Raw genomic sequence first — 57,671 nt, forward strand, 5'->3', positions numbered from 1 at the left:
GCGGCGACGACCGCGAGGCAGCCCAGCACGCCGAGGGCCACCACGGCGGCGAACCCGATCCCCGGCAGGCGCAGGTCGTAGTCCATCTGCGCGCGCAGGAACAACTGCGCGGCGGCCAGTCCCATCCCGACCGCCACCACGGCGACGGTCAGCAGCGGCACCGTGCTCTCCACTGCTACCACCCGGCGCAGCAGCCGTACCGGGGCGCCACTGAGCCGGAGGAGGCTGAACGGCCGCTTCCGTTCGCTGAGACCGGCCGCCACCGCCACTGCCAGGCTGCATCCGGCGAGCACCAGACCGGCCACCACGACGATGTCGGCCAGCCGCTGCCAGCCCCGCATGGTGTCGGCGAAGTCGGCCTCGAAGTCGCCCGGCACGTTCGGCGCCACGAAGAAGGCGGGGAAGGCGGCTTCCAGGATCGTCCGGGCCCGCTCGACAGCGGCCGGGTCCGCCGCCTCGACCGCCACCGAACCGGCGGGCAGCCCGGAAAGCGCGGCCGGGTCCACCGGGGACGACGGCCAGACCCGGTCGGCCGAGGCGGACTCCCGCCAGGGGATCAGTTCCGGTGCCACCTCGGCGACGCTCGCCCCGGGGGCGCACCGCCCGTACGCGGGTGGAATGTCCGCGCAGGCGATCACGCCGGAGTCGCGGCCGTCACCGCGTACCGGGTTCTCCCGGACGAGTACCGGGTTGCGGACGCCGGGCACCGCCGCCAGGTCGGCCAGCAGCCTGCCCGGCACCGGCGGGTCGTTCGTGAGCACCATCGACAGCCGGCCGGCCTCGAGGGAACCCCGGGGCGCCGGACCGCGCTCGTGCGCGATCGTCCCCATCACGCCGACCGCCACCGTCGTGACGAACAGCGCCAGCATCACTCCGCTCACCGCGCGGAACCCGGCGGCCGGGTTGTCGGCGAGCCGGCGCGCGGCGATCAGCGCGGCGGGCCGGCTGGCGCGAGCGGCCATCGCCCGGGCGCCGACCATGGTGAGCCACGGCCCGCCCGCGATCAGCCCGACCATGACCAGCAGCAGCGCGGGCAGGAACAGCGCGGTCTGACCGTCCGAGGTGGGCGGCCGGTACACCAGGGCGAAGCCCAGCCCGGCCAGGCCGAGCGCGAGCGGGATCAGCCGGTACAACCGGGGCGGTCGCGGCGTGACCCGGCGGCTGACGCCGAGCGGGGAGATCCGGACCCGGCGCAGGGCGAGCCAGGCCGCGGCCGCCGCGCCCGCCGGCACGCCCAGCGCCACCACGAGGGCCTCCGGCACCCCGACGGCCATGTCCTCCGGGAAGAACGGCATGCCGGTGAACGGGATGCCGGCGAGCTGCCCACGGAACGCGAAGAACGACGCGAAGCCGGCCGCCGCGCCGGCCGCCGCCGCGAGTGCGGCCTCGACGGCCGCGATGGCCGAGATCTGCCGGGGCGTGGCACCGACCAGCCGCATGGCCGCGAACCGCTGCTCCCGGCGAGCGGCACCGAGCCGGGTCGCGGTGCCGATGAAGACGAGTACGGGGAACAGCAGGCCGCCCGCCACCACGCCGAGGATGAGGTCGATCGCCGCCCTCGGCAGCGGGGCCCGGTTGTCGTCGAGCCGGGTGACCTTCCGGACCTGGTCCAGGCCGCCCACCTGCTCCGGGGTGCCGCCCACCAGGACGAGCAGAGTGTCCGGCGAGGTGAGCGCCGCCGGCCCGACGACGCCGAGGTCCCGGCCCGGGTAGCGGTCGGCGAGCTGGTCGGCGGGGATGGTGGCCAGCAGGTCGCGCAGCGCCGGGGAGGCGTAGAACTCGCCGGGCCCCGGCGCGCGGGGGACGCCGATCGGCGTGGGCGCGTCCGGACCGGTCGCGGCGACGTCGATACGGAGGATCTGATCGCCCCGGAAGTAGTCGGTGCGGGTGGACCACAGCAGCGGGTCGGCGGACCCGCCCGCCGTCTCCTGCGGGTACATCGACGCGTAGCGGGTGAGCTGGGCGTCGGTGGCGTGCACACCGGCGAGCGTGGTGAGCAGCAGCCCGGTGCCCACAGCGACGGCGGCGGCTACGGCGACCAGCCGGACCAGCGCCTCCCGGCCACCGGCGACGGCGAGCCGGAGCGCGAGCCCGATCACGAGACGACCCCGGCCGGTGCGTTGACCCGGCCGTCGCGCACCATGACCTCCCGGTCGGCGTACGCGGCGATGCGCGCCTCGTGCGTCACCAGGACGACTGTGGTGCCGCGCTCGCGGGCGGCGTCGACGAGCAGCGTCATCACCTCCTCGCCGGTGAGCGAGTCGAGCGCGCCGGTGGGCTCGTCGGCGAACAGCACCCGCGGCTCGGCGACCAGGCCGCGGGCCAGCGCGACCCGCTGGGCCTGCCCGCCGGACAGTTCACCGGACCGGCGGTGCTCCAGGCCGGCCAGGCCGAGCCGTTCGAACCAGCCCTGGGCGGCGCGCAGCGCCGGGGTGCGGCGGACGCCGCGCAGCAGCAGCGGCAACGCCACGTTCTCGGCCGCGGTGAGTTCCGGTACGAGCTGCCCGAACTGGAAGACGAAGCCGAACCTGTCGCGGCGCAGCGCGCTGCGGTCGGCCTCGCCGAGCGTGTCGATCCGGGTGCCGTCGAACCGGACCTCGCCGGAGTCGGGGCGCAGGATGCCGGCCAGGCAGTGCAGCAACGTCGACTTGCCGGAGCCACTCGGCCCCATCACGGCGACGACCTCACCGGCCGCCACGGCGAGGCTCGCGCCGCGCAGGGCCGGTGTCTCGCCGAACGCGTACGTGACGTCGCGCGCCTCGATCATCGGGCTCATGGGCGTACCGCCTTTCTCAGGGCGTCCAGCCGGGCGCCCGTCGTCTCGATCCACCGCAGGTCCGCCTCGAGGTGGTAGAGGCCGTGGTCGGCCAGCATCACGTCGACGAGTTCGCCGCCGCGTTTGATCTCGGTGAGTTCGCGCATCCGGCGCAGGTGGGCGGCGCGCTGGGTGTCCAGGTACTCCTCGGCCGGGCGGTCGAGCATCAGCGCGAGCACGACCTTGGTGAACAACAGGGTCTGCAGGTGCGGTTCCGGCTCGACCGGCTCGGTCAGCCAGTGCTCGACCTCGGTGGCGCCCCGGTCGGTGATGACGTAGCGCTTGCGGTCCGGCCCGGCGCCGGGAGCGACGTCGCCGACCACCACCTTGCCGTCGCGGGCCAGCCGGCTCAGCGTCGAGTAGACCTGCCCGTACGGCAGCGGCTTGCCGCGCCCGAAGAAGGTGTCGTAGTCGCGCTTGAGGTCGTAGCCGTGGCTCGGTTCGCGTTCGAGCAGCCCGAGCAGGGTCAGGGGAACCGTCATGACCAGAGACTACACCGAGTGTATACCCCGCGTATATAGCTGACCCGGCAGTGGAACGGGCTACCGCACGACGCACACTTGACGTCATGGAGAACGAGCTCGCGATTTCCGTGCGAGGGCTGCGCAAGGCGTACGGCGACAACGTCGCGGTCGCGTCGGTGGACCTGGACGTCCGCCGGGGCGAGGTGTTCGCCCTGCTCGGCCCCAACGGCGCCGGCAAGACCACCACGGTCGAGATCCTGGAGGGCTACCGGCAGCGCGACGCCGGCGAGGTACGCGTCCTCGGCGCCGACCCCGCCCACCCCGACGCCGGCTGGCGCTCCCGGGTCGGCATCGTGCTCCAGGGCACCGGCGAGTTCGACGAGCTCAGCGTCATCGAGGTGGTCCGCCACTTCTCCGGCTTCTACCCGGGCGCCGACGACCCGGACAAGGTGGTCGAGCGGGTCGGGCTGGGCGCCAAGGCCAAGGCGCGCACGCACACGCTCTCCGGCGGGCAGAAGCGCCGCCTGGACGTGGCGCTGGGCATCATCGGCCGCCCCGAGCTGCTCTTCCTCGACGAGCCGACCACCGGCTTCGACCCGGAGGCCCGGCGCGAGTTCTGGGAGCTGATCCGGGACCTGTCCGCCGCCGGCACCACGATCGTGCTCACCACCCACTACCTGGACGAGGCCGAGGCGCTCGCCGACCGGGTCGGCGTGATCGCCGCCGGACGGGTGATCGAGGTCGCGCCGCCGAACGCGCTGGGTAACCGGCAGGAGTCGCTGGCGACCGTCTCCTGGCGTACCCCGGACGGGACGCCGGCCTCGGCGGAGACCGCGACGCCGACGGCGCTGGTGGCCGACCTGGCCGCGCGCTTCGGCGGCGAGGTGCCGGGCCTCACCGTGACCCGGCCGACCCTGGAAGACGTCTACCTGCGGATGATCGGACACTCATGACCACCACGACGAAGCCGGCGGCCCCGGTCGCCGCCACCTCCGCCCGGCGGTCCGGGGCGGGCGCGCTGGCGCTGCGTCAGGGGCGGCTGGAGATCACCCAGTTCCTGCGCAGCCGGGAGTCCGTCGTGTTCACGATGGGCTTCCCGATCATCATGATCCTGATCTTCGCGGCGATCTTCAGCGACGAGATCGCCCCCGGGGTCAGCTACACCCAGTACTTCATCACCGGCATGATCGCGACCGGTCTGATGACGGTGAGCTTCCAGAACCTCGGCATCTGGATCCCGATCGAGCGGGACCGGGGCGTGCTCAAGCGCTACCGCGGTACGCCGATGCCGAAGTGGGTCTGGTTCGCCGGCAAGGTGATCATGGTGGTGGTGATCGGCATCGCCGAGACCGCGCTGCTGCTCGCCGTCTCGGTGGCGATGTTCGACCTCCAACTGCCGCAGACCACCGGCAAGTGGCTGACGTTCGCCTGGGTCGCCGTCCTCGGCGTCACCGCCTGCACGCTGTGCGGCATCGCCATCTCGTCGCTGGCCCGCACCGCCCGCAGCGGCTCGGCAGTGGTCACCCCGGTCGCGCTGGTGCTCCAGTTCATCTCCGGCGTGTTCTTCGTCTTCACCAGCCTGCCCACCTGGATGCAGCAGGTCGCGGCGATCTTCCCGCTCAAGTGGATGTGCCAGGGGCTGCGGTCGGTCTTCCTGCCGGACAGCTTCGGCGCGCGCGAGCCGGGCGGCTCGTTCGAACTGGGCACCGTCGCGCTGGTGCTGGGCGCCTGGTGCGTCATCGGCCTGGTGCTCTGCCTGACCACGTTCCGCTGGACCACAAAGCGCGACGGCTGAGGTGTAAGGAAGGGCCCCCTATTAACGCCTGCGGTAGAGGAAGGGCCCCTTCTTAACACCCACGTGGCGGTGGCACACTCGCCGGCATGGCATCGACGCTGACCCGGCGTACCCTGCTCGGCGCCGCCGCCGGCGTGGCCGGCGCCGCGGTGGTCGGCGGCCTGGCCGCCCGGCAGCTGTCCGGCCCCCGCCCGGGACCGGCGCCGTCCCTGCCGGACGCCCCGGCCGGCGACGAACGGCTGATCCGCATCGCGTCCGGCGCGCGCGGTCGCGAGGTCGACTTCTGGACGGCCGTGCCCGACGGGTACGGCGACGGCCGCGGCCTCCCCGTCTGCCTGGTGCTGCACGGCGCGTCGGCCACCCCGCGCGACTACGGCCGGTTCGGGCTGGCCCGCTTCCTGACCGACGCGGTACGCCGGGGCGCCCCGCCGTTCGCGCTCGCGGGCGCCACCGGCGGACGGCTGTCCTGGCGCGCCGCCGGTGACGACGACCCGCAGCGGATGGTGCGCGAGGAGGTGCCCACCTGGTGCGCCCGGCGCGGGTTCGACAGCAGCCGGCTGGCCGTGTGGGGCTGGTCGATGGGGGGCTTCGGCGCGTTGCTGCTCGCCGAGACGTACCCGAAGTGGCTGCGGATGGCCGCGGCCTTCTCCCCCGCGGTGAGCCCCGGCGACGCGGTCTTCACCGGCGTGGAGAGGCTGCGCGGCACCCCGGTGGGGCTGTGGTGCGGGCGGCAGGACAACTTCCTCAGGGACGTGCGCGCGCTGGCCCGGGCGCTGCCCGAGGAGCCGGTACGCGCCGCCTGGGCCGACGGGCGGCACAACTTCGGCTACTGGGGCACCGTCATACCGGACGCGTTCGCGCTGATCGGCGCCGCGCTCAGCCCGCCCCGAACGTGAACCGGCACCGGACGTGAACCGGCACCGCACCTGAACCGGCACCGGACGTGAATCGGGCCCGCACGTGAACCGCCCCCGGCCGCGCGGGCCGGGGGCGGGACGGGCCGGTCAGTACGAGTAGAAGCCCTGGCCGGTCTTGCGGCCCAGGTCGCCGGCGGTGGCCATGCGCTGGAGCAGCTCCGGCGGGAAGAACTTCTCGTCGGCGGTGTCGGTGTAGATGTTGCGGGTGGCGTTGAGCAGCACGTCCACGCCGGTCAGGTCGACAGTGGCGAGCGGGCCCATGGCGTGGCCGAAGCCCAGCTTGCAGGCGGTGTCCAGGTCCTCGGCGGAGATCACGCCGGACTCGACGAGCTTGACCGCCTCCATCGCCAGCGCGCAGATCAGCCGGGTGGTGACGAAACCGGCGATGTCCCGGTTGACGACCACCACGGTCTTGCCGATCCCCTCGGCGAACGACTTGACCGTGTCCATCGTCGCGTCGCTGGTCTTGTAGCCGCGTACCAGCTCGCAGAGCTTCATCATCGGCACCGGCGAGAAGAAGTGCGTGCCGACGACCGACTCCGGGCGCTCGGTGGCGGTGGCGATCTGGGTCACCGGGATGGCCGACGTGTTGGTGGCGAGCACCGCGTCCGCCTTGCAGATCTTGTCGAGCGCGCGGAACACCTCGTGCTTGATCTCGATCTTCTCGAAGACCGCCTCGACCACGATGTCCGCGTCGGCGGCGGCCTCCAGGTCGGTGGTCGGGGTGATCCGGCCCAGCGTCGCCTCGACGTCGGACGCCTCGATCTTGCCCTTCTCGGCGAACTTCGTCAGCGACTTCCGGATGCCGTCCACACCGCGCTTCGTGGCTGCGTCGTCGATGTCGCGCAGCGTCACCTGCCAGCCCGCCTGCGCCGCCACCTGGGCGATACCCGAGCCCATCAGCCCGGCACCGACGACCGCGAGTCGACCCGCCATCTGCTTCTCCCTCGCCGTGTTCTGCAACGTCTGCCAGAACCCTACTTAACGAGGGATAAGCCCCGGCTGTCAGATGGCCAGGTCCGGCTCCTCCGGCGCGGTGCCGCGCTCCACCTCGACACCGAGCGCCCGCAGGTCGGCCACGAAGTCCGGGTAGCCCCTGTCGACGTGGTGCACGTGCGAGACCTCGGTGAGGCCGTCGGCGCAGAGCCCGGCGATGATCAGCCCGGCACCGGCCCGGATGTCGGTGGCGCGGACCGGGGCGCCGGACAGCCGCTCCCGGCCGCACACCAGGGCGTGGTGACCGTCGGTACGGATCTCCGCGCCCAGCCGCATCATCTCGTTGGCGAACATGAACCGGCCGTCGAAGATGTTCTCGGTGATCAGCGAGCCGCCCTCGCTGACCGCCGCCAGTCCGATCGCCATCGGCAGCAGGTCGGTGGCGAAGCCCGGGTAGGGCAGCGTGACCACGTCGACCGCCCGGGGGCGGTCGTCCATGCGTACCCGGAAGGCGTCGCCCCGGGTCTCGACCAGGCCGCCGGCCGCGACCAGCTTGTCCAGCGCGACCTCCAGGTACGCCGGGTCCAGGCCGGTCACCGTCACGTCGCCGCGGGTCATCGCCGCGGCGAACGCCCAGGTGCCCGCCACGATCCGGTCCCCCACCGTGGCGTGCCGGACCGGCCGCAGCTCGGGTACGCCGACGATGTGCAGCGTCGACGTGCCGGCCCCTTCGATCCGGGCGCCCATCCGGTTCAGCATCGTGCAGATGTCGACGATCTCCGGCTCCCGGGCCGCGTTGTCGATCGTCGTGGCGCCCCGGGCCAGCACCGCCGCCATGACCAGGTTCTCGGTCGCGCCCACGCTCGGGAAGTCCAGCACGATGTCGGCGCCGTGCAGCCCTCCCGGGGCCTCGGCGATGACGAAGCCGTGCTCACCGGAGATCTCCGCGCCCATCCGGGCCAGCCCGGCGATGTGCATGTCCAGGCCGCGCGAGCCGATGGCGTCGCCGCCCGGGTGCGCCACTCGCACGTACCCCCGGCGGGCCAGCAGCGGGCCCAGCACGCAGATCGACGCGCGCAGCCGCCGGACCAGGTCGTAGTCGGCCTCCGCGCCCGGCTGCTCCGGCACGTCGATGAGCACCGAGCGGGACCGCGCCACACCGCCGTGGGCCACCATCGGGTCGACCGGGTCGTCCGGCCCGAAACGTACGCCGCAGCCGAGCCGCCGCAGCACCTCACCCATGATCGCGATGTCGGTGATCCGGGGCACGTTGGTGATGATGCTGCGGCCGGGCGCGAGCAGCGCGGCGGCCATCAGTTTCAGCGCGGAGTTCTTCGCACCCACCACGTGCACGGCGCCGGCGAGGCGGGCGTCACCGCGTACCCGGATGACGTCGACGTCGCTGACCGCCGGATCTCCCGCGTCCCCCGGCCCCACCGGGCTCGGCCGGGCCGGGATGGTCAGGTCCGGTATCCGTAGGCTGTGCGTCATGGCCGTCCACCTCACGCGCATCTACACCAAGGCCGGCGACGCCGGCATGACCAGGCTGAGCAACAACGAGCAGGTGCCGAAGACCGATCCGCGTATCGCCGCGTACGCGGACGTGGACGAGTGCAACGCCTCGATCGGCGTCGCGCTCGCCCTGGGGCAGCTCTCGGACGAGCTGCGGGCCGTGCTGGAGTCCGTGCAGAACGACATGTTCGACGTCGGCGCGGACCTGGCGACGCCTGTCGAACCGGATCCGAAGTACCCGCCGCTGCGGGTGACCGAGGAGTACGTCGAGCGCCTCGAGGGCTGGTGCGACGAGTACAACGCGCGCCTGAGCAAGCTCGACTCCTTCATCCTCCCCGGCGGCACCGCGGGTGCGGCACTGCTGCACGTGGCACGGACGACCGCTCGGCGCGCCGAGCGTGCGGCATGGGCGCTGGTCGCACACGACCCCGATCGGACCAGCCCCCTCCCGGCAAAGTATCTCAACCGGCTCTCCGATTTGCTCTTTATCCTGTCAAGAACGGCAAATCCGGACGGCGACGTGCTATGGGTTCCGGGCGGGAAGCGCTGACCATCGGCGGCCTCCATCACGTGGAGGTGTGGGTACCCGACCTGGCGGCGGCCAGTCGTTCCTGGGGCTGGCTTCTCGGCGAGCTGGGCTGGACGCTCTACCAGGACTGGCCCGCCGGCCGTTCCTGGCGGCTCGGCGCGACCTACATCGTGCTGGAGGAGTCACCCGCGCTCACCGGCCGCACCCACGACAGGCGCGCGCCCGGCCTGAACCACCTGGCCTTCCACGCCGGCCCGCCGGCCGCCGTCGAGCGGCTGGTCACTGCCGCCGGAGAGTACGGCTGGACGCTGCTGTTCCCGGACCGGCACCCGCACGCGGGCGGCCCGGACAGCTACGCCGCCTACCTCACCGACGGGCAGGGGTACGAGGTCGAGCTGGTCGCGCAGACGTGAAAAGGCCGGCACCCCGTTGGTTCGGGGTGCCGGCCTTCGTATCTCTTACTTGTTCCAGTGCTCGGCCACCAGGTCGGCGGCCTGCTGCTCCCACTGGGCGTAGTGGTCCGGGTAAGCACTGACCTGGACGGTCTGGGCGGCCTTGGTCAGGGGCATGTCCTGCCAGCCGTCGACCTGCTTCAGACCCTTCAGGAAGGCGGTGGTGGAGTACTCGGGGTCGGTGATCTGCTCCACCGTGCCCCAACCACTGGAGGGGCGCTGCTGGAACAGGCCCTGCGAGTCGTGGTCGTTACGGTCACCGAGGTGGCCGAGGTTCTCCAGCTTCGACTCCTGCAACGCGGTGGCGATGGAGACGACGGCGGCGCGTTCGTCCATGCCGGCCTTCTTCGTCGCCGCGATGATCGCCTTCACATTCGCGGTCTGCTCGTCGTTCAGGTCGATCCGCGACTGCTCACCCTGCACACCGTGCGGGATCAGCTTGTCACCCTGCACGCTCACACTCACCGGCTTGGCCGCGTGGATGGTGGTGTCGGCCGCGTGGGCGGCGACCGGACCGGCGAACACACCACCGGTGAAAGCCAGACCAGCAATACCCAGAACGCTCTTCCGCAGAATCGTGTTCATCACAAGTGCTCCATTCGGGGGTCGACACACCCCGCCGGGGGACGGGAGGCGTGGGCACCGTCAGGCGCTCAAGAAAAGTCTTGGGGGATCCCGGCAGCTCGCGGGGCACAGGGGGTGCCTCTGCGCGGCGCCAGGAAGCATGTCCAACGACCCGCGACCCGGCGTCATTCCCGGGCCGGCTCACGTCGCCGGAACCATCGTCAACGACCAGCCGGCCTCGTCTGTTCCCGCAGGCCGTGCGGCCCATCAGGGGCAGGGCCGGTGCTCGGTCGTTCACCCGTCTACAACGCCCGGCACCCGCACACGATTCCGCCGTCAGAGTGCCGCCCACCACCCCCGAACCGGACACCCCCACCCACACGCCCGGACCGGCACCACACCCACACGCCGAACCGGCAATGCTGCCCGGCACTCCCGACCTCCCGACCTCCCGCACCCCAGAGCACCTCGGAGCCCTCCCACCAGTGCCGTCTCCCATCAATTGAGACGCATGTCCGCATTCCAGGAACAGCCGTAGATCTTGGCAGGAAAGGGCCCCTATGGGGGCTGTTCAGTCCCATGACATCTGTCAGCGTTGAAGTCCCGATACATGTGTCACGTGGTAGGGATCTTGGGTCGGGTGGTATGTGCTGCCGGGCATGGTCTCGCAGAGCAACGGCCACCTGCACATGACCGCGCAGTGGCTCAAGAACTACATCCCCCTCACCCCCACCCCCACGATCCACAACCCCTGACACATCTATCGGGACTTCCCGTTGACACATGTCCCGGGACATGACAGCCCCTATGGGGGCCGTTTCGTACCAAGATCTACGGCTGGCGAGGTCGCCGAGGCGGCGGAGGGCGCGTGGGGCGGGCTCGCGTGCACGGATGGCACCACCACCCGCCCCCCCCCGGGCCGTCGATCATGAGGTTAGCGGCGACAAACCGGACACCAGATGCCGCCAAGTTCATGATCAACCCGACCCGGGTGGGGCTGGCCGGTCAGAGCTGGCCCGGGCGGGACTGACGCAGGGCGGGGCTGGCCCGAGAGGGGGGCCGACCCGAGCGAGGTCGGCCCGAGCGAGGTCGGCCCGAGCGAGGTCGGCCCGAGCGAGGTCGGCCCGAGCGAGGTCGGCCCGAGCGGGGCTGGCTCGGTGCGGCAGCACGACGCCGCCGGGCGCTCGCACGACTGGCCGCGCGATCTTGCAGTTCGAGCCCGACCGGCGTTCGGTTCGCGAGGTTTGCCGGGGCCTCAAGTGCAAGATCGCGAGCGACGCCGGGGAGGGCTGCGGCGATCTTGGAGTTGTGGTGTCTCGCGAGACGGCGCGAGCCGGGCATTTCCTGGCGCCACAACTTCAAGATCGGCGTCAGCGGAGGCGCCCCAGCACGGCCCCCGCGAACCGTGGAGGGGCGGAGGGGAGGGTGGGGTCAGGCGGCGGGCCAGTCCTGGGAGGCCAGACGCGGCGAGACCGCCCCGGGTGGGGCGGCCTCGAGCCAGGACAGGAATCCGGTCACAGTGGATCGCGCCATGGCGATCTCGATCGGCGCGTGGTGGCTGGTACAGCGCAGGATCACCCACTCGGCGGGCATGGACATGCGCTCCTGCCCCTCGGGCAGCCGGCGGCGCTCGACCGCCAGCCCCTTGCGGGAGAGCACCCGCTTGGGGCGCAGCGCGAAGCTGAACATGCGGTACCAGCGGAGTTCGTCGCCCACGAAGCGACCGAACCCGGGTGACCAGCCACGACCGTCGAGGATCGTGTTGACCCGGACGCTCAGCCGGATGATGCCACCGCTACGCGTGAACAGGGCCCGCCGGATGAAGAGGATCAGAAGCGCGACGACGACGATCGCGACGCCGATTCCGATCCCTTCGACGATCTCCATCGGCGGGTCGGCTCAGCGGGCCGGGGTGGCGGGGGTTGCGCTCTCGGCGAGGACCGTGACGCCCTCACCGGTCACCGACAGGAAGCCGCCGGCCACGTCGTACGCGACCTGCTGGCCACCGGCCTGCTTGATGCGTACCTGGCTGGGTTCGGCGAGCTGGCCGAGCAGCGGTGCGTGCCCCGGCAGCACACCGAGCTCACCCTCGGTCGTCCGGGCGACGACCATCTCGGCCTCGCCGGTCCAGACCTTCTCCTCGACGGCTACGAGCTCGACGTGAAGCTGCTGTGCCACGCTGTCTCCTTGCTGCGGCGGCGGATTGCCGAAAGTCTAGTCGCGACCCCGCAGCCCACCCAACGCGGGTGGTGAGAGCCGGACCACCACGGCCCCGCACCCGCTTAGGCTACTTGGTCTTCTGCTTGAAGTCGGGGTGCTCCAGCAGGAACGCGTCGAGCTGTTCGGTACGCAGGGCGGTGAAGAAGTCCTCCGCCGGCTCGAGCAGTTGCTCGCCCCGGTAGTTGCTGCCGCTGCCGATCGGGCCGCCCGGCAGCTTGATCGTCTCGATCGCCTCGGGGCGGATGTCCTTCAGCGCCAGGCCGAAGTCGACCACGCTGTTGCCGCGGCCGTTGAACACCAGCGACTTGCCGGCCGCGCGCAGCACCCGGTCCAGCTTGACCGGGTTGGCCACCACGTCGGCGCTGAACGCCTGGCTCACCATCGCCTTGACGAACTGCTGCTGGTGCCGCTGCCGGCCGTAGTCGGCGTCCGGCACGCCGTTCTTCGGGTAGCGCTGCCGGACGTAGTCCAGCGCCTGCCAGCCCTTGAGGTGGGCGTTGCCCTTCTCGTACACCGCCTGCGGACCGAGGTAGCCCCCGCCGCCGGGCTTGAGCTGGCGCGGCGTGCCGTCCGGCTGGAGGTGCTCGGAGCGCACCTCCCGCTCGATGTACATGTCGACGCCACCCATGGCGTCGACGATCTTCTTGAAGCCGCTGAAGTTGATGATCGCCCCGGCGTCGAAGCGCTTGATGCCGGTGACCTCCTGCACGGTCTTGGCGAGCAGCTCGAAGCCCTGCGCGGTGCTGGGGTTCTGCCCGGGCACGTTGCTGCCGTGCGACATGGCCGCGTTGAGCCGGTCGTTGGCGCCCGAGTAGTCGGCCTTGGGGAACTCCGGGATGTCCACCCGCAGGTCACGCGGCAGCGAGAAGAGGTAGCCGCGGTCCATGGTGGCGGGCACGTGCAGGACCATGATCGAGTCGGCGAGCGGACGGGCGGTCGCGGTCCGGGGGTCCACGCCGACGAGCAGGATGTTGAGCGGGCCCTTGATGTCGCTCTTCTTCTCGTTGGCGCCGGCGGCCTGGTCACCGAAGAGGTCGGCCTTGCCGACCGATCCCTCGTAGCGGGCGACGAGGGCGCGGGAGCCGATCAGCACGGAGCCGCTGAGCACCACCATGACGATGCCCAGGATCGTGCAGACGCGGGCCCACCGGGGCACGCCGCGCCACATGGACCGCTTGCCGCGATCCGCGCCGCCCTTACCACCCACGAGCATCTCCAATCGTCGCGCCCACGGGTAGGAGACGGGCGCGGGGGTCCGTTTGGTTGCAGAGATCAACGGCCAGGATGTGAAGTCGTGTCAGGAACGGTACCGCGCGATTCGGCGAACTGCTTGCCGGAGAACCGGGCATCTGGTAGTGCAGGGGCCCGAAAAGGCCGAGGGCCGCCCCGGCTTTCGCCGGGACGGCCCTCGTGAGTGTGAGCGGGCTCTCAGCCCTCCTCGCCCATCAGCTCCTTGGCCTTGGCCCGCAGGTCGTCCAGGCCGCCGCACATGAAGAACGCCTGCTCCGGGAAGTGGTCGAACTCCCCCTCGCTGATCCGGCGGAAGGCGTCGATGGTCTCGGCGATCGGGACCGTCGAGCCGGGCACGCCGGTGAACTGCTCCGCCGCGTACGTGTTCTGCGAGAGGAACCGCTCGATCCGGCGGGCGCGGCCGACGGTGAGCTTGTCCTCCTCGGAGAGCTCCTCGATACCGAGGATGGCGATGATGTCCTGCAGGTCCTTGTAGCGCTGCAGGATCCGCTTCACCTCGGTGGCGACGGCGAAGTGCTCCTCGCCGACGAACTCCGGGGCGAGGATCCGGGACGAGGACGCCAGCGGGTCAACGGCCGGGTAGATGCCCTTGTCGGAGATCGACCGCTCCAGGTTGGTGGTCGCGTCGAGGTGGGCGAACGTGGTGGCCGGCGCCGGGTCGGTGTAGTCGTCGGCGGGCACGTAGATCGCCTGCATCGAGGTGATGGCCTGGCCCCGGACGGAGGTGATCCGCTCCTGGAGCTCGCCCATCTCGTCGGCCAGGGTCGGCTGGTAACCCACGGCGCTCGGCATACGGCCGAGCAGCGTGGACACCTCGGAACCGGCCTGGGTGAAGCGGAAGATGTTGTCGATGAAGAGCAGCACCTCCTGCTTCTTCACGTCACGGAAGTACTCCGCCATGGTCAGGGCCGACAGCGCGACCCGCAGGCGGGTGCCCGGCGGCTCGTCCATCTGGCCGTAGACCAGCGCGGTCTTGTCGATGACGCCCGACTCGGTCATCTCGGCGATGAGGTCGTTGCCCTCGCGGGTGCGCTCACCCACGCCGGCGAAGACCGAGGTACCACCGAAGTTCCGGGCCACACGGGTGATCATCTCCTGGATGAGCACCGTCTTGCCCACGCCCGCGCCGCCGAACAGGCCGATCTTGCCGCCCTTGACGTACGGGGCGAGCAGGTCGATGACCTTGATGCCGGTCTCCAGCATCTCGGTCTTCGGCTCCAGGTCGGCGAAGGCCGGGGCCTTGCGGTGGATGCCCCACCGGTCGTCGGCCTGGATGGTCTCGCCCTCGGTGAGGTTGAGGCACTCGCCGATCGCGTTGAACACGTGGCCCTTGACCGCGTCGCCCACCGGCACGCTGATCGGCGCGCCGGTGTCGCGCACCTCGGTGCCGCGGACCAGGCCGTCGGTCGGCTGCATCGAGATGGCGCGGACCAGGTTGTCACCCAGGTGCTGGGCGACCTCCAGGGTCAGCGTCTTCTCGCCGCCGGAGAGCGTCACGTCGACGTGCAGGGCGTTGAACAGGTCCGGCATGCCGTCGCGCGGGAACTCGGCGTCGACGACCGGGCCGATGACCCGGACCACGCGACCCGTGGCCGTCTTGGTCTCAACTGCGGATACAGTCATCACACTTCACTTCCCGACGCGGCCAGCGCGTTCGCGCCGCCGACGATCTCACTGATCTCCTGGGTGATGCCGGCCTGACGGGCCGAGTTCATCTCACGCGTGTACTTCTCGATCATCTCTTCGGCGTTGTCGGTGGCGCTCTTCATCGCCCGCCGACGGGCGGCCGACTCACTGGCCGCCGACTCCAGCAACGCCGCGTAGATCCGCGTGTTGATGTACTTCGGCAGCAGGGCGTCGAGCAGCGACTCCGGCTCCGGCTCGAACTCGTACGCCGGCAGCAGGCCCTCGGACCGGGGCCGGTCCTCGACCTGCATCGGACCGACGATCCGGGTCACCGGGTTCTGCGTCATCAGGGACTTGAACTCGGTGTAGACGATGTGCAGTTCGTCCACGCCGAGGATCCCGTCGGCACCGGCGTCGTTGTCGGTGTCGTCCGCGCCGGCGGTGAACGCCTTGATCAGCGTCTCACCGACCTCGCGGGCGTCCTCGAACGACGGCTGCTCGGAGAAGCCCGTCCAGCTGGCGGCGATCTGCCGGTTGCGGAACCGGTAGAACGCCACGCCCTTGCGGCCGATGACGTAGAGCACGGGCTCCTTGCCGTCGGCACGCAGGCGGGCGATCAGCGACTCGGCGGTCCGGATCGCGTTCGAGCTGTAACCACCGGCCAGGCCCCGGTCCGAGGTGACCAGCAGGACGCCCGCCCGCCGCACCTGCTCGCGCGCGGTGAGCAGCGGGTGGTCGATCCGCGCGTTCGAGGCCAGCGCCGTCAGCACGCCGGTGATCGCCTCGGCGTACGGCAGCGACGCCGCCACCTTGGCCTGGGCCTTGGCGATGCGGCTCGTCGCGACGAGCTCCATCGCCTTGGTGATCTTCTTCATCCCCTTGGCGGAACGGATCCGCTGCCGGAGAACGCGTACCTGGGCGGCCATCGGATCAGCTCTCGGCCGGGCGGTCGGTGGTGCCGTCGCGGAAGCGGGTCACCGTCTCGCGGGTCTCCTCGCCCTCCAGCGGCTTCGCCGGCGCGTCGTTGACCCGGACCTCGTCCTCCTTGCCCAGGAAGACCTGCTTGAACTCGGCGATCGCGGAGTCGAGCGAGGAGATGATCTCGTCGTCCCACTTGTTGTCCGCGATCCCGGCCAGGACGCCCTCGTGCTTGTGCCGGAGGTACTGGAGGAACTCGGACTCGAAGCGGCGGACCTCGCCGACCGGGACGTCGTCCAGCTTGCCCTCGGTGCCGGCCCAGACGGAGACGACCTGCTCCTGCACCGGGTACGGCGAGTAGTTCGGCTGCTTGAGCAGCTCGACCAGGCGGGAACCGCGGTCCAGCTGGGCCCGGGAGGCCCGGTCCAGGTCGGAGGCGAAGGCGGCGAACGCCTCCAGCTCGCGGAACTGGGCCAGGTTCAGCCGCAGCGAGCCGGCGACCTTCTTCATCGGCTTCACCTGCGCGGCGCCACCGACCCGGGAGACCGAGGTGCCGACGTTGATGGCCGGCCGGACGCCCTGGTTGAACAGGTCGGTCTCGAGGAAGATCTGGCCGTCGGTGATGGAGATGACGTTGGTCGGGATGAACGCCGAGATGTCGTTCGCCTTCGTCTCGATGATCGGCAGACCGGTCATCGAGCCGCCGCCCAGCTCGTCGGAGAGCTTGGCGCAGCGCTCCAGCAGACGCGAGTGCAGGTAGAAGACGTCACCCGGGTAGGCCTCGCGGCCCGGCGGGCGGCGCAGCAGCAGCGACACGGCGCGGTACGCCTCGGCCTGCTTGCTCAGGTCGTCGAAGACGATCAGGACGTGCTTGCCGCCGTACATCCAGTGCTGCCCGATGGACGAGCCGGTGTAGGGGGCGAGGTACTTGAAGCCGGCCGGGTCGGAGGCCGGGGAGGCGACGATGGTGGTGTACTCCATCGCGCCCGCCTCCTCCAGCGTCCCCTTGATGGAGGCGATGGTGGAGGCCTTCTGGCCGATCGCGACGTAGATGCAGCGGACCTGCTTCTTCGGGTCGCCGGAGCGCCAGTTCTCACGCTGGTTGAGGATGGTGTCCAGCGCGACGGTGGTCTTGCCGGTCTTGCGGTCACCGATGATCAGCTGGCGCTGGCCGCGGCCGATCGGGGTCATCGCGTCGACGGCCTTGATGCCCGTCTGGAGGGGCTCGTCGACCGACTTGCGGGCCATCACGTTCGGGGCCTGGAGCTCCAGCTCGCGGTAGCCCTCGTTGGCGATGTCGCCGAGGCCGTCGATCGGCTCGCCCAGCGCGTTGACCACGCGGCCGAGGAAGGCGTCGCCGACCGGCACGGAGAGCACCCGGCCGGTGCGCTTGACGCGCTGACCCTCTTCGATCCCGCCGAAGTCACCGAGGACGACGACACCGATCTCCCGGACGTCGAGGTTCAGCGCCACGCCGAGCGTGCCGTCCTCGAACTCCAGGAGCTCGTTGGTCATGGTCGAGGGGAGACCCTCGACGTGGGCGATGCCGTCACCGGCGTCGGCGACGGTGCCGACCTCCTCGCGGGAGACGTCGGCCGTGTAGGAGGAGACGTAGCGCTCCAGGGCGCCGCGGATCTCCTCCGTCGAGATGGTCAGCTCGGCCATCCTCTGCTTCCTTAAGTATCAGGGGCCCGGGATACCTAGTACCGACCGGTCCGATGGCGTCGAATCAGGGCTGCTAAGACGCTGGTCAGCGCTTCGCGAGCGCGTTGCGGGTCTCGTTGAGGCGGCGCAGGACGGTCCCGTCGTACAGGTCGGATCCGACCCGTACGCGCACTCCGCCGAGCACGTCGGGGTCGACCGTCTGCTTGACGGACACCTCCCGACCGTACATCTGGGAGAGGCGGGCACCGAGGCGTCGCTCCTCCTCGTCGTTCAGCGGAGCCGCCACTGTCACGTAAGCGACCTGACGGTCCCGCCGGTCGGCGGCCAGTTCGACCAGCCGGGTGAGCGCACCGGTGAAGGAGCGTCCCCCGAAGCCGGCGAGCGCGGCCTCGACGAGGCGGACGGTGACCGGCCGGGCCTTGCCGGCGAGCAGCTGCTGGGCCAGTTCGGCCCGCCGCTGCACCGAGGCCATCGGGTCGGAGAGCGCGTTGGACAGCTCGCCGGAGCCGGAGACGACCTGCCCGAAGCGGAACAGCTCGTCCTCGACCTCGCCCAGCTCGCCGGTCGAGTCGGCGCTCGCCAGGAGCGCCTCCACGCCGAGCCGCTCGACGCCGTCGAGCAGCTCCGACGGGGCCGACCAGCGACCGGAGACCAGCACGGTGAGCAGGTCGAGCGCGTCCGCGCCGACCTTGCCGCTCAGGATCCCGGTGAGCAGAGCGGTGCGGTCCTCACCCGAGCGCGCCGGGTCGGACAGCGCCCGGCGCAGCCGCGGCTCCCGCCGCAGCAGGGCGGCGACGGAGAGGATGTCGTCGGCGGTGGAGGCCACCGCCGACGGCTCCGCGCCGCGGGCGTACGCGTCGAGGCGCTCGGCCCCGGCGGAGTACGACTCCCGGCTGGCGGCCTGCATCAGCGGGCCCCCGTGCTCTCGAGACCGCTCAGGAACCGGTCGACGGTGCCCTTGCGACGCGCCTCGTCGGCGAGCGACTCACCGACGATCTTGCTGGCCAGGTCCACCGCGATGGTGCCGACCTCGGTGCGCAGCTCACGCACGATGGTGGCCCGCTCCGCGGCGAGCTGCTCCTTGCCGGCGGCGATGATCCGGTCGGACTCCTCGCGCGCCTTGGCGAGGATGTCCTGGCGGATGCCCTCGGCGTCGGCACGGGCGTCGTCACGGATCTTGGCGGCGTCGGTACGCGCTTCCGCGAGCTGGGCCCGGTACTGCTCGAGCAGCTGGTTCGCCTCGGCCTGCGCGGCCTCGGCGCGCTTGATGCCGCCCTCGATCGCGTCCACCCGGGCCTGGAACGTCTGCTCCATGCGCGGGAAGACGAACTTCATCAGCACGAAGCAGAGGACACCGAAGGCGACCAGGCCGACCACGATCTCCTGCCAGAGCGGGATGATCGGGTTGTGGGTCGTCTCACCACCCTCAGCGGCGAGGAAGTACATGGGAAAACCTCCCGGTCAAAGGGGCTGGTTCAGCCGGCCCAGATGAAGCCGAAGGCGATGCCCAGCAGCGCCAGCGCCTCGATGACGGCGAAGCCGATCCAGACGTACGGAAGGGTCATCCGGGACGACTCCGGCTGGCGGGCGGTCGACTGGATGTAGGCCGAGAAGACCAGGCCCACGCCGATGCCCGGGCCGATGGCCGCGAGACCGTAGCCGATGGCGGCGGTGCTGCCCTCTACCGCGGCGTAGATGTCCATTGGTTGGTTCCTCCTGGTTATCACGCGTGACGGTCACGCGGGACGACAACGGTTGGTGCGAAAGATCGGATCAGTGCTCGTCGGCGAGGGCGCCCTGCACGTAGCTGGCGGTCAGCACCGTGAAGACGTACGCCTGCAGACAGATCACCAGGAACTCGAGGAAGGTCAGCGCGATCGTCATCGTCCAGGACAGCACCGAGACCGGCGCCAGCCAGGCGTTCGCGCTGAGCATGGCGAACCCGCCGAGCGTGAAGACCAGCAGGAGCATGTGGCCGGCGAACATGTTCGCGAAGAGACGGACGGCCAGTGAGAACGGCCGGACCAGGAACGTCGAGAAGAACTCGATCGGGATCAGCAGCGGCAGGATGTACCAGGGCGCCGGCGGGACCAGAGAGTTCTTGAAGTACTTCACGAAGCCGTGGTGCCGGATGCCGACCCAGTTGAACAGCACGTAGCTGATCACGGCGAGGATGGCCGGGAACGCGATGTGCGAGTTCGGCGAGATCTGGAAGAACGGCACGATCGCGAAGAAGTTCGTCAGCAGAACGAAGCAGAAGAGCGTGGTGAAGTACGGCGCGAACCGCACTCCCGCGTGACCGATCATGTCCACGGCGATGTTGTTGCGCACGAAGCCGTAGATCGACTCGGCCAGCCACTGCTTCTTGGTGGGGACCAGCTGCGGCTTCCGGTACGTGGCCAGGAAGAAGATGATCAGCACGCCGACGGCGATCCACACCATCGCCGTGATCTTGGTGAACCAGTACGAGTTCTCCGCACCCCAGGGCAGGATGCTGGGCAGGTAGAAGTCCCCCACGCTCGGTGGGAATTCCGCCTGGCCCTGAGCCAGGACGTTCGCCTGTCCGAACACCGCGTCCCTTCCTAAGTAGGCGTGCCAAGTCGGCGGACGACCAGGATGATCCCCCCGGCCATGCCGAGCACGACCCCGATACCGGTGGCGATGCCGCCGGTGTCGAGCCAACGGTCGACCAGCCAGCCGATGAAACCCCAGACGAGCATGCCCCCGATGAGGTATGAGAGCGCGGTCCAACCCTGACCGGCACCGGACGGAACGTCGCCCGAGCCGCCAGTGTTGGGGGGTTTCTGGTCACCGGCCATGACGGGGCGAACGATATCAGTCGAGCAGAAGAGGTTGTGCCTCACCCCCCGCACAACCTGGTTGTGTGGGACACGGGCGGGCGAAGTCGTCTGGAGGAACGGTACTCCTCCCCCGCCACTGAGAGAATGACCGATCGCGGACAGAACCACGCGTCGCCCGAAGGGTGGGACGGCTCAGCGCAGCATCCGTCGGGCATGGACGGTCGTGAGCCACCAGACGTGCACGCCGGTCCAGACCACCACGCCCGCGGCGATGCCGAAACAGAACGGGATCAGTCCCGGCCAGCCGGTCGAGGCCACCAGCACCATCACCCCGCCGAGCGCGGTGATCTTGGCGACGTAGAGGCCCAGCCCGAACGGCAGCACGAGCTGCGGATCCTTCGAGTCCGCCCAGGCCAGGACCACTGTGGTGAGCGTGTAGCTGGCAGCCGTGACGGCCACCCCGGCCGCCGCGCCGAGCGCGCCGTCCGCGCCACGCCACACCCCGCCGGCCACCGCCGCGGCAGCGGCGAGCACCGCGACCGCCGCCAGCAGCACCGGCAGGTGGCGCAGTCGCCAGCCGCGGTCCGCGGCCGCCTCCGCCGCGTGCGTCCCGGGCTCAGCCACGGGGGTACGCCGGGAACTCGGTGACCAGCTCGGTCACGTCGGCGGCGATCCGGGCCAGCTCGTCGCCGCCACCGGGGGACTCCGGATCGGTCCGCACCGCCCGCCCGATCAGCGTGGCGATCCGGCGCATCTCCCCCTCGCGCATGCCCTGGGTGGTGACGCTCGGCGAGCCCACCCGGATGCCGGAGGCGACCGAGGGCGGCTGCGGGTCGTACGGGATCGCGTTCTTGTTGAGCGTGATGCCGGCGGCGTCGCAGCGGGCCTCGGCCTGGGCGCCGGTCACGCCGGTCTCGCGCAGGTCGAGCAGGGCCAGGTGGGTGTCGGTGCCGCCGGAGACCGGCGGCAGCCCCTCCGCGGCCAGCCCGTCGGCGAGCGCGCGGGCGTTGGTGACCACCTGGGCGGCGTACGTGCGGAACTCCGGCTGCGCGGCCTCGCGCAGCGCGACCGCCTTGGCGGCGACGGCGTGCATCAGCGGGCCGCCCTGGGTGAACGGGAAGACCGCCTTGTCGATCCGGGCCGCCAGCGGCTCCCGGGAGAGGATCATGCCGCCGCGCGGGCCGCGCAGCACCTTGTGGGTGGTCGCGGTGACCACGTCGGCGTACGGCACCGGGGACGGGATCGCGCCGCCGGCCACCAGGCCGATGAAGTGCGCGGCGTCCACCATCAGGTACGCGTCGACCTCGTCGGCGATCTCCCGGAAGCGGGCGAAGTCGATCAGGCGCGGGTACGCCGTCGCGCCGCAGATGATCATCTTCGGCCGGTGCGCGCGGGCCAGGTCGCGTACCTCGTCGTAGTCGATCGTCCCGGTGTCCCGCCGGACGGTGTAGCCGACCGGGTGGAACCACTTGCCGGAGAAGTTCACCCGGCTGCCGTGGGTCAGGTGGCCGCCGTGCGGCAGGTCCATCGCCAGCACCGTGTCGCCCGGCTGCACCAGGGCGGCGTACGCGGCCAGGTTGGCGCTCGCCCCGGAGTGCGGCTGCACGTTCGCGTGCTCGGCGCCGAACAGCTCCTTCGCCCGGGACACCGCGAGTTCCTCGGCCCGGTCCACCTCGGCGCAGCCGCCGTAGTAGCGCCGCCCCGGGTACCCCTCGGCGTACTTGTTGGTGAGCGTGGAGCCCAGCGCGGCGAGCACCGCGGGCGAGGTCAGGTTCTCGCTGGCGATCAACTGCAGGCCGCCGCGCAGCCGGTCCAGCTCACCCAGCACCACCTCGGCGATCTCCGGGTCGACGGTGCTGAGCTGCTGGAAGTCCGGTCCCCAGAAGGTGTCCCTCGCGTTCTCCACAGCGAAGGAGTCTACGGAGCCGCACACTGGAGACCGTGAGATGCCTCGTCACCGGCGCTACCGGCTACATCGGCGGACGCCTCGCGCCCCGGCTGCTGACCGAGGGGCACACCGTACGCTGCCTGGCCCGGACCGCCGGGCGGCTGCGGGACGTGCCGTGGGCGGCCGAGGCGGAGATCGTCGAGGGTGACCTGCGCCGGCCGGAGACGCTGCCGGCCGCGTTCGAGGGCGTGGAGGTGGCGTACTACCTCGTCCACTCGCTGGGACAGCGCGGGTTCGAGGCGGCCGACCGGGAGGCGGCGACGAACTTCGCCGAGGCGGCGCGCGCCGCGGGCGTACGCCGGATCGTTTATCTCGGCGGGCCGGAGCCGGCGGAGCGCGAGGGCCTCCCCTCGGCCCACCTGCGGTCCCGGGCGGAGGTCGCGCGGATCCTGCTGGACAGCGGCGTGCCCACGGCGGTGCTGCGCGCCGCCGTGATCATCGGGTCCGGCTCGGCCTCGTTCGAGATGCTGCGCTACCTGACCGAGCGGCTCCCGGCGATGGTCACCCCGCGCTGGGTGCGCAACCGCATCCAGCCGATCGCGGTCCGGGACGTGCTGCGCTACCTGGCCGGCTGCGCCCACCTGCCGGCCGACGTGAACCGGGCCTTCGACATCGGCGGTCCGGACGTGCTGACCTTCGCGCAGATGATGCAGCGCTACGCCCGGGTGGCCGGGCTGCGGCGCCGGCTCATCCTGCCGGTACGCCCGCTCACCCCGTCGCTCTCCTCGCACTGGGTCGGCCTGATCACGCCGGTGCCGAACGCGATCGCCCGGCCGCTCGTGGAGAGCCTGGTGCACGAGGCGGTGGCGCACGAGCACGACATCGCCCGGTACGTGCCGGACCCGCCGGACGGGCTGATCGGCTTCGACCAGGCGGTCGCGCTGGCGCTGACGAAGGTGCGGGACGCGGAGGTGGAGACGCGCTGGTCGAACGCGAGCGGGCCGGACGCGCCCGCCGAGCCGCTGCCGTCGGACCCGCACTGGTCCGGCGGCACCGCGTACACCGATCTGCGGGAGCGGACGGTGGACGCGCCGCCGTCGGCGCTGTGGCGGGTCATCGAGGGCGTCGGCGGCGAGCACGGCTGGTACTCGTTCCCGCTGGCCTGGTCGGTGCGCGGCTGGATGGACCGGCTGGTCGGCGGCGTCGGGCTGCGCCGGGGCCGGCGCGACCCGCACCGGCTCCAGGTGGGCGAGGCGCTGGACTTCTGGCGGGTCGAGGAGATCGTGCCGGGTGAGCTGCTGCGGCTGCGCGCCGAGATGCGGCTGCCCGGGCGGGCCTGGCTGGAGATGCGCGCCGAGCCGGACGGGGACGGCCGCAGCAGGTACGTCCAGCGTGCCGTGTTCCTCCCGCGCGGCCTGCCCGGCCACCTCTACTGGGCCTCGGTGGCCCCGTTCCACGCCGTCGTCTTCGGCGGCATGGCCCGCAACATCGCCCGGGGCGCCGAACACCCACGCTGACCCGGCTGCCCCGCTCCCCGCTCCCCGCTCCCCGCTCCCCGCTCCCCGCTCCCGCGATCTTGCACTTACGGCCCCGCCCGCGTCCGTTACGAACCTTCTGCCGGGGCGAAAAGTGCAAGATCGGCGGGGCGGGGCGGGGCGGGGCGTGGTGGGCGGTGGGCGGTGGGCGGTGGGCGGTGGGGTCAGTTGCCGGTGCGCGGGCTGGTGTGCTGGAAGGCCACCGCCTGGCCGGGCGGGACGAAGTCCCGTACCGGCTCGTCGCGCAGCGACCACGCGAGGATGCGGCCCACGGCGGCGATCTGCCGCTTCTGCACGCCGCCGCCGACCGCGTCCCGGGGGTCGTCCGGGTTCGCCGCGATCGTCGCCACGGAGAGCTGCGGGGTGAACGCGACGACCGTCTCGGTGGCGTTCCGCTCCGAGCTGCCGGTCTTGCCCGCCACCGGCCGGCGCAGGCCAGGGGCCAGTTCCTCGGCCGTGCCGCCGTCGCAGCGCCGGTACATCGACTGGTCGCCGACCGGGCAGCGGCTGGCGTCGGCCGCCGCGCGGGCGACCTCGGTGTCGAGCACCTGCCGGCAGTCGGTGTTCCCGGCGGGCACCGCCCGGCCGCCCGGGTCGGTGATCGAGGTGACCGGCGTGGGCCGGCACCAGGTGCCCTCGGCGGCCACCGCGGCGTACGCGCCGGCCAGGTCCAGCGGCGTGGTGGCGGAGACGCCGAGCGTGAACGGTCCCCAGCTCTTGGCGCCCTCGCGGGCCATCCGGGCGTCGGCCGGGGCGCGGAACACGATGCCCAGCCGCTGGGCCATCTCGACCACCCGGTCCGCGCCGACCCGCTCGGTCAGCCAGGCGAAGTACGTGTTCACCGACCGGCCGAACGCGTCCCACATGTCCCGGTCGCCGTCCATCCAGTACGTGTTGGCGTTCTCCGGGCACCACCGGCCGCCGCAGCTCGCCGGGCCGGCGCCGACCGGGTACTGCGTCACGTAGACGCGCGGCGCGTCGAACTCGGTGTCCAGCGGCAGACCCGACTCCAGCGCGGCCAGCAGCGCGAACAGCTTGAACGTGGAGCCTGCCTGGTAGCCGGTGATGCCGCCACCGCCGGCCACGAGCTGGTTGACCGTGTTCGGGTAGTTCTGCTGCCCGTCCGGGTTGGCGGCCGTGCCGTAGGTGCGGTTCACCGCCATGGCCAGCACCCGGCCGGTGCCCGGCTGCACCACGGCGGTCGGCGCCGCCCGCGCGATCGTCTCCGGGTAGATCGCCCGCACCTGCTCGCTCGCCTTGGCCTGCACGTCCGGATCGAGTGAGGACACGATCTTCCAGCCGCCCCGGCGCAGCGTCCGCTGCCGCTCGTCCACGTTCTCGCCGAACGCCGGCTGGGCGTTCCACCACTGGGTGAACCAGTCGCAGAAGAAGCCCCAGTCGTTGTGGTCGGCGGGCACCGCCGCGCAGTCGTTCGGCGTGGTGTTCGGCTTGAGGGCCAGCTCGGTGGCCTTCGCCGCCTCGGCGTCGGCCGCGCTCACCCGGCCCGTCTCCACCATCCGGTCCAGCACGTACGCCCGCCGTTGCCGGGCCGCTTCCGCGTCGCCGTTGATCGGGTCGTCGGCCGGGGACCGGACCAGCCCGGCGAGCAGCGCGGCCTGGGCCAGCGTGAGCCGCTCCGGGGTGGTGGAGAAGTAGCGCTTGCTGGCCGCGGCGATGCCGTACGCCCCGGCGCCGAAGTACGCGATGTTCAGGTAGCGCCCGAGGATCTCGTCCTTGCTGACCTGCCGTTCCAGCGTCAGCGCGTACCGCATCTCGCGGATCTTGCGCCCGACGGTGATCTCGGTGGCGGCGGCGCGCTGCTCCTCGGTCAGCCGGGTGTCACCGGCGAGCGCGTTGCGCACGTACTGCATGGTCAGCGTGGAGGCGCCCTGGCGGGTGCCCTCGCGACGGTTGGCCGTGAACGCCCGCGCCACGCCGCGCACGTCGACGCCGTGGTGCTCGTAGAAGCGCACGTCCTCGGCGGCCACGATGGCGTCGCGCATCACCGGTGCCACCTCGCCGACCGGCACGTCCACCCGGTCCTCGACGTAGAACGAGGTGATGAGCGTCCGCCCGTCGTTCGCATACAGGTTGGACCGCTGTGCCGGCTGCGGTGTCTTGAGCGCCTCCGGCAACGCGGTGTACGGCATCAGGTTCTTCACGCCCAGCCCGAAGACCAGCGCGGCCGGCAGCGCGGCTGCGGCCAGGGCCAGTCCGGCGAGCACGCCGGCGAGCACAACGGTGAACAACTTGTCGAGATAGGCCCGGTTCATCAGCTCTCCCCGCAGGAGCCGGCCGTACGGACCCGTTCAGAATGACCGGAATGGCCGCTTTCGCCGCCATCTTCCGCGAAATGCGCAGGAAGTTCGCGAGGAAGGATGAACCGCGATCAGGGGAGCAGGACGGCAGCCAGCGGCTGCACGGTCTCCTCGATCTCGTCGGCGACCCGGCTGAAGCACTGGTCGCCCCGGCCCCACGGGTCGTCGAGATCGTCGGTGGGCAGCGCGGAGGCGTTCTGCCGGGCCGCGTCGACGGCCGCGACGAGGGCGGTGCCGCGGGCGTACACGGCGTCCGGCGTCGGCTCGGCCGGCGGCAGGGCGGACCGGTCCAGCGCGCCGAGCAGGCGGCCGAACTCACCGAGCACGAACGTGCGCGCGGCGGCGTCCGGCCGCAGCGCCACCACGTACTCCTGCTGGTCGGCGGTGGCGGTGAGCACCAGGTCGGCGGCGTCGATCAGGTCGGAGCGCAGCCGCCGGGCGGCGAACCCCTCGGTGTCACCGCCACGCGAGATCACCTGCCGGGCGGCGGGCGGGTTCATCTCCTCCCCCGCGTGCCAGCCGCCGGTGCCGGCGCTGTGGCTGTGCACGAGCGCGTCCGACCCGGCCGGGTCGACGTCGAGGCGGGCCAGCCGCTCCCGGACCGCGAGCAGCAGCAGCCGCTCGGCCATCGGTGACCGGCAGATGTTGCCCATGCAGACGTGCAGGACGGTGAAGGGCGGCACTCAGACCCCCCGCTCGTCGAGGATGTCCGGCACGACCTCGCGCAGCTTCGCCAGCGTCACCGCGCCCTCGCGCAGCACCCGCGGCACGTCGCCGGTCAGGTCGACGATGGTGCTCGGCACCGGGTCCACCGCCGGCCCGGCCTCCAGGTACGCCCGGACGCCGTAGCCGAGCTGGTCACGCGCCTCCTCGGCGGTGAGCGCGGCGGGCTGGCCGATCTTGTTGGCCGACGCGACGGCCATCGGCCCGGTCTCCCGCAGCACCTCCAGCGCGACCGGGTGCAGCGGCATCCGCACCGCCACCGTGCCGCTGGAGTCGCCCAGATCCCAGGCCAGGCTCGGCGAGTGCTCCACGACGATGGTCAACGCGCCGGGCCAGAACGCCTCGACCAGGTCGCGGGCCGCGCCGGGCAGCGAGAAGACCAGGCCGTCGAGCGTGTGCCGGGAACCGATGAGCACCGGGGGCGCCTGCCGGGCGCCACCCTTCGTGTCCGCCAGGGCCTTCACCGCGTACGGGGTGAAGGCGTCGGCCCCGATGCCGTAGACCGTGTCGGTCGGCAGGACGACGAGTTCCCCGTTCTTGACCGCCTCGATGGCAGCGGCGATGCCGCGGTCCCGGTCGGCGGGCGACCGACAGTCGTAGAGCATCACGAGGAGTCAGTCTGCCACGCCCGGGCGGGCTCGGCGTGGGTGCCGTCCGCCCGCCGGGACGCGCTCGCCCAGCGCGGCCGCCCGGCGAGGTCCCGGTGCTCCTCGACCCGGTCGTAGCGGCCGTCGCCACGCAGCAGCGCGGGCACCGCCGCGGCGTGCGTGTCGTCGTGCTCGATACCGATCGCGCCGCCCGGGCGCAGCAACGCGGCGGCCCGGCCGACCACCGGCCGGATCACGTCCAGCCCGTCCGCGCCGCCGAACACCGCCTCGTCCGGGTCGTGCCCGGCCACCTCCGGCGGCACCGTCACCGACCTCGGCACGTACGGCGGGTTGCACAGCAGCACGTCGACCCGCCCGGCCAGGCCGGCCAGCAGGTCCGGATCGGTCACGTCGGCCGCCACCACCTCGACCGGCCGGTCCCCGGCGGCGGCCCGGTCCGCCGCGTTGCGCCGCAGCCACGCCAGCGCGGCCGGGGACCGCTCCACCGCCACCACCCGCGCCGCCGGCACCTCCTGCGCGACAGCGAGGGCGATCGCGCCGGAACCGCTGCACAGGTCGACCACGAGCGGCGCGGCGTGCTCCCGGGCCCGCTCGATCCCCCAGCCGGCCAGCAGTTCGGTCTCCGGCCGGGGCACGAAGACGCCCGGCCCGACCGCCAGTTCCAGGTGGCGGAAACCGGCCGAGCCGAGCAGGTGCTGCAACGGCTCGCGGGTCACCCGCCGCCCGACCAGCTCGTCGAGGCGGTCGCGCTGCGCCGGGGTGAAACCGTCGGCGAGCGCCAGCCGGCCCCGCGGCACGTCGAGGACGTACGCGGCGAGTTGCTCGGCCTCGGCGCGGGGCGCCTCGACGCCCGCCGCGGCGAGCGCACGCGCCACCCGGTTGATCACCAGCGAGGGCCGTTCGCGTTCTGTCCCTTCGGACGGGTGTTGCGGGAGTGCGGTCACGCAATAATCATGAGGCGTCGCGGCTCACCTCACGAGCGGGTGCGTCCGGGCGCACACCGCAGGGAGGTCGCGAGTGGGCTGGCTCGACCAGGTCGAGGACCAGGTTGACGCTCTCCGACGCGCTCGGTCACTCCAGGAGGCCAGCCGGTCCGCGGAGGCGTGCGCCCTGCTCGACCGCGTCATCCGCACCACGGACGACCCGTACGCCCGCGCCGACGCGCTCGTGCAACGCCTGTCCGCGCTGATCAACCTCGGCCGGACCGCCGAGTTCACCCGGGCCGTCGAGGACGCCTCCGCCGCCGTACGGGATCTGGCCGAGCCCTACCTGCACGGGCACCTCAACGCGCTGGCCGCACTCGCCGCCCACCACCAGGGCGCGCTGGACAGATGCGTGATGCACCTGGTCCGGGCCGCCCGCGCGCTCGGCGCCGACGACACCCCCGACCGGGACACCGCCTGGGGCTGGCACGACCTGGCGATGGCGTACTCGTACCTGAGCTTCCACGGTCACGCCCTCGGCGCGATCGAGCGGGCCCGGGAGGTCGGGCTCAGCGTCGGCATCCCCGAGGAGACGTTCGCCGCGCCCGGCATCCGGCTGCGCAACGCGGTCGCGCTCGACCACAACGGCGACAGCGACGGCTGCCTGCGCGTGCTGCGCGACGTCGCCGGTGACCTGGCCCGGTTCCTGCGCGGCGGGCGGGCCGGCAACCTGCGCCCGAGCAGCCTCGCCGCGTACGGCTACGCCGCCGCCCGCCGGGCCGCGCTCGGCGACCGGGTGGAGTCCGCCGGGGACGCCGACCCGAACCGGCTGCTCGGTCACGGCGGGGACAGCGCCCGCGCCCGCGACCTGCGCCAGCTCGGCCAGGTCTGCCTCGCGGTGGCGGCCGGCCGCCCGATCGAGGCGGTCACCCGGCTGGACGCGCTGCGGGTCTCCGACGAGACGCTCGGCTCGGCCGAGCCGCCCCGGCTGCGCAGCATCGCGCTGGCCCGGGCCGGGGACCACGCGGGCGCGCACCGGGCCGACCGGCACGCGTTCCGGCTCGCGGCGCGGCGCAGCGACCGGCTGCGGGACGTCTACATCGACGGCATCGCCGCGCGGATCGACCACGAGGAGATGCGCCGCGAGGCGGCCCGGTACGAGGGCGAGGCGCTCACCGACCCGCTCACCGGCCTGCCCAACCGGCGCCGGCTGGAGCGCTACCTGGGCGCCGTGGTGTCCCGGGGCGAGCGGGTGGTGATCGGCGTCTGCGACCTCGACGGGTTCAAGGCGGTGAACACCCGCCACGGCCACCACTCCGGCGACCTGGTGCTGCAACGGGTCGCCGGGGTGATCAACCGGGTGATGCGGCGGGGCGACTTCGTGGCCCGCTACGGCGGCGACGAGTTCGTCGTGGTGCTGCCCGACACCGGCATGCCGGAGGCGGTCGAGGTGGCCCGCCGGATCGAGGCGGCGGTCCGCACCGAGGACTGGGAGTCCCTGGTCCCGGGCACGCCGGTCGGGGTGACCATCGGCTTCGCCGAGGTGGACGGCAGCACCACGGTGAGCGTCCGGGAGGCGCTCGGCACCGCGTTCGAGCTGGCCGACCGGGAGATGCTGCGCGCCAAGGCGCGGCTGCGGGCGAGCTGAGCGGTAAGGAAGGGCCCCCTGTTAACGCCTCCGGTAGAGGAAGGGCCCCCGCTTAACACCCCAGCGGTCAGCGGCGGGACAGCTCCGTCTCGCCGGCCAGCCGGGCCGCGCGGTCCGCCTCGGTCAGCGCGTCGAGCACCCCGTCCAGCTCGCCGGCCAGCGCCAGGTCCAGGTTGTACGCGGTGTAGCCGATGCGGTGGTCGGTGATCCGGTTCTGCGGGAAGTTGTAGGTGCGGATCCGCTCGGACCGGTCCACGGTGCGGACCTGCGCCTTGCGGGCGTCCGAGGCCGCCGCGTCCGCCTGCTCCTGGGCGGCGGCGAGCAGCCGGGCGCGCAGGATCCGCATGGCCTGCTCCCGGTTCTGCAGCTGCGACTTCTCGTTCTGGCAGGAGACCACGATGCCGGTCGGCACGTGGGTGATCCGGACCGCCGAGTCGGTGGTGTTCACCGACTGCCCACCGGGGCCGGACGAGCGGAACACGTCGATGCGCAGCTCGTTCGGGTCGATCGTGACGTCGACGTCCTCCGCCTCGGGCAGCACCAGCACACCGGCGGCGCTGGTGTGGATGCGGCCCTGCGACTCGGTGACCGGGACGCGCTGCACCCGGTGCACGCCACCCTCCCACTTGAGCCGGGACCAGACGCCGTTGCCGCCCTCCGGCACGCCCTTGCTCTTGATCGCCAGCGAGACGTCCTTGACGCCGCCCAGGTCGGAGTCCTGCGCGTCGATCACCTCGGTGACCCAGCCGTGCCGCTCGGCGTACCTGGTGTACATCCGCAGCAGGTCACCGGCGAACAGCGCGGACTCCTCGCCGCCCTCGCCTGCCTTGATCTCGACGATCACGTCCTTGGCGTCGTGCGGGTCGCGCGGGATGAGCAGTTCCGCGAGCCGTTCCTCCAGCGCCGGCAGGGAGGCTGCGATGGCGTCCGCCTCACCGGCGAACGTCGCGTCCTCGGCGGCCAGCTCGCGGGCCGCGGCCAGGTCGGCGCGGGCCTGCTCCAGCTCGCCGGCCGCCTTGTGCAGCGGGACCAGTTCGGCGTACCGGCGGCCGACCCGCCGGGCGGTGCCCTGGTCGGCGTGGATGGCCGGGTCGGCCAGCCGCCGCTCCAGCTCGGCGTACTCGTCGAGGAGTGCGGCCAGACGCTCACTGCTCATGCTGCGGATGCTCCTTGGAGATGGAACCGGCACAAACGGACGAACGCCCGTGCCCGGCAGGAGCCGGACACGGGCGTCGTCGACGGAGCTACTTGGCCTTCTTGGCCTGAACCTTGGCGTACTTCTGCTGGAACTTCGCGACCCGGCCGGCGGTGTCCAGCACGCGCTGCTTGCCGGTGTAGAACGGGTGGCAGGCGCTGCAGGTCTCGACGCTGATGGCGCCGCCCTTGGCGGTGCTGCGGGTCGTGAAAGAGTTGCCGCAGGAGCAGCGGACCTCGGTGGTCACGTACTCCGGGTGGATGTTGGGCTTCATGTCGCCTCGGTCCTTTCGTCGGTGGTCGCCGGGTCGCCGTCGGTGCTCCCCGTCGTCACGACGGGCTCGGGCGTGAACCGGAACCGGTGGCCGATTGACCAGTCTGCCACGGGCGTCTTCCACCCGGCACAGGAGGTCCGCCACCTCCAACGCCGGCCCACCCGCCAGCATTCCCACCCCCACCCCACCCACTCCCCCACCCTCCACGCCCCGGGCCGGCCCCACCCCGTCGATCATGAACTTGACCGTCTTTCCTGTCGCTTTTGTCCGGGCCAACTTCATGATCGACGGGGCTGGGGCGGGGTGGAGGCCGGGGGTTACGGGGTCGTCGTCACCTGGGTTTCGGCCTTCACTCCGTTCACCGTCACCGTGAGCTGCACCTGGGCGCCGGGGCGCAGGGCGGTCAGCGTGCCGGTGGCCGGGTCGAAGCGGGCGGCGTGCCACGGGCGTACGCCCGCCGTGCCGCCGATGTGCAGGTTCGGCGAACCGGACCAGTCCGCGCTGACCGGCGCGGCCACCGGCACCTGCCGGCCGCTGGGCTGGGTGAGCGTGGCCGTGACGTCGGCCGGCGTACGCCGGGACACCTGCGCGGGTGCGGTCAGCGCGAGCCGGTCGACGTGCGCGTGCATCTCCGCGCCGACCCACTCCGGGCCCTCGGCCAGCGGGTCACGACGGGCCCGCTCGGCCTCCCCCGGTGTCACCGGGTCCACCCCGAACTCGGTCCACCCGGTGAACCCGCCGAGCGCCGCCGGGGTGGACGGATCCTTGCCCGAGTTGCCGTTGATCACGTACGGCACGCCGTCCACCCGGTCGGCGTGGAACGTGCCGACGTGACCGTTGACCATGACCGCGCCCTTGCCGGTGCGGTGCTGGAAGTCGGCCAGCCACTGCTCGACCAGTGCCGCCTCCTTACGGTCGCCGAGCTGGCTGGCCTCGGCCGGGCTCGGGTCGCGCGGCGGGTGGTGGAAGAACACCGCCACCGAGCCCACCGAGCGGTCGGCGGCGGCCTGGTCGAGCGTCCGGCGCAGCAGCTCCACCTGGTCGAACCCGCCGCCGCGCAACGAGCCGGTGGCGGTGCTCAGCGTGAGGAAACGGGTGCCCCGGTGGTCGAAGACGCGCGAGGTGTCCCCGAAGACGCTGCGGAAGTTGTCGATCGGCGCGCCCATGATCTCGTGGTTGCCGGGCACGTAGTGGTACGGCACCTCACCGCCCAGTTCCTCGTCCAGGATGCGCTTGGCCAGCGTGAAGTCGGCCGGGTAGGCGGTGTCCACGAAGTCGCCGTTGATGATGAGGAAGTCCGGGCGGGCGGCGCGGACCTCGCGCAGCGTACGGCGGGCCTGGGCGACCAGGTCGCTGTCCGGGTTCGCGGCGACGAACTGGGCGTCGGAGAGCACCGCGAAGCGCCAGGGCGCCCCGTCCACAGTGCCGTCGCGCAGCACCACCCGGTCGGTGCGGTTCGGCTCGGGCGGCGCCTGCACGTCCGGCGGCACCCGGGCCACCAGGTCGTCGATCACGACCTCGCTGCGGTACTGCTCGGCCGGGTCGGTCTCGGCCACGTAGAACCGGCGCACCCGCACCGGGTACTGCACGCCCGGCGGTACGGCGAACTCGACGTACTTCCAGCCGGTCCAGTCCAGGTACGGGCCGCGCAGCACGAACTGGGTGTCCTGCGCGTCGTGCAGGTGCAGGCTGGGCCACTCGCCGGTGCCGTTCGCCTTGATCCACATGCCGAACGCCTGCGGCTGGCCCGGTACGTCGATCCAGGCGGGCGGGTCGGCGTACGCGGCCCGGGTGCCGGTGGACTGGCTGAAGTCGTACGACATCCGCAGCCCGCCCCCGGTGTGCCCCTCGGCCGGCGCGACCGACCCGGAGGCGCGGGCCTGGCTGAACTTCCAGGACGCCGCGTCGTCGAACCCGGCCACCGGCACGTCGGTCAGCCCGACGGTGACCGGCAGGACCGTGGTGCGGTTGCCGACCCGCGCGGTGACCAGTGCCGAGCCGGTCGCGGCGAGCGCCGTGACGGACAGGTTGCCGTCGGCGGTGGGGGTGACGGAGAGCAGGTCGCTGTCGTACTCCAGCGTCATGTCGGCCGGCTCGATCGGCGCGGTGTTGCCCTCGGCGTCGTAGCCGACGACGCCGAACACGCCGCTGTCGCCGGCCCGGTCCAGGCCGACCCGGTCGACGGTGCCGTCGATGCGCGCGAGCGGGCCGAGCACCGTCAGCTCGATGGTGCCCCGGGCTCGCCCGCGGGCGGCGGTGACGGTGCTGCGGCCGGGGACGGCGGCCCGGAACACGCCGTCGCCGTCGACCCGTCCGTGGGTGGCGTGCCAGCGCGGCTCGCCGGCGGCCGGGCCGTACGTCTCGTCGTATCCGGCGGCGGTGAGCCGGCGGGTGAGGCCGGGGAAGACCCGGTCCGGCCGGCCGCCGCGCACCGGTGCGACACCGGGTGCGGCGGTCGGGTCGCTGGCGGTCTCCAGCCAGTAGCCGGTGAGCCGGCCGCTGCCCTTCGGCGCGTAGACGGCGAGCCCGTTGGGCACCGGCCGCTCGCTGCCGTCGGACGGGCTGTTCTCCACCTGGACCGTGGCCGCGCCCGGCTCCCGGGCGAGCAGCGTGGAGGAGCCGCCGCCGTCGAGGTTGAGCGCGTTCGCGGCGCCCAGCTCGGCCATCATGCGGCCCATCTCGGTCTGGGTGACGCCGCGGCTGTCCACCTGCCGGCCGTCCACCGTCAGCATGATCATCTTGCGGCCGTCGGCGGAGAACCCGACGGCGGTACGCGGGGCCAGCGACGCGTCGGCGATGCTCTGCACCACGCCGTCGCGCACGAGCACGTTGCCGCCGCCCACGGCGGCGCGCAGGTCACCGCCGTCGGAGGCCCGCGGCCGCCAGGTCAGGTCCACCGCGTCGCCGGGACGCAGCGCGGCGAGCGCGTCGGCGCCGGCCTCGCGGCCGAGCAGCACGGTGCTGCCGGCCGGGATCGGCCCCTCGCCCGCCGTGGTGGCGACGCTCGCCACCCGGCCGCCGGTCACCGTCACCTCGACCGTCCGGGTCGCGCCCTCCACGGCCCGCTTGCGGGTGTACGACCCCCAGAGCGGCGTGAACACTCCGACGCCGTCGCGCTGCACCATGTTGTTGAACTGGGTGAGCGGCACCGGCCCGGCGGGCAGCGTCGCGGTGCCCTCGAAGCCGACCTGGACGACCCGGCCGATGCCCTGGGCGCTGATCCCGACGGCGTTGGGGTGCCCGGCGACGGGCGACTGCACCAGTTCGCCGGAGCGGACGCCGACGCCCTGGGCGGCACCGGAGTTGTTGATGTCGAAGAAGTCCCCGTTCACCGCCGCGACGGCACGGGAGCGGTCCACCGCGGCGCGCAGCGGCTCGTCCTTGGTGACCTCACCGGAGTTCACGTAGTCGACGGTGAGCCCGCCGGCCAGGTCAGCGGTGAGGGCGTCGGCGCGCAGCCAGCCGGCCGCGTCGTACCTGTCGAAGGAGGTCAGGTCGAGGCCGGGCGCGACCGGCCGGGTGGTCTTGGCGGTCTCCAGGCCGCCGGCCGGTTCCACACCGGCGAGCGCGACGGCGGAGTCGGGACGGGACGAGGCGCTTGGCGCGTCCTCGGCGGCGGTGGCGCCCGGCGGCGCGACGGCCGGCGGCGCGGCGGTGGCGGCGGACGGTGCCGGCGCGGTGAGGGTCAGCAACGGCGTCAGCAGCAGGACGCCGGCGAGGCGGGCGGGTCGACTGCGGGTTCGCATGGACGACAGTCAACCCGACGGTGAACAGAAGTTTCAATACCTAGCGGCTTAACCGTAGAAAAACTTCACGACCTGCGACCCGGTACGCGACGAGGGGCACGGCCGATGCGGCCGTGCCCCTCGTTCGCCGGATCCGTCAGCTCACTCGCCCGGAGTGGACTTCGCGATCTGCATCAGGAACTCGATGTTGGTGCGGGACTGCTTGAGCCGGTCCAGCAGGAGGTCGAGCGCCGCCTGCGAGTCCAGCGAGTGCAGCACCTTGCGGAGCTTGTGGATGATCGCCAGCTCCTCCGGCGCGAGCAGGACCTCCTCCTTGCGGGTGCCGGAGGGGTTGATGTCGATCGCCGGGAAGACCCGCTTGTCGGCGATCTTCCGGTCCAGCTTCAGCTCGGCGTTACCCGTGCCCTTGAACTCCTCGAAGATGACCGTGTCCGCCATGGACCCGGTCTCCACCAGCGCGGTGGCGAGAATGGTCAGCGAACCGCCGTTCTCGATGTTGCGCGCCGCGCCGAGGAAGCGCTTGGGCGGGTAGAGCGCGGTGGAGTCGATACCACCCGACATGATCCGGCCGCTGGCCGGCGCCGCCAGGTTGTACGACCGCCCGAGCCGGGTCACCGAGTCGAGCAGCACGACCACGTCGTGGCCCAGCTCGACCAGGCGCTTCGCCCGCTCGATCGCCAGCTCCGCCACCGTGGTGTGGTCCTGCGGCGGGCGGTCGAACGTGGCCGCGATGACCTCGCCCTTCACCGACCGCTGCATGTCGGTGACCTCTTCCGGCCGCTCGTCGACCAGTACCACCATCAGGTGGCACTCCGGGTTGTTGCGGGTGATCGCGTTCGCGATCGCCTGCAGCACCATCGTCTTACCGGCCTTCGGCGGCGACACGATGAGCGCCCGCTGGCCCTTGCCGATCGGCATGACCAGGTCGATCACCCGGGTGGTGAGGATGTGCGGCTCGGTCTCCAGCCGCAGGCGCTCCTGCGGGTAGAGCGGCGTGAGCTTGTAGAACTCCGGCCGGCGCTTCGCCTCGTCCGGCTCCATCCCGTTGATGGTGTCCAGCCGGACCAGCGGGTTGTACTTGTCGCGCCGCTGCTCGCCGTCCCGCGCGGCCCGCACGGCGCCGGTGATCGCGTCACCGCGGCGCAGGCCGTACTTCTTGATCTGGGACATCGAGACGTACACGTCGTTCGGGCCGGCCAGGTAACCGGTGGTCCGGACGAAGGCGTAGTTGTCGAGCACGTCGATGATGCCGGCGACCGGGACGAGCACGTCGTCCTCGCCGACCTGCGGCTCGCGGCCGCCACCGCTGTCGCCCTCGCCCCGCTCGCCGCGGCCGCGACGACGGTCCCGGAACCGGCTGCGCCGGCCCCGCCGGCCGCCGCCCTCGCCGTCGTCGTCGCCGTCGTTGTCCCGCTCGGCGCGCTGACCACGGTCGTTGCGGTCACCCCGGTCGTTGCGGTCGTTCCGGTCGCCGCGCTCGTTCCGGTCGTTGCGCTCGTTGCGCTCGCCCCGCTCGTTGCGGTCGCCGCGCTCGGCCCGCTCGCCGCGCTCGGCGCGGTCACCACGGTCGTTGCGGTCACCCCGGTCGTTGCGCTCGCCACGCTCGGCCCGCTCGGCCCGCTCGCCGCCACGCTCGGCCCGCTCGCCGCCACGCTCGGCCCGGTCACTGCCGCGCTCACGGCCCCGGCCCTCGTTGCGCTCACCGCGCTCGGCCCGGTCACCGCCACGCTCGGCGCGCTCGCCGGTCTCGGCGGGCGCCTCCTCGGCGCGCGTCGTCTCAGCCGGCCGCGCCTCGGACGCCGGCACCTCGGCCGGACGGGCCTCGGTGGTCGCGGCGGCGGCCCGGCTGCGGCGTCCGCGGGTACGACCCTCGGTCACCTCGGCGGCCGGCGCCTGCTCGGCGGGGCGTGCCTCGGCCCGCTCCTCACGGACCTCCGCGTGCACCTCCTCACGGGCGGGAGCAGCAGCAGCCGCCACCTCGGCTCGCGGTCGAGGGGTTCCGGCCGCGCCGCCCTGCTGCCGCTCGGTGATGGCACTGATCAGCTCGCCCTTGCGCATGCGAGCGGTACCAGAGATGCCGAGCGACGCGGCCAGGCTCTGCAGCTCCGGCAGCAGCATCGCCGACAGACCGGTGCCGCTCCGCCGGCGGCGCGTGGGGGCGGCGGTGGTGGCATCGCCAGCGACGTTGGAAACATCCGACGTCACGTCGGTGGTGTCGCTCAATGGATTCCTTCCCTCGATAGGCCGGGCTGCCCGGAGTCGTGGAACCAGGTGGCCGGGCGGCCTCGGTGCACCCGCCTCGCATGGACGCGTCGCGGGAGTCTGTGACACAGCAGCCGGTGGTTTCCCGACTCACCACCATCGGTGAGCAGGTCTCGCCGTCTGCGGCGACCTGTGGAAACTGCGGTGCGGCGTGGGCCTTGAGCAGGGGTGACGGGCTACCGCCGAGAGCTTCGGGGGTGCGCCGAACCGCAGGAAGATCGCATGCTTCGCGGCTGTGCTAGGTCTAGAGCGTAATCGCCTCGTCCGACCTGCGGCAACAGGGCCCCGCTCGGCGTGTCAAAGTCTACCCCGGATGACCCGGGCACCGCTGACATCTATCGGCAACTCCCACCGGCGCCAATCTGTTCCCAGCCGGAATCCCGCCGGAACCTCGGTGAGCGCCAGCACCGTCGGGCCCGCCCCACTGACCACAGCCGCCACACCGGCCGCACGCAGCTCAGCGACGAGCGCCGCCGTGGCCGGCATCCCCGGTGCCCGCTGCTCCTGGTGCAACCGGTCGACCGTGGCCGGCAGCAGCAGCGCGGGATCAGCGGTCAGCGCGTGCACCAGCAGGGCCGCCCGGCCCGCGTTCGACGCCGCGTCGGCATGCGGCACGGTGGCCGGCAGCGCCGCCCGGGCCACCGAGGTCAGACCCCGCTCGGCGGGCACGAAGACGGTCGGGCGCACGGCCGGCGCCACCGGCAGCGAGACCGCCCGCGCGCCGCCCGGCTCCGTCCAGGCGATGGTGAAGCCGCCGAGCAGGCAGGGCGCGACGTTGTCCGGATGCCCCTCCAACTCGGCCGCCAGGCGCAGCGCGGCGTCGTCGTCCATCCGCCGCTCCCCGCCTGCAACCAGCGCGCGGGCCGCCAGCACCCCGGCCACGATCGCCGCGGACGACGAGCCGAGACCGCGAGCCTGCGGGATGCGGTTGACGCACTCCAGTGCCAGGCCGGCCGGCTGCGCGCCGAGCGCGTCGAAGGTGGCCCGCATGGCGGTGACGATCAGATGCCGCTCGTCCGACGGGAGCTCGCCGGCGCCCTCGCCGGTGACCGACACCCGCACGCCGCCGTCTGTCACCTCGGCCGTGACGTCGTCGTGGCGGCCCAGGGCCAGCCCGAGCGCGTCGAAGCCGGGGCCCAGGTTGGCGCTGGTCGCGGGCACCCGGACCCGCACCGGGCCGGTGGTGAATGTGGTCGGCACCGGCTCATGCTAGGACGTCACCCCGACAGCCCGGCCGGACCGCCCGGAGCGTGGGACCGGCGTGTCAGGCGGTGCGCTCGGGGGTCGGCGTGTCCACCGGGTCGGTGAGCGAGAGCCGCCGGGTGGCGAACCGCCAGCCGATCGCGTACACGACGGTGACCAGGCCGCAGCCGGCCAGCACGGTGCGCTCGTCCACCCGGTCCACCACGAGCGCCACCACGAGCTGGCTGACCGCGATGGCGAGTGTCGCCAGCATCATGTCGGTGGCGAAGACCCGGCCCCGGAGGCGGTCCGGCACCTCGCCCTGCAACGCGTAGTTGGACAGCACCCAGTTGCTGCCGCCGCCCAGGTGGGCCAGGAACACCAGGACCAGCACCAGCGGGAACCAGGTCACCACCGACGCACCCAGGTAGGCCAGGCCGTACAACGACATGGACAGCGCCAGGCCGGTGAGCAGCCAGGCCCGGTTGCTCAGCACCCGGCGCATCATGATCGGGCCGACCAGCGCCCCGGCGCCGCGGGCGGCGAAGAGCAGACCGGCGCCGACCGCGCCGACCCCGTACACCCCGGCGAGCAGCGGGAAGACTGTGAGCACGCCGTTGCCCAGGCCGACCGCCGACTTGACAGTCACCAGCGCCAGCACCCGCGGGCGGTGGGCGATGTAGCGCAGCGCCTCCCGGATCGCCGCCCACGTGCGCGGCACCGTCGCCGCCGGGTCGCGCGGCGCCTGCAACGGCCGGCGGATCAGCGCGGCCAGGCCCGCGGCGGCGACCAGGCCCACGGCGGCGACCCAGAAGCTGGCGTACGGGCCGGCGGCGGCGCTCAGGATCCCGCCGAGCGAGGCGCCGACCACTGTCATCGTGCCCCACGCCGAACCGGCCACCGCGTTGCCCGCGGCCAGGTCCTCCGGGTCGACCACGTTCGGCAGCGCGGCCTGGGCGGCCGGCGAGTAGAACGCCTTCGCCACCGCCACCAGCGCGATCGCCGCCAGCGCCAGCCACGCCGTACCGGCACTACGCACGCCGAGCAGCAGCAGCACCCCGGCCAGCGCGCCCACGTTCGCCACCATCATCACCTTGCGGCGGTCGAACCGGTCGGCGATCGTTCCGGCGTACGGGAGCAGCAACGCGGTCGTGCCGGTGTCCACCGCCAGCACCAGCGCGCCCCAGACGCCGCTGCCGGTCAGGTCGGGCAGCAGCACCAGCAGCGGCACCATGACGAACCAGTCCGCCCCGAAGACGACCAGCTCGGCGAGGAACAGATGGCGGAAGTCGCGGTTGCGGACCAGGACCGACAGGGTGGGTGACACGCGGGCACCCTACCGGGCCGCCCGTGTGGCGGCAGCGCGGCGCAGCAGGTCGGAGACCGTGACGAAGGTGTATCCCCGGGCCCGCAGACCGTTGATCATGTCGGGCAGGCCGCGGAGCGCGACGAGCCGGGTGTCGTTGCCGACGTCGTGGCCGAGCACGATCGTTCCGGGGCGCACGTCGGCGACGATGCGGCGGGCGTGGCCGGCCGGGTCGTGCGGGAACTCGCTCTCGACCATCTGGAGCGTCCAGAGCACCAGTCGGTAGCCCAGCCGGGCCGACGCGTACAGCACCGAGCCGCCGAGGTGCCCCCAGGGCGGGCGCAGCAGCCGGGGTGCCGACCCGGTGGCCGCCGTGATCGCGTCGTGGCTGCGCCATAGGTCGTCGTAGACCGTCGCGGCGTCCATCCGGGCCAGGTCGCGGTGCGCCCAGCTGTGGTTGCCGACCTCGTGGGCGTCCATCCGGCCGCGGACCAGCGCGGCGTGCTCGCGGGCCCGTTCACCGACCAGGAAGAAGGTGGCCGGCACCCGGTGCTCGGCGAGCGTGTCGAGCACCATCGGGGTCCACTGTGGGCGGGGGCCGTCGTCGAAGGTGAGCGCCACCAGGGGCTCTTCGGTGCGGACGCCCCAGACGACCTGCAGCCCGCCGGTGCCGACCTCCTGGTGCCGGTTGCCGAGCGTGGCGCTCGCCGGCCCACCCGCGATCGGGAGCCTCCGGTCGGCCACCCAGGTGCTCTCGGCGGTCGCGAAAGAGCCGACCACGGCCCCGCCGAGCAGCAGCGCGGAGCGGCGCAGCACGGCACGCCGATCCCACCGGCCCGCTCCCCCCGCCATCGCACCCCCGAACCGAAAGTAGGCAGTAGCTCACCGAGCGTACCGCCCGACCCGGTTCCGGTGTGTCCCGCGCGCCGAGGTGCCGGGAGGGGCCCGCATGGGCCCCCTCCCGGTCCGTCACTCGGTCGGCGGCAGCGGCGACTGGCGGCTCTTGGGCAGGCGGAGCACCTCGAACTGGTCGGTGCCGTCGACCAGCGCGCCCGACGGGCGGGCCGGCGGCGGCGCCACCACGCCCCGCTCCTCGGCGCGCTCCCCGCCGCCGGCCGCCACCGGCACCGGGTCCGGCTCCGGTGCCGGCTCGACCGGCTCGGGAGCACCACCACGCCGCCGGTTCCGGAACGAGCCCTTGGTGTGCTCGACCATCGTGTAGAGCGTCGGCACCAGCACCAGCGTCAGCAGCGTCGAGCTGAGCAGGCCACCGATCACCACGACCGCCAGCGGCTTGGAGATGAAGCCGCCCTCGCCGGTCAGGCCGAGCGCCATCGGCAGCAACGCGAAGATGGTGGCGACGGCGGTCATCAGGATCGGCCGCAGCCGGCGCCGGCCGCCCTCCACCACCGCCTCGGTCACGTTCATGCCCTGGGCCCGGTACTGGTTGATCAGGTCCATCAGCACGATCGCGTTCGTGACCACGATGCCGACGAGCATGAGCACGCCGATCAGCGCCGGCACACCCAGCGGCGTACCGGTGACCAGCAGCAGCCCGATCGCGCCGGTCGCGGCGAACGGCACCGAGATCAGCAGGATCAGCGCCTGGGTCAGACTGCGGAACGTGGCCACCATGATCAGGAAGACGATCGCGATGGCCGCCAGCACCGCGAGACCGAGATCCGCGAACGCGTCGGCCTGGTCGGCGCTGACGCCGCCGATCACGTACGTGGCACCCGGTACGTCCAGCGCGTCCAGCCGCTTCTGCAGCTCCTGCGTGGTGGCGCCGAGGTTCGAGCCGGTCGCCGTGCCGGTGACCGAGACGCTGCGCTCCCCGTCGATCCGGGTCACCTGCTGCGGGCCGTCGACCTGCTCGACGTCGGCGATCGCGTCCAGCGGCACCGCGCCGACCCGCAGCGCCCGCAGCTCGTCGACGGTCAGCGGCGGCCGGGCGCCGCTGCTCAGCACCACGCTCTGCGCCGTACCGTCGAGCGTCACCTGCCCGAGCGGCGCACCCCGGTACGTCTGCGCGACGAGCTGCCCGACCGCCGCCTCGGTGAGACCCGCGCGGGCCGCCGCCACCCGGTCCACAGTCACCTCGACGCGCGGCACCTGCGTGGCCAGGCTGCTGGTGACGTCCTCCACGCCCGGCGTGCCGGCCATCGCGCCCCGTACCGCCTCGGCCGCCCGGGTCAGCGTCTCCTGGTCGGCGGCCTGCACGACCACCTCGACCTGGTTGGCGGAGGCGTTCTGCCCGCCGCCGAACGTCAGCTCGCCCACCTCCGCGCCGAGCGCGTCGAACTCCTTGCGCAGGTCCTGCCGTACCGCCGTGGCGTCGGTGTCGTCGGACAGCGACAGCGACCAGGTGGCCCGGTCGCTGCCGCCGCCGGCGAACGGGTTGTCCCCACCACCGGCGCTGACCTGGTAGGTCTCCACCCCCGGGGTGCGCCGCAGCACCTCCTCGACCCGCGCGGCGGCCCGGTCGGTGCCGGCGAGCGACGTGCCGGCCGGCATCTCCTGCCGGATGGCGAGCGTGTCCTGGCCGGAGTCGTCCAGGAAGTTGGTCTCCAGCTTCTGCGCCAGGCCGAACGTGCCCAGCAGCACGAGCAGGCCCAGGCCCACAGTGGCCCAGCGGGTCTTCCGGGAGCGGGTGGCGAAGTCGATCACCGGCAGGTACGCCCGCTGCAACGGGTTACGCAGCTCCTTCTCCTCGGCGGCCCGCCGGGCGGCGGCGTCGTCGGCACCGCCGCGCGGCCGCAGGAACCAGTACGCCAGCACCGGGATGACGGTGAGCGACACCAGCAGCGAGGCGAGCAGCGCCACCGTCACGGTGATCGCGAACGGCGCGAACAGCTGCCCGACGAAGCCGCCCACCAGGGCGATCGGCGCGAACACGGCGACGGTGGTGAGCGTGGACGCGGTCACCGCGCCGGCCACCTCACGGACCGCGGTGAGGATCGCGTCGCGCTTCGGTTCGCCGTACTCCAGATGGCGTTTGATGTTCTCCAGCACCACGATGGAGTCGTCCACCACCCGCCCGACGGCGATGGTCAGCGCGCCGAGGGTGAGCAGGTTCAGCGAGTAGTCGCCGGACCAGAGCACGATCAGCGCGACCAGCACCGACAGCGGGATGGACACCGCGGTGACGACGGTGGAGCGCACCGACAGCAGGAACACCAGGATCACCACGACGGCCATGACCAGGCCCAGCAGGCCCTCGGTGGTCAGGCTCTCGATGGACTTCTCGACGAACGGGGCCTGGTCGAAGACCACTGTCAGCTCGGCGCCGGAGGCCTTCGACAGCTCGTCCAGCCGGTCCCGGATCTCGTGCGAGATCTGCACCGCGTTGCCGTCCGGCGCGGCGGTCACCGCGATGCCGAGGCTGGGCTTGCCGTTGGTCCGGGTGAACGAGGTGGCCGGGGCGAGCTGCTGCTCCACGGCGGCCACGTCGCCGAGGCGTACCGGGGCGGCGGGAGCCGTGGTCAGCACGATGCCGCGCAGGTCGTCGATGGTCCGGATCGGCGTGCCCACCTGCACCGGCAGCGACCGGTCGCCGTCGGCGAGCGCACCCGCCGGCACGGCCACGCCGTTGCTCTTGAGCGCCGACGCGATGGCGGTCGGCGCCACCTTGGCGGCGGCCAGCTTCGCCGGGTCCGGCGTGATCGTCACGACCTGATCGCGCGCGCCGGTGACGTCCACCGAGCGGACGCCGTCCAGCGCCTCCAGCTCCGGAACGACGGCGTTGCGCAGCTTCTCCGCCAGCGCCCGCTCGTCGCCGTCACCGGTCGCGGCGACCACCACTGCGGGCAGGTCGTCGGTGCTACCGGCGATGACCTGCGGGTCGACGCCCTCGGGGAGCTGGGAGTCGATCCGGTTGAGCGCGGTCTCCATCTTGTTGACGACGTCGTCCAGGTCGGTGCCGAACTCGTACTGCACCTGGACCGTCGCCGCGCCCTCGCGCGAGGTCGAGGTGACCTCGTCGAGGCCCGGGATGCCCTTGAGGCTGTTCTCGATCGGCTCGGCGACCTGGGATTCCACGATCTCCGGCGCGGCGCCCGGGTACGTCGCCACGATGAACGCGGCGGGGAACTCCAGCGACGGCAGGAGCTGCTGCTTCAGCGACGGCACGGCGAACAGGCCGAAGGCCGTGGTCACCAACGCGACGAGGGCGATCAGCCCTCGGTTGGCGAGGCTGAATCTGGCGAGCAGCGACATCGGCGTTACTCACTCCTGGAGAGGTGTCCGGCAGGGGGGTGTCTGAGTCTGCCGCACGCCCCGACACTCCCGGCATCCGCCCCAGCCGATGACACTTCCGCGCTCGGGGGTCGCCCGCGCCCGCCTTGATCGACACCAGCTCGCCGAAGTGGCTGCATTCCACCCACCCTGATACCGCCACCTCCCCGAAGTGAAGTCGATCAGGGCGGAGAAGGGGCCCCGGAAGTGGGGCCCAGAGGGAAGCGCGGAGGCACCGTGAGGTCCAGCGGAGTGCGTCACCCGAGGCACCCCGGGGAAGCCGAAGGAGCCGGAGCGATCAGACCAGGTCGAGCGAGCGGGCGGCGGCCAGCGCGTCGTTGGCGATGGTCACCGGCGCCGGCGCGGTGGAGATCGCCCACTCCGGATCCTTCAGGCCGTGCCCGGTGACCGTGCAGACCACCCGCGACCCGGCCGGCACCCGGCCGGCCTCGGCCTGCTGGAGCAGACCGGCGACGCTCGCCGCGCTGCCCAGCTCGACGAAGACGCCCACCTCGCGGGCCAGCAGCCGGTACGCCGACAGGATCTCCCGGTCGGTGACCGCCGAGATCAGGCCGTCCGAGGCGTCCCGCGCGTCGATGGCCTTCGTCCAGCTCGCCGGGTTGCCGATCCGGATGGCGGTGGCGATCGTGGACGGCTCCGGCACCACCTGACCGGTGACGATCGGGGCGGCGCCGGCCGCCTGGAAGCCGTACATCCGGGGTGCCTTCGTGGCCTTGCCGTCGCGCAGGTCCTCGGAGTAGCCCATCCAGTACGCGGTGATGTTGCCGGCGTTGCCGACCGGCAGGCAGTGGATGTCGGGCGCGTCGCCGAGCGCCTCGACGATCTCGAAGGCGGCGGTCTTCTGGCCGTGCAGCCGGTCGATGTTGACGGAGTTGACCAGCGCGACCGGATAGTCCTGGGCGAGCTTGCCGGCGAGCCCGAGGCAGTCGTCGAAGTTGCCCTGCACCTGGAGCAGCTTCGCGCCGTGCACGAGCGCCTGCGCCAGCTTGCCCAGCGCGATCTTGCCCTGCGGCACCAGCACCGCGCAGGTGATCCCGGCCCGGGCCGCGTACGCGGCGGCGGAGGCGCTGGTGTTGCCGGTGGAGGCGCAGATGATCGCCTTGTCACCGGCCTCGACGGCCTTGGAGACCGCGACGGTCATGCCGCGGTCCTTGAACGAGCCGGTCGGGTTGGCGCCCTCGACCTTGAGCCACACGTCCGCGCCGACCCGGGCGGAGAGCACCGGCGCCGGCAGCAGCGGCGTGTTGCCCTCGTGCAGGGTGACGACGGGAGTCGCCTCGGTGACCGGCAGCCGATCCCGGTACGCCTCGATCAGTCCCCGCCACATGTCGTGCTCCTCGCCTCTGTCGCCCCGCTCCGGGGCCTGCCAACAGCGTGGACCAGCCTGCCCGCCCGGCCACCGGCACACCCTGCTCTAACCATCAGGCGGGACGCGTGGGTTACGCGCCGCCCTCCACCCGAAGCACACTCGTCACCGACCTGACGATGTCGAGTCCGCGCAGCTCACGCACGGTGGCCGCGAGCGCGGCGTCGGGCGCGACGTGGGTGACGATCACGAGTTCCGCGTCACCGCCGGCCGGGCCCTGACGGACGGTGGCGATGGACACCTCGTGCCGGGCGAAGACGCCCGCCACCCCGGCCAGCACGCCCGGCCGGTCGGCCACGTCGAGGCTGATGTGGTAGCGGGTGAGCGCCTCGCCCATCGGCCGCACCGGCAGGTCCGCGTACGCCGACTCGCTCGCCGCGTGCACCCCGGCGAGGCGGTTGCGGGCCACCGCCACCACGTCGCCGAGCACCGCGCTGGCGGTGGGCGCGCCACCGGCACCCCGGCCGTAGAACATGAGCTGCCCGGCGGCGTCGGCCTCGACGAAGACCGCGTTGAACGCGTCGCCGACGCTCGCGAGCGGATGCGTCAGCGGGATCATCGCCGGGTGCACCCGGACGTTGACGGTCTCCCGGCCCTGTGCGTCGATGCCCCGGGCGGCGATGCAGAGCAGCTTGATCGTGCAGCCCATCGCCTTGGCGCTGGCCACGTCGGCGGCGGTCACCTCGGTGATGCCCTCGCGGTGCACGTCGGCGGCGGTCACCCGGGTGTGGAACGCCAGCGAGGCGAGGATGGCGGCCTTCGCGGCGGCGTCGAAGCCCTCCACGTCGGCCGTCGGGTCGGCCTCGGCGTACCCCAGCTCGGTGGCCTCCTCCAGCGCCTCGGCGAACCCGGCGCCGGTGGAGTCCATGGCGGAGAGGATGAAGTTCGTGGTGCCGTTCACGATGCCGGTGACCCGGGTGATCCGGTCGCCGTGCAGCGACTCGCGCAGCGGCCGCAGCAGCGGGATGGCCCCGGCGACGCTGGCCTCGTAGTAGAGGTCGGCACCACCCTCGGCGGCGGCGTCGTGCAGCGCGGCGCCGTCCTCGGCGAGCAGCGCCTTGTTGGCGGTGACCACGCTCTTGCCCGCGCGCAGCGCCTCGACCAGCCAGCCGCGGGCCGGCTCGATGCCGCCGACCACCTCGACCACCACGTCCACGTCGTCGCGCTTGATCAGCCCGAGCGCGTCGGTGGTGAACAGCGCCGGGTCGACAGGCAGGTCGCCGCGGTCACGGCCGATCCGGCGTACGGCGATCCCGGCGATCTCCAGCGGGGCGCCGATCCGGGCGGCGAGGTCTTCCGACTGCTCGTGCAGCAGCCGGACCACGTCGCTGCCGACAGTGCCGCAGCCGAGCAGCGCCAAGCGAACCGGTGAGGTCATCCCACATCCAATGCCAGCAGGTCGTCTTCGGTCTCCCGGCGGACGATCAGCCGCGCCCGACCTTCGCGGACGGCGACGACCGGGGGCCGCGGGACATGGTTGTAGTTGCTCGCCATGCTCCGGCAGTAGGCCCCGGTGCCGGGCACCGCGACAAGATCTCCGGGCTGCACGTCAGCGGGCAGGAATTCATCCTTCACCACGATGTCCCCGGACTCACAATGCTTTCCCACCACGCGGGCGAGCATCGGCTGTGCGGCCGACGTGCGGTTCGCCAGCGTGGCCGAGTACGAGGCGTCGTAGAGCGCGGTACGGATGTTGTCGCTCATCCCGCCGTCCACGCTCACGTAGGTGCGCAGGCCATCCACGTCCTTGACGGTCCCGACCCCGTAGAGCGTGAACACGGCCGGGCCGACGATCGCGCGGCCCGGCTCGACCGACAGGTGCGGCACGGCGAGGTTCTCCGCCGCGCACTCACCGTCGACGATCTTGCGCAGGCGCTTCGCCAGGTCGTGCGGCGACGCCGGGTCGTCCTGCGTGGTGTACGCGATACCGAAACCGCCGCCCAGGTCCAGCTCGGGCAGCTCCACGCCCCGGGCGTCGCGGATCTGCGACTGCAGGGCGAGCACCCGGCGGGCGGACACCTCGAAGCCGCTGGCGTCGAAGATCTGCGAGCCGATGTGCGAGTGCAGGCCGCGGAGCTCCAGCACGTCCTCGTCGAGGATCTTGAACGCGGCCGCCGCGGCGGCCCCGCCCGCGAGCGAGAAGCCGAACTTCTGGTCCTCGTGCGCGGTGGCGATGAACTCGTGGGTGTGCGCCTCCACGCCGACGGTGACCCGGACCAGCACCTTCGGGCGTACCCCGCGCTCGCGGGCCAGCTCGGTCAGCCGGTCGATCTCGGTGAACGAGTCGACGATGATCCGGCCCACCCCGGCGTCGACCGCCCGGGTCAGCTCCGCCACCGACTTGTTGTTGCCGTGGAAGCCGATCCGCTCGGGCGGCATCCCGGCCGACAGCGCGGTGGCCAGCTCGCCGCCGGTGCAGACGTCGAGGAACATGCCCTCCTCGTCGATCATCCGGACCACGGCGCGGCACAGGAACGCCTTGCCGGCGTAGTAGACGTCCGCGTCCGGGAAGGCCGCGCGGAACTCGCGGCAGCGCTCGCGCAGGTCGTCCTCGTCCAGCACGTACGCCGGGGTGCCGTACTCGGCAGCCAGGTCGCGGACGTCCAGGCCCGCGACGGTGAGCGCGCCGCCGGGGCCGCGCGTCACGTTGCGCGGCCACAGTTGCGGCACCAGGGCGTTGACGTCCACCGGGGTACGCAGCCACGCCGGCCCCCGGTTGCCGATCTCACCGTGCAGTGCGCCTGCCTCGTGCGCCCGCATGTCTACTCGTCTCCGCTTCGCGACTGCGGGGCTCGCAAGCTCACTCCTCGCGCTCGCACGCTACATCCGCTCCGGCGCGGACACCCCGAGCAGGTGCAGGCCGTTGGCGATGACCACCCGGGTGGCGTCGTTGAGCCAGAGCCGCGCCCGGTGGGTGTCGGTGATCTCCTCGTCGCCCTGCGGGGCGATCCGGCAGTTGTCGTAGAACCGGTGGTACGCCTGCGCGACGCTCTCCTCCAGGTATCGGGCCACCCGGTGCGGCTCGCGCAGCTCGGCGGCGGTCGCCACCACGGCGGGGAACTCGGCGAGCGCCTTGAGCAGCTCGTTCTCCTTGTCGTGGCCGAGCAGCTCCGGCTGGAACGCGGCGGCGTCGCCACGGGTCAGCCCGATCTCGGCCGCGTTGCGGGCCGCACCGGCGGTACGGGCCGCGACGTACTGCACGTAGTAGACCGGGTTGTCGTTCTTGGCCCGGGTCCACAGCTCCACGTCGATGTCGATGGGCGAGTCGGCCGAGTAGCGGGCCAGCGCGTACCGGGCCGCGTCCACGCCGATCGCGTCGACCAGATCCTCCAGCGTGACCACGGTGCCGGCCCGCTTGCTCATCCGCACCGGGGCGCCGTCGCGGACCAGGTTGACCAACTGGCCGATGAGGATCTCCAGGTTGCGCGCCGGGTCGTCGCCGAAGCACGCGGACATCGCCTTCATCCGGCCGATGTAGCCGTGGTGGTCGGCGCCCAGCATGATCACGACCCGGTCGAAGCCGCGCTCCCGCTTGTTCAGGTAGTAGGCGCAGTCGGCGGCGAAGTACGTCCACTCGCCGTTGGACTTGCGCAGCACCCGGTCCTTGTCGTCGCCGAACTCGGTGGTGCGCAGCCAGGTCGCGCCCTCGGACTCGAAGACGTGCCCCTGCTCCCGCAGCCGGTCCAGCGCCGCGTCCAGCGCGCCCCCGTCGTGCAGGTCCTTCTCGTTGAAGTAGGTGTCGAACTCCACCCCGAAGTCGCGCAGCGACGACTTGATCTCGGCGAACATGAGCTGGACGCCCTCGTTCCGGAACACCTCCTGGGCGGCGTCCTCGCTGAGGTCGAGCACGTCCGGCCGCAGCCGGACCACCTCGGCGGCGATCTCCGCGATGTACGCGCCGCCGTAGCCGTCCTCCGGCGCGGGCTCGCCCTTCGCGGCGGCCAGCAGCGACCGGGCGAACCGGTCGATCTGGGAGCCGGCGTCGTTGAAGTAGTACTCCGTGCCCACGTCGGCGCCGGTGGCGCGGAGCAGGCGGCTGAGCGCGTCGCCGACGGCCGCCCAGCGGACCCCGCCGATGTGCACCGGGCCGGTCGGGTTCGCCGAGACGAACTCCAGGTTGATCCGCTGACCGGCGAGGGTGTCGCTGCGTCCGTACGCCGGACCGGCCTCGACGATGACCTTGGCGAGCTGGCCGGCGGCGGCCGCGTCCAGGCGGATGTTCAGGAAGCCGGGACCGGCGATCTCCACCGACTTGATCCCCGGCGCCTTGGCCAGTTCGTCGGCCAGCGCTGTCGCCAGATCCCGCGGCGGTACGCCCACCTTCTTGCTGAGCTGGAGCGCCAGCGTCGAGGCGTAGTCACCGTGATCGGGATTACGGGGTCGCTCGACGGTGGTCTGCGCGGGCAGCGCGGCGCGGTCCAGTCCCCGCTCGTCGAAGACGGCGTGGGCTGCGGCGAGGACGACCTCGGCGAGTTCTGCGGGAGTCACCGAACCATGTTATCGGGGGTAGACTCGGGCACCGCGGAGGCGACCCAGCATGTGAACCGGCCCCGCGCTCCCCTGACCGACCGACCTGACGAGGCACGATGAGCATCAGCACCCCGGGCGGCCCGGAGCGCCGTCCCACCGTGGTCAGCACCGGCAAGAAGCCGGCCGCCGGCCGGCCCGCGGCTGCCGACAAGCCCGCCGCGAAGGCCGGCTCGGGCAAGGCCGGGGGCGGCAAGGGCACGCCACGGCAGGGCGCCGGGGGCAAGGGCCGCAAGCCGGTCGCCCCGGTGAAGGTGAGCCAGGGCCGTTCGTGGGGCCCGATCGCCCTCTTCGTCGCGGTCGGCGTCCTGGCCGTGGGCATCATCGGCGTCGGTGCCTGGGCGGTCTACCAGGGCGGCCAGCCGTGGCAGAAGCGGGCCGAGGCGATCGACGGCATCGTCGACTACCGCGCCAAGGACAAGGACCTGGTCAAGGGCGGCAACCACCAGCCCGGCGCGATCAAGTACGACATCCTCCCGCCGGTCGGCGGCCCGCACAACCAGGCGTGGCAGAACTGCATGGGTGACGTCTACGACGCCCCGATCGCCAACGAGCACGCGGTGCACAGCCTGGAACACGGCACCGTCTGGATCACCTACCGCCCGGACCTGCCCGCCGACCAGGTGGAGAAGCTCCGCAGCAAGGTGCAGGGCAAGGAGAAGACGATGCTCAGCCCGTTCGAAGGGCTGGACAAGCCGATCTCGCTCCAGGCCTGGGGCTACCAGCTCAAGGTCGACAACGCCGACGACGGCCGGATCGACGACTTCATCAAGACCCTGCGGGTGAACGCCTCGATCGAGGGCCCGAACGCGCTCTGCGACCAGGGCGTCACCGCCACCGGCACCACCCCGCGGGACAACCTGCAGAACACCATGCCCCAGCAGCCCACCCAGTGAGGACGCCGCGATGACCGCTCCGGTGACCACCGACAGCGAACTGGACGAGGCTCCGGCCGCCGACCAGGGCGGCCGGGGCGCGGTGCGCCGCTACGGTCTGCTGGCGGTGGCCGCCGCCCTCGTGGCCGGGCTGGTCCTCGGGTACGCGGGCGGTCTGCTCACGCCGACGCTCACCCGTCCGGGTGAGAACTCGGCGGAGGCCGGGTTCGCCCGGGACATGACCGCCCACCACAACCAGGCCGTGGCGATGGGTCTGCTGGCGTTCAGCCAGGGCCAGGATCCGGAGGTACGCCAGGTCGGCGTGGACATCGCCACCGGCCAGCAGGGCGAGATCGGCACGATGCAGACCTGGCTGCGGTCCTGGAAGCTGGACCCGACCGGCGAGCAGGCGCCGATGGCGTGGATGAAGGACGGCGGCGGGTTGGTCAGGAACGGCCTGATGCCGGGTATGGCGACGCCGGAGGAGATGGCGAAGCTGCGCGGCGCGAGCGGTCGCGAGTTCGACGTGCTGTTCCTCCAGATGATGATCCGCCACCACATCGGCGGGGTGCACATGATCGACGGCATCCTCGACGAGGGGCACGACGACGACGTGCTGGCGGTCGCCCAGATCATGAAGAACACCCAGCAGAACGACCTGACGAACCTGAACGCCGCCCTGAAGCGCCTGGGCGGCACGCCGTAACACCCGCCGTACCGCACGATCTCGAGGCCCGGTCCCCTTCCCAGGGGCACCGGGCCTCCCCGTCCCCACACCCGGCCCCGGCCCCGGCCCCGGCCCCGGCGATCTTGCACTTACTGCCCCAGCGCTGCCGGATTCGCCCCGTTGCAGGAGGGCCGCAAGTGCAAGATCGCGGAAGCAGGAAGCAAGGGCGGCCCGGGGTCGGCCCGAAAGAGCATCCTCGCCGCCTCACGCGTGCGCGCTTCCGGTTCCGCGCTTGATCGACACCAGCTCGGGGAGGTGGGGGTATCCCCGCTCTTGATCGACACCAGCTCGGGGAGGTGGTGGGGTCGGGTGGGTGCGATGCAGCCACTTCGGCGAAGTGGAGTCGATCAACAACGGGTGAGGTGCTCGGGCGGGCGGGGCGGTCGAGTGGGGCGGCGTGCCCACGCGAGGGTTGGGTGATGCGGGGTAAGATGTTCCGGTTTGGGTGTTTGTAACGGTTTGGGGTTAAGGGGTCATTGTGGAGGTTGGAGAGTTTTCTACCCACATATCGTGACCAGTTGCGATTCGGGCTCGTTGCCCAAGACGTGGGGGTTGCACTCAGAGACGCAGGGCGGTCGGTGACCAGCTGGTGCCGACGCCACACCATCGGTGGTGACGGAGCGGTGGCAGCCGTCCGTCGCGGACTGCGGCAGGGCGAGCCGGGAACGCTCAGCCGCGAACAGGAACTCGAACTCATCGACGTGCTCCGGGGGGTCCACCCCGACGAGTTCGGCCTCGACGAGGAGCTCTGGACACGACAGAGCCTGACCACCCTCATCGAGCGCCGGTTCGGGCTGGCGATGGACGCCGGCACCGTCGGGGCGTACCTCCGGGCCTGGGGTCTGGGGCCGCGCGAGCCGCGCGAGCGGGCCTGCGGCCTGTGCGTCGGCGCGGTCGAGCGCTGGGTACGCAGCGAGTACCCGGCGATCACGCGGGCGGCCCAGGAGCACGCCGCGGAGGTCTACTGGATCGGCCGGGTACGCCTGCGCGGCACCATGCCCGCCGCCGACGTGGTGTCGGCGGTCTCCTCGCGGGGACGGGTGCGGTTCATGGTGACCACGCCTTCGGTGGACCCGCCGCTACCCCGGGACTTCGTGCTGCGGCTCAGCGGCGCCGAGGAACGCACCGTGCACCTGATCGTGGACGGCTCGTGGCCGCGCAACGAGTGGCCCCGCCGGCTGCCCCGCCGGGTCGTGCTGCACCCGCTGCCGAGCTGCGGTCGCGCCGTCGCCGCGGCCTGATCCGTCGAAGATCGACTCGCGGGGGTACCGATTCGGTGATCCGGGAGGGGGTTTGCTACTCTTCTCGGGTCGCTGAGCCCCCGTAGCTCAGGGGATAGAGCACCGCCCTCCGGAGGCGGGAGCGCAGGTTCGAATCCTGCCGGGGGCACACTTGCCAAGAACTCGCACCAAAAGACCTTCACGAGCCCGACAGCCGCCCTGGCTGCCGGGCTCGTTCCGTTCCCGGACGCGTCCGCTCCCTTGACCGCTCGCCCACTGCTTTACTACGTTACTAGTAAAGCAGTGAGGAGCACCGTGTTCGTCTTCCGGCTCGACACCCACTCCGGCGTGCCGCCGTACCTGCAACTCGTCCAGCAGGTCCGCCAGGCGGTGCTGCTGGGCTTCCTGCAACCCGGTGACCGCCTCCCGCTCATCCGCGAGGTGGTCGAGGACCTGGCGATCAATCCGAACACCGTCGCCAAGGCGTACCGGCAGATGGAGCAGGAGAACCTGGTCACCGGCCGGCCCGGCCAGGGCACGTTCGTCAACGAACAGCAATCGGCCGCGATGTCCGCGTCGACGTACACGTCGCTGCGCCGTGGCCTGGAGACCTGGTTGCGCCGCGCCTACTCGGCCGGCCTCGACGAGCAGGCGGTCGACGCACTGTTCACCTCCGTCCGCCGGCAGACGAGGAACGAGGACGTGGCGTGACGGACACCGGGTTCGCGCTGCGCACCGACCGCGTGGGCAAGCGGTACCGGAAGGGCTGGGCACTGCGCGACTGCACCCTGGCCCTGCCGGCGGGCGGCGTGATCGCCCTGGTCGGGCCGAACGGCGCGGGCAAGACGACGCTGCTGCGCCTGGTCGTCGGGCTGCTGGCACCGAGCACCGGCACGGTGGAGGTCCTCGGCCGGGACGTCACGGCGAGCACCCCGCAGACGTTGTCCCGGATCGGGTTCCTGGCCCAGGACCACCCGCTGTACAAGCGCTTCACCGTCGCCGAGATGCTCCGCTTCGGCCGGTCCTGCAACAGGCGGTTCGACAAGGAGCTGGCCGAGCGCCGGCTGGCGAGGCTCGGCATCCCGCTCGACCGCAGGGCGGGCACGCTCTCCGGCGGGCAGCAGGCCCAGGTCGCGCTGGCCCTGGCCCTGGCGAAGCGGCCGGACCTGCTCGTCCTCGACGAGCCGGTGGCCAGCCTCGACCCACTGGCCCGGCACGAGTTCCTCCAGGTCCTCATGGGCGCGGTGGCCGAGGGCGGGGTGACAGTTTTGTTCTCCTCCCACGTCGTGCACGAGCTGGAGCGCGTCTGCGACCACCTGGTCGTGCTCGACCAGGGCCGGGTCACGCTCACCGGCGACATCGACACCCTCCTCGCCGAGCACCGGCTGCTCGTCGGCCCGCGCACGGCCAACGACCTCGACCGGGCCGGCGCCGTCGTGGAGGCCGTCCACAGCGGCAGGCACACGACCCTGCTGGTACGCGACGGCGGGCTCCCGGCCGCGCCCGGATGGCAGGCCCAGCCGGTCGCGCTGGAGGACCTGGTGCTGGCATACCTGCGCCGGCAGTCCGAGCCGGGCGCCGCGGTCACACCGGGGGTGCCGGCATGACGTGGCTGATCTGGCGTCAGCACCGGGCCGAGGTCTGCGTCCTGGGTCTGCTCGTCGGCCTGTTCGGCGTCGCCCTGCTCGTGCTCGGGACGCAGGCCCACGACCTGTTCCCCGGCGGTCCCGCGCGGTGCGCGGGCCAGGCCGGCGTCGACGCGGCCTGCACGGCCTCCTTCCGCCGGCTCGACGACGAGTACGGGTACGTCGAGAACCTCCTGGCAGCCTTCTACCTGGTCCCCGTGGTCATCAGCGCGTTCCTCGGCGCGCCGCTGCTCGCCCGCGAGCTGGAGGACGGCACCTGGCAGCTCGCCTGGACGCAGGCCGTGCCGCGGATGCGCTGGCTGGCGGCCAAGCTCGTGGCACTCGCAGGCGTCACGGTAGCGCTCACCGGGATGTTCACCGCGGTGCTCACCTGGTTCCGGCAGCCGTTCGACGCGTGGGAGGGGCGGTTCCAGTACGACGCCTTCGACCTGGAGGGACTCGTCCCGGTGGCGTACGCGCTGTTCGCGTTCGGCGTGGCCACCGCCGCGGGGGCGATCCTGCGGCGCAGCCTGCCCGCGTTCGGCGTCGCGTTCGGCGCGTTCCTCGCCGCCCGGATGACCGTGGCGCTGGTGGCCCGTCCCGCGTACGCCACACCGCTCACCACCACGGCGCCGGTCCCCGCCGGCGGTTCGACGGACCGGGCGGGGCACGTGCCGGGCGTCGCCGACTGGGTGATCGAACGCGGCTACGCCGACGCCACCGGGCGCCGTCTGAGCGGGACCGAGTACGCCGAGCTGACGGACGCCGCCGACCGGGCCGGCACGAACCTCAACCAGTTCCTGCACGCGCGCGGCGTCCAGCAGTTCGGCGTCTACCATCCGGCGGACCGGTTCTGGACGTTCCAGCTCATCGAGGCGGCGGTGTTCGTCGCCGTCGCGGCGATCCTGATCGGTCTGGTGGTCTGGCGGGTACGGCGCCGCGTGATCTAGCGGCCCGCGCCGGAGACCCGGAGCCGCCCTCACCTTTGTCCCCCGATTCGGGGATGGGCAGGTCGCGAGCTGGCTAACCTCGCGGTGAACGGGTCGAACCCCAGCACCTGCGAAGGTGAGCCAGTTGCCCGAGACGCCGTTGACCAACCGTCCCAAGATGCACACCGGCGTACCCTCGTCGCTCACCACCGCGCAGCGGTGGGTCCTGCGCGGCGTCGCCGTCGCGGACGCCCCCTGCGGCCTGTGGTTCCTCGAAGCGGTGGCCGGACGCACCGGCAGCACGCCGGACGAGCCGATCGACGCGACGGTGGAGGAGCTGATCGCCCGCGGGTTCCTCGTCGACACCGCGGCCGGGCTGCGGCTGGCCTCGATCGCGCTGCGCGACGACGTCCTGCGGGACACGACGGCCTCGGTGCGCCAGGCGCTGCGCGAGACGGCCGCCGAGGTGCTCGCCGACGCCGGGCGCGCCGCCCAGGCCGCCCGGCAGCTCCTGCGGGTCCTGCCGGCGGTGAGCCGGTCCGCCCGGGCGCTCGCCACGCGCCTGGCGGCCGACCCGGCGGTCGGACCCAGCCTCGCCGCGGACCTGCTGCTGGCCGCCCCGGCACCCGGCCCGGCCGACGAGCGCCTGGCCTGGCTGGTCGACGTCGCCGACAACCTCTACCTGGCCGGCCGGGTGGACGAGACGCTGCGCATGCTGCACCGGGAGGTCGCCGCCGACAGGTACGGGCCACGGCAGCGGGCGATGCTGCTCGGACGGCTCGGGGCCTACTACGCGACGCAGCGCCCCTCGCTGTCCCTGACGTACCTCGGTCGGGCGCTCAACCAGGAGCTGGATGCCGCCGGGCGGAGCTGGACGCTCACCATGCTGGCGTCGCAGGCGGCGCGGTTCGGGCATCCAGACGCCGCCGAGCTGGTGGCGGCGGCGGAGCGGGCGCACGAACGCAGCCCTTCCCCCGGCGGCGGTATCCGGCTGGCCCTGGCGAACGCGTCCCGGGCCACCGCCACCGGCGACCTGCCCCGCGCCGCGCGGATCCTGCGGGAGGTGGACGCGGGCGAGCCGGCCGCCCGTACGCAGGCGATCTTCCTGCGCGTCGACCGGGTGGCGAACCAGATCGCGCTCGGCCGGTACGTCGACGCGGCGACCGCGCTGGACGGCGTCGCCGCCGAGATCGACACGCTGGGTGCGGTGGCGCAGCCGCTGGTGACCGCGCTGGACTGCGTCCTGCGGCTGACGACCGGCGAACTGGCCGAGGCCGAGGCCCGGGCCCGGCTCGCGCTGACCGGACGCGGTGGCGCCCTGCCGGCGCAGGCACGGGTGGATCTGCTCGCCACTGTCGTGGAGGTGCTGCTGCGCCGGGGCGAGGTGGCCGCAGCCCGGGAGCTGCTGGCGGACGAGCGCCCCGTCGTGGGCTGGCCCGACGACATGCAGTGGTTCCGGCTGGGCTGCGCCGCCGCCAGCGACCCGGAACCGGGCCGGCACGCCGCGCTCCTGGAGGCCGCGTTCGCCATGCCGGACCGCTCGATGGCTCCCCTGCTGCTGGTGCCGCACCACGGCCCGCGACTGGTCCGCGCGGCGCTGGCGCTGCGTGACCGGCACCGCGCCGAGGCCCTCGCCGACCACCTGAAGCGGGCCGCCGGGTTGGCGAACAACGCGCTCTGGCGCGGGGTGGCACACCAGGCCGACGGGCTGCTGACCGGCGATCCGGCGGCGCTGCGCGCGGCGGTACGGCTGCTCCGGACCACCTCCGCCCGGCCGGCCCTGGCCGACGCGCTGCACGACCTGGCGCGGTCGCCCGGGCTGCCGCCGGCCGAGACGTTCGACCTGCTGGCCGAGGCCGACGCGATGTACACCCGGATGGGTGCCGGCGGAACGCGGGAGCACGACGGCCCGGCGGGCGACGAGGCCTGCCGTCCGGCCGCGGCCGCGCTGACGCCCGCCGAGGTACGGGTGGCCGAACTGCTCGCGGTCGGCAGGACGAAGCAGGAGGCGGCCCGGGATCTGTTCGTCTCGTTCCACACCGTCGACACCCACCTGCGGTCGATCTACGCGAAGC

The 57,671-nt window shown here is 72.5% G+C and carries 50 protein-coding genes and 1 tRNA gene (2 of these 51 running past the window's edge); 15 read left to right on the forward strand and 36 right to left on the reverse strand.

The annotated features are described in order from the left end of the window. The 3 genes in view from NMK34_RS25215 to NMK34_RS25225 are tightly spaced (each overlapping or abutting the next) and all read right to left on the reverse strand, a layout consistent with a single transcriptional unit that may run on beyond the window. Positions 1–2,099, reverse strand: the 5' portion of a protein-coding gene (locus NMK34_RS25215; protein WP_318335471.1) for an FtsX-like permease family protein. Its footprint begins 55 nt before the window's first position; only the first 2,099 of its 2,154 coding nucleotides appear in the window; the start codon lies at positions 2,097–2,099; its stop codon lies beyond the left edge, outside the window. After that, on the reverse strand, positions 2,096–2,776 hold the full coding sequence (locus tag NMK34_RS25220) for an ABC transporter ATP-binding protein (RefSeq protein WP_318335472.1): 681 nt from the start codon (positions 2,774–2,776) through the stop codon (positions 2,096–2,098). The genes NMK34_RS25215 and NMK34_RS25220 overlap by 4 nt, the downstream gene beginning before the upstream one ends. Further along, complete coding sequence (locus NMK34_RS25225; RefSeq protein ID WP_318335473.1) at positions 2,773–3,297, reverse strand: PadR family transcriptional regulator; 525 nt, start codon at positions 3,295–3,297, stop codon at positions 2,773–2,775. Before NMK34_RS25225 ends, NMK34_RS25220 begins: the two co-directional genes overlap by 4 nt. Positions 3,298–3,383: 86 nt before the next feature. Here NMK34_RS25225 and NMK34_RS25230 point away from each other — a divergent pair, with 86 nt between their 5' ends. From NMK34_RS25230 to NMK34_RS25240, 3 genes are all read left to right on the forward strand, one after another. Continuing rightward, positions 3,384–4,232 (forward strand): ABC transporter ATP-binding protein, encoded by an 849-nt coding sequence (locus NMK34_RS25230; RefSeq protein ID WP_318335474.1) that lies wholly within the window; start codon positions 3,384–3,386, stop codon positions 4,230–4,232. Then, positions 4,229–5,074, forward strand: a complete 846-nt coding sequence (locus NMK34_RS25235; RefSeq protein ID WP_013288243.1) for an ABC transporter permease — start codon at positions 4,229–4,231, stop codon at positions 5,072–5,074. Before NMK34_RS25230 ends, NMK34_RS25235 begins: the two co-directional genes overlap by 4 nt. A gap of 86 nt (positions 5,075–5,160) precedes the next feature. Beyond that, the gene (locus NMK34_RS25240) at positions 5,161–5,970 is read left to right on the forward strand and encodes an alpha/beta hydrolase (protein ID WP_318335475.1); all 810 of its coding nucleotides are present in this window, start codon (positions 5,161–5,163) and stop codon (positions 5,968–5,970) included. Positions 5,971–6,078: 108 nt separating this feature from the next. Here NMK34_RS25240 and NMK34_RS25245 read toward each other — a convergent pair whose 3' ends face one another. Together NMK34_RS25245 and murA are read right to left on the reverse strand one after the other, a co-directional pair. After that, a complete protein-coding gene (locus NMK34_RS25245; protein WP_135241796.1) occupies positions 6,079–6,927 on the reverse strand; it encodes a 3-hydroxyacyl-CoA dehydrogenase family protein in 849 nt (282 codons plus the stop codon). 69 nt (positions 6,928–6,996) lie between these two features. After that, positions 6,997–8,418: a UDP-N-acetylglucosamine 1-carboxyvinyltransferase gene (gene murA / locus NMK34_RS25250; protein ID WP_318335476.1), complete on the reverse strand. Its 1,422-nt coding sequence runs from the start codon at positions 8,416–8,418 to the stop codon at positions 6,997–6,999. Here murA and NMK34_RS25255 point away from each other — a divergent pair. After that, on the forward strand, positions 8,417–8,989 hold the full coding sequence (locus NMK34_RS25255; protein WP_013475364.1) for a cob(I)yrinic acid a,c-diamide adenosyltransferase: 573 nt from the start codon (positions 8,417–8,419) through the stop codon (positions 8,987–8,989). The two genes, murA and NMK34_RS25255, sit on opposite strands and share 2 nt — an antisense overlap. Next, entirely contained in the window at positions 8,965–9,381 is a 417-nt protein-coding gene (locus tag NMK34_RS25260) for a VOC family protein (RefSeq protein WP_318335477.1), read from the forward strand. The genes NMK34_RS25255 and NMK34_RS25260 overlap by 25 nt, the downstream gene beginning before the upstream one ends. 45 nt (positions 9,382–9,426) lie before the next feature. On the opposite strand, the gene NMK34_RS25265 is transcribed toward NMK34_RS25260, so the two are convergent. From NMK34_RS25265 to glyA, 15 genes are all read right to left on the reverse strand, one after another. Continuing rightward, complete coding sequence (locus NMK34_RS25265; RefSeq protein WP_318335478.1) at positions 9,427–10,005, reverse strand: hypothetical protein; 579 nt, start codon at positions 10,003–10,005, stop codon at positions 9,427–9,429. A 956-nt stretch (positions 10,006–10,961) separates the two neighbouring features. Next, a complete protein-coding gene (locus NMK34_RS30945; protein WP_412098919.1) occupies positions 10,962–11,174 on the reverse strand; it encodes a pentapeptide repeat-containing protein in 213 nt (70 codons plus the stop codon). Positions 11,175–11,415: 241 nt separating this feature from the next. After that, a complete protein-coding gene (locus NMK34_RS25270) occupies positions 11,416–11,871 on the reverse strand; it encodes a DUF2550 domain-containing protein (protein ID WP_120573385.1) in 456 nt (151 codons plus the stop codon). A 12-nt stretch (positions 11,872–11,883) separates the two neighbouring features. Beyond that, a complete protein-coding gene (locus tag NMK34_RS25275; RefSeq protein ID WP_047893558.1) occupies positions 11,884–12,162 on the reverse strand; it encodes a F0F1 ATP synthase subunit epsilon in 279 nt (92 codons plus the stop codon). 109 nt (positions 12,163–12,271) lie between these two features. After that, positions 12,272–13,417, reverse strand: coding sequence for an LCP family protein (locus tag NMK34_RS25280; RefSeq protein ID WP_318335479.1), 1,146 nt, complete (start codon positions 13,415–13,417; stop codon positions 12,272–12,274). 215 nt (positions 13,418–13,632) lie between these two features. Beyond that, positions 13,633–15,078 carry a F0F1 ATP synthase subunit beta gene (gene atpD, locus NMK34_RS25285; protein WP_318335480.1) on the reverse strand — a complete coding sequence of 482 codons (1,446 nt, stop codon included), beginning with the start codon at positions 15,076–15,078 and terminating at the stop codon, positions 13,633–13,635. Continuing rightward, positions 15,078–16,007, reverse strand: coding sequence for a F0F1 ATP synthase subunit gamma (locus NMK34_RS25290; RefSeq protein WP_318335481.1), 930 nt, complete (start codon positions 16,005–16,007; stop codon positions 15,078–15,080). The genes atpD and NMK34_RS25290 overlap by 1 nt, the downstream gene beginning before the upstream one ends. A 4-nt stretch (positions 16,008–16,011) precedes the next feature. Further along, positions 16,012–17,664 (reverse strand): F0F1 ATP synthase subunit alpha, encoded by a 1,653-nt coding sequence (gene atpA / locus NMK34_RS25295; protein ID WP_318335482.1) that lies wholly within the window; start codon positions 17,662–17,664, stop codon positions 16,012–16,014. Between the two features lie 85 nt (positions 17,665–17,749). Next, complete coding sequence (locus tag NMK34_RS25300; protein ID WP_318335483.1) at positions 17,750–18,571, reverse strand: F0F1 ATP synthase subunit delta; 822 nt, start codon at positions 18,569–18,571, stop codon at positions 17,750–17,752. Beyond that, positions 18,571–19,110, reverse strand: coding sequence for a F0F1 ATP synthase subunit B (locus tag NMK34_RS25305; protein ID WP_194800588.1), 540 nt, complete (start codon positions 19,108–19,110; stop codon positions 18,571–18,573). The genes NMK34_RS25300 and NMK34_RS25305 overlap by 1 nt, the downstream gene beginning before the upstream one ends. 29 nt (positions 19,111–19,139) lie before the next feature. Further along, positions 19,140–19,367 carry an ATP synthase F0 subunit C gene (locus NMK34_RS25310; RefSeq protein WP_091422600.1) on the reverse strand — a complete coding sequence of 76 codons (228 nt, stop codon included), beginning with the start codon at positions 19,365–19,367 and terminating at the stop codon, positions 19,140–19,142. A 70-nt stretch (positions 19,368–19,437) separates the two neighbouring features. Next, the gene (gene atpB / locus NMK34_RS25315; protein ID WP_318335484.1) at positions 19,438–20,235 is read right to left on the reverse strand and encodes a F0F1 ATP synthase subunit A; all 798 of its coding nucleotides are present in this window, start codon (positions 20,233–20,235) and stop codon (positions 19,438–19,440) included. 11 nt (positions 20,236–20,246) lie between these two features. Next, positions 20,247–20,483: an AtpZ/AtpI family protein gene (locus tag NMK34_RS25320; RefSeq protein ID WP_013288260.1), complete on the reverse strand. Its 237-nt coding sequence runs from the start codon at positions 20,481–20,483 to the stop codon at positions 20,247–20,249. A gap of 174 nt (positions 20,484–20,657) precedes the next feature. After that, on the reverse strand, positions 20,658–21,089 hold the full coding sequence (locus NMK34_RS25325; RefSeq protein WP_318335485.1) for a hypothetical protein: 432 nt from the start codon (positions 21,087–21,089) through the stop codon (positions 20,658–20,660). Then, a complete protein-coding gene (gene glyA, locus NMK34_RS25330; RefSeq protein ID WP_318335486.1) occupies positions 21,082–22,371 on the reverse strand; it encodes a serine hydroxymethyltransferase in 1,290 nt (429 codons plus the stop codon). The genes NMK34_RS25325 and glyA overlap by 8 nt, the downstream gene beginning before the upstream one ends. A 35-nt stretch (positions 22,372–22,406) precedes the next feature. Here glyA and NMK34_RS25335 point away from each other — a divergent pair, with 35 nt between their 5' ends. Then, the gene (locus NMK34_RS25335; protein ID WP_318335487.1) at positions 22,407–23,870 is read left to right on the forward strand and encodes an SDR family oxidoreductase; all 1,464 of its coding nucleotides are present in this window, start codon (positions 22,407–22,409) and stop codon (positions 23,868–23,870) included. 182 nt (positions 23,871–24,052) lie between these two features. On the opposite strand, the gene NMK34_RS25340 is transcribed toward NMK34_RS25335, so the two are convergent. The 4 genes from NMK34_RS25340 to prmC all read right to left on the reverse strand — a co-directional run bounded on the left by NMK34_RS25340 (position 24,053) and on the right by prmC (position 28,424). Continuing rightward, entirely contained in the window at positions 24,053–26,161 is a 2,109-nt protein-coding gene (locus NMK34_RS25340) for a transglycosylase domain-containing protein (RefSeq protein WP_318335488.1), read from the reverse strand. A gap of 116 nt (positions 26,162–26,277) precedes the next feature. After that, the gene (locus NMK34_RS25345) at positions 26,278–26,889 is read right to left on the reverse strand and encodes a phosphotyrosine protein phosphatase (protein WP_262013862.1); all 612 of its coding nucleotides are present in this window, start codon (positions 26,887–26,889) and stop codon (positions 26,278–26,280) included. Continuing rightward, positions 26,890–27,534 (reverse strand): L-threonylcarbamoyladenylate synthase, encoded by a 645-nt coding sequence (locus NMK34_RS25350; protein ID WP_013288268.1) that lies wholly within the window; start codon positions 27,532–27,534, stop codon positions 26,890–26,892. It lies immediately after the preceding gene. Next, positions 27,534–28,424, reverse strand: coding sequence for a peptide chain release factor N(5)-glutamine methyltransferase (gene prmC, locus NMK34_RS25355; protein ID WP_412098968.1), 891 nt, complete (start codon positions 28,422–28,424; stop codon positions 27,534–27,536). The genes NMK34_RS25350 and prmC overlap by 1 nt, the downstream gene beginning before the upstream one ends. A gap of 130 nt (positions 28,425–28,554) precedes the next feature. Between prmC and NMK34_RS25360 the strand changes: the two genes are divergently transcribed. After that, the gene (locus NMK34_RS25360; RefSeq protein ID WP_318335490.1) at positions 28,555–30,108 is read left to right on the forward strand and encodes a GGDEF domain-containing protein; all 1,554 of its coding nucleotides are present in this window, start codon (positions 28,555–28,557) and stop codon (positions 30,106–30,108) included. Between the two features lie 67 nt (positions 30,109–30,175). On the opposite strand, the gene prfA is transcribed toward NMK34_RS25360, so the two are convergent. The 12 genes from prfA to argS all read right to left on the reverse strand — a co-directional run bounded on the left by prfA (position 30,176) and on the right by argS (position 50,181). Continuing rightward, on the reverse strand, positions 30,176–31,264 hold the full coding sequence (gene prfA, locus NMK34_RS25365; protein ID WP_318335491.1) for a peptide chain release factor 1: 1,089 nt from the start codon (positions 31,262–31,264) through the stop codon (positions 30,176–30,178). An 88-nt stretch (positions 31,265–31,352) separates the two neighbouring features. Beyond that, entirely contained in the window at positions 31,353–31,577 is a 225-nt protein-coding gene (gene rpmE / locus NMK34_RS25370) for a 50S ribosomal protein L31 (RefSeq protein WP_046563792.1), read from the reverse strand. A 317-nt stretch (positions 31,578–31,894) separates the two neighbouring features. Beyond that, a complete protein-coding gene (locus tag NMK34_RS25375; RefSeq protein ID WP_318335492.1) occupies positions 31,895–35,323 on the reverse strand; it encodes a phosphodiester glycosidase family protein in 3,429 nt (1,142 codons plus the stop codon). A gap of 141 nt (positions 35,324–35,464) precedes the next feature. Then, the gene (gene rho / locus NMK34_RS25380) at positions 35,465–37,546 is read right to left on the reverse strand and encodes a transcription termination factor Rho (RefSeq protein ID WP_318335493.1); all 2,082 of its coding nucleotides are present in this window, start codon (positions 37,544–37,546) and stop codon (positions 35,465–35,467) included. 336 nt (positions 37,547–37,882) lie between these two features. Then, on the reverse strand, positions 37,883–38,785 hold the full coding sequence (gene thrB / locus NMK34_RS25385) for a homoserine kinase (RefSeq protein ID WP_318335494.1): 903 nt from the start codon (positions 38,783–38,785) through the stop codon (positions 37,883–37,885). A gap of 64 nt (positions 38,786–38,849) precedes the next feature. Beyond that, positions 38,850–40,094: an MFS transporter gene (locus NMK34_RS25390; RefSeq protein ID WP_318335495.1), complete on the reverse strand. Its 1,245-nt coding sequence runs from the start codon at positions 40,092–40,094 to the stop codon at positions 38,850–38,852. 9 nt (positions 40,095–40,103) lie between these two features. Then, positions 40,104–40,925, reverse strand: a complete 822-nt coding sequence (locus tag NMK34_RS25395; RefSeq protein WP_318335496.1) for a polysaccharide deacetylase family protein — start codon at positions 40,923–40,925, stop codon at positions 40,104–40,106. 117 nt (positions 40,926–41,042) lie between these two features. Further along, a complete protein-coding gene (locus tag NMK34_RS25400) occupies positions 41,043–44,288 on the reverse strand; it encodes an efflux RND transporter permease subunit (protein WP_318335497.1) in 3,246 nt (1,081 codons plus the stop codon). A gap of 316 nt (positions 44,289–44,604) precedes the next feature. Continuing rightward, a complete protein-coding gene (thrC, locus tag NMK34_RS25405; protein ID WP_318335498.1) occupies positions 44,605–45,654 on the reverse strand; it encodes a threonine synthase in 1,050 nt (349 codons plus the stop codon). Between the two features lie 112 nt (positions 45,655–45,766). Continuing rightward, complete coding sequence (locus tag NMK34_RS25410) at positions 45,767–47,071, reverse strand: homoserine dehydrogenase (RefSeq protein ID WP_318335499.1); 1,305 nt, start codon at positions 47,069–47,071, stop codon at positions 45,767–45,769. Continuing rightward, on the reverse strand, positions 47,068–48,453 hold the full coding sequence (gene lysA / locus NMK34_RS25415; protein WP_318335500.1) for a diaminopimelate decarboxylase: 1,386 nt from the start codon (positions 48,451–48,453) through the stop codon (positions 47,068–47,070). The genes NMK34_RS25410 and lysA overlap by 4 nt, the downstream gene beginning before the upstream one ends. Before the next feature lie 60 nt (positions 48,454–48,513). Beyond that, positions 48,514–50,181, reverse strand: coding sequence for an arginine--tRNA ligase (argS, locus tag NMK34_RS25420; RefSeq protein WP_318335501.1), 1,668 nt, complete (start codon positions 50,179–50,181; stop codon positions 48,514–48,516). Positions 50,182–50,279: 98 nt separating this feature from the next. On the opposite strand from argS, the gene NMK34_RS25425 reads away from it, so the two are divergent. The 8 genes from NMK34_RS25425 to NMK34_RS25460 form a co-directional block, all read left to right on the forward strand. Continuing rightward, the gene (locus NMK34_RS25425) at positions 50,280–51,116 is read left to right on the forward strand and encodes a DUF3105 domain-containing protein (protein ID WP_262013877.1); all 837 of its coding nucleotides are present in this window, start codon (positions 50,280–50,282) and stop codon (positions 51,114–51,116) included. A 10-nt stretch (positions 51,117–51,126) separates the two neighbouring features. After that, positions 51,127–51,801, forward strand: coding sequence for a DUF305 domain-containing protein (locus NMK34_RS25430; RefSeq protein ID WP_318335502.1), 675 nt, complete (start codon positions 51,127–51,129; stop codon positions 51,799–51,801). Positions 51,802–52,367: 566 nt separating this feature from the next. Beyond that, positions 52,368–53,063, forward strand: coding sequence for a winged helix-turn-helix domain-containing protein (locus NMK34_RS25435; RefSeq protein WP_135241822.1), 696 nt, complete (start codon positions 52,368–52,370; stop codon positions 53,061–53,063). A 76-nt stretch (positions 53,064–53,139) separates the two neighbouring features. Then, positions 53,140–53,211: transfer RNA gene (locus NMK34_RS25440), tRNA-Arg, on the forward strand. 146 nt (positions 53,212–53,357) lie between these two features. Then, entirely contained in the window at positions 53,358–53,753 is a 396-nt protein-coding gene (locus NMK34_RS25445; RefSeq protein ID WP_318336420.1) for a GntR family transcriptional regulator, read from the forward strand. Continuing rightward, positions 53,750–54,649 carry an ABC transporter ATP-binding protein gene (locus NMK34_RS25450; protein ID WP_318335503.1) on the forward strand — a complete coding sequence of 300 codons (900 nt, stop codon included), beginning with the start codon at positions 53,750–53,752 and terminating at the stop codon, positions 54,647–54,649. The genes NMK34_RS25445 and NMK34_RS25450 overlap by 4 nt, the downstream gene beginning before the upstream one ends. Continuing rightward, complete coding sequence (locus NMK34_RS25455) at positions 54,646–55,617, forward strand: ABC transporter permease (protein WP_318335504.1); 972 nt, start codon at positions 54,646–54,648, stop codon at positions 55,615–55,617. The genes NMK34_RS25450 and NMK34_RS25455 overlap by 4 nt, the downstream gene beginning before the upstream one ends. A 115-nt stretch (positions 55,618–55,732) precedes the next feature. Continuing rightward, on the forward strand, positions 55,733–57,671 hold the 5' portion of the coding sequence (locus tag NMK34_RS25460) for a helix-turn-helix transcriptional regulator (RefSeq protein ID WP_318335505.1). Its footprint extends 59 nt past the window's final position; 1,939 of the gene's 1,998 nt are visible here — the first part of the coding sequence; the start codon lies at positions 55,733–55,735; its stop codon lies beyond the right edge, outside the window.

The organism is Micromonospora sp. BRA006-A (assembly GCF_033433935.1).
GTDB classification, from domain to species: domain Bacteria; phylum Actinomycetota; class Actinomycetes; order Mycobacteriales; family Micromonosporaceae; genus Micromonospora; species Micromonospora aurantiaca.

Excerpts from the sequence above, each read along its gene's own strand:
- rpmE (WP_046563792.1), bottom strand. The coding sequence starts at position 31,577 with ATGAAGCCCAACATCCACCCGGAGTACGTGACCACCGAGGTCCGCTGC.
- NMK34_RS25300 (WP_318335483.1), bottom strand. The coding sequence starts at position 18,571 with ATGCAGGCCGCCAGCCGGGAGTCGTACTCCGCCGGGGCCGAGCGCCTC.
- murA (WP_318335476.1), bottom strand. The coding sequence starts at position 8,418 with ATGACGCACAGCCTACGGATACCGGACCTGACCATCCCGGCCCGGCCG.
- NMK34_RS25240 (WP_318335475.1), top strand. The coding sequence starts at position 5,161 with ATGGCATCGACGCTGACCCGGCGTACCCTGCTCGGCGCCGCCGCCGGC.
- NMK34_RS25455 (WP_318335504.1), top strand. The coding sequence starts at position 54,646 with ATGACGTGGCTGATCTGGCGTCAGCACCGGGCCGAGGTCTGCGTCCTG.
- NMK34_RS25305 (WP_194800588.1), bottom strand. The coding sequence starts at position 19,110 with ATGTACTTCCTCGCCGCTGAGGGTGGTGAGACGACCCACAACCCGATC.
- NMK34_RS25310 (WP_091422600.1), bottom strand. The coding sequence starts at position 19,367 with ATGGACATCTACGCCGCGGTAGAGGGCAGCACCGCCGCCATCGGCTAC.
- NMK34_RS25265 (WP_318335478.1), bottom strand. The coding sequence starts at position 10,005 with ATGAACACGATTCTGCGGAAGAGCGTTCTGGGTATTGCTGGTCTGGCT.
- NMK34_RS25430 (WP_318335502.1), top strand. The coding sequence starts at position 51,127 with ATGACCGCTCCGGTGACCACCGACAGCGAACTGGACGAGGCTCCGGCC.
- NMK34_RS25230 (WP_318335474.1), top strand. The coding sequence starts at position 3,384 with ATGGAGAACGAGCTCGCGATTTCCGTGCGAGGGCTGCGCAAGGCGTAC.
- NMK34_RS25270 (WP_120573385.1), bottom strand. The coding sequence starts at position 11,871 with ATGGAGATCGTCGAAGGGATCGGAATCGGCGTCGCGATCGTCGTCGTC.
- atpA (WP_318335482.1), bottom strand. The coding sequence starts at position 17,664 with ATGGCCGAGCTGACCATCTCGACGGAGGAGATCCGCGGCGCCCTGGAG.
- NMK34_RS25350 (WP_013288268.1), bottom strand. The coding sequence starts at position 27,534 with ATGCTCTACGACTGTCGGTCGCCCGCCGACCGGGACCGCGGCATCGCC.
- NMK34_RS25425 (WP_262013877.1), top strand. The coding sequence starts at position 50,280 with ATGAGCATCAGCACCCCGGGCGGCCCGGAGCGCCGTCCCACCGTGGTC.
- NMK34_RS25260 (WP_318335477.1), top strand. The coding sequence starts at position 8,965 with ATGGGTTCCGGGCGGGAAGCGCTGACCATCGGCGGCCTCCATCACGTG.
- NMK34_RS25340 (WP_318335488.1), bottom strand. The coding sequence starts at position 26,161 with ATGAACCGGGCCTATCTCGACAAGTTGTTCACCGTTGTGCTCGCCGGC.
- NMK34_RS25280 (WP_318335479.1), bottom strand. The coding sequence starts at position 13,417 with ATGCTCGTGGGTGGTAAGGGCGGCGCGGATCGCGGCAAGCGGTCCATG.
- thrC (WP_318335498.1), bottom strand. The coding sequence starts at position 45,654 with ATGTGGCGGGGACTGATCGAGGCGTACCGGGATCGGCTGCCGGTCACC.
- NMK34_RS25320 (WP_013288260.1), bottom strand. The coding sequence starts at position 20,483 with ATGGCCGGTGACCAGAAACCCCCCAACACTGGCGGCTCGGGCGACGTT.
- prfA (WP_318335491.1), bottom strand. The coding sequence starts at position 31,264 with ATGAGCAGTGAGCGTCTGGCCGCACTCCTCGACGAGTACGCCGAGCTG.
- NMK34_RS25245 (WP_135241796.1), bottom strand. The coding sequence starts at position 6,927 with ATGGCGGGTCGACTCGCGGTCGTCGGTGCCGGGCTGATGGGCTCGGGT.
- NMK34_RS25225 (WP_318335473.1), bottom strand. The coding sequence starts at position 3,297 with ATGACGGTTCCCCTGACCCTGCTCGGGCTGCTCGAACGCGAACCGAGC.
- NMK34_RS25220 (WP_318335472.1), bottom strand. The coding sequence starts at position 2,776 with ATGAGCCCGATGATCGAGGCGCGCGACGTCACGTACGCGTTCGGCGAG.
- NMK34_RS25290 (WP_318335481.1), bottom strand. The coding sequence starts at position 16,007 with ATGGCCGCCCAGGTACGCGTTCTCCGGCAGCGGATCCGTTCCGCCAAG.
- NMK34_RS25375 (WP_318335492.1), bottom strand. The coding sequence starts at position 35,323 with ATGCGAACCCGCAGTCGACCCGCCCGCCTCGCCGGCGTCCTGCTGCTG.
- NMK34_RS25255 (WP_013475364.1), top strand. The coding sequence starts at position 8,417 with ATGGCCGTCCACCTCACGCGCATCTACACCAAGGCCGGCGACGCCGGC.
- NMK34_RS25410 (WP_318335499.1), bottom strand. The coding sequence starts at position 47,071 with ATGACCTCACCGGTTCGCTTGGCGCTGCTCGGCTGCGGCACTGTCGGC.
- NMK34_RS25235 (WP_013288243.1), top strand. The coding sequence starts at position 4,229 with ATGACCACCACGACGAAGCCGGCGGCCCCGGTCGCCGCCACCTCCGCC.
- NMK34_RS25395 (WP_318335496.1), bottom strand. The coding sequence starts at position 40,925 with ATGGCGGGGGGAGCGGGCCGGTGGGATCGGCGTGCCGTGCTGCGCCGC.
- atpD (WP_318335480.1), bottom strand. The coding sequence starts at position 15,078 with ATGACTGTATCCGCAGTTGAGACCAAGACGGCCACGGGTCGCGTGGTC.
- NMK34_RS25400 (WP_318335497.1), bottom strand. The coding sequence starts at position 44,288 with ATGTCGCTGCTCGCCAGATTCAGCCTCGCCAACCGAGGGCTGATCGCC.
- lysA (WP_318335500.1), bottom strand. The coding sequence starts at position 48,453 with ATGCGGGCGCACGAGGCAGGCGCACTGCACGGTGAGATCGGCAACCGG.